This is a genomic window from Vibrio sp. 661, from assembly GCF_033339315.1.
GTDB lineage: Bacteria > Pseudomonadota > Gammaproteobacteria > Enterobacterales > Vibrionaceae > Vibrio > Vibrio alginolyticus.
The window spans coordinates 1-57,671 of sequence record NZ_JAWOUJ010000010.1 but is presented as its reverse complement, the minus strand read 5'-3'; the positions used below and the strand labels follow the sequence as shown (position 1 = coordinate 57,671).

Genomic DNA, 57,671 nt, shown 5'->3' with positions numbered 1-57,671 from the left:
ATTTACTAGGCATCTTCTCAAACTGAATCTCACCTATACCTCCCCTACCAAGGAAAATATTAAATATCGCATATTCCTTGCCATTTCTTTTAAGAGCAAATTTATATCCAGTTACAGGTTCGTCAGGGCATATTTTTATTTCTTTAAGCCATTTTTTTCTAACTGTATCCAGCCCATCAAATATCTGTAGCAACTTCCCACTCTTGGAACGCTCCATCATATCCAGACGTTTAAATTGCTGAATTAGTTTACCTTTATCCTCTTCCGTAATGTGTAGGTAGAAGGCAGTTAATGCCTCTACCTCATAACACCTCAACCACTCACAATCTGAGTAAACGGCTTTTTTTAACGACCTTATGACGTTTGATATTACTGACATCCACAACCTCTCCCTTATTGCCCACGCCACCAGCAGGCTTAACCCGCTGGCGGCGTGTTACAAGCATGAATGTTTGCTATGTGTCACCGTGAACACCGGGATGTCTAATGAATGCAATTAGCGACTGTACCGCTCCTACTGTCCCAGCAAACACCCCCATACCTAAAAATAACCAAAAAACCATCTCGTGCTGAATTTGTCTTTCAAATAAACCAAACCAATTTGTGATGTAATATCCTACTCCCCCAAATGCAGCACCAATAATGGCCCCACCAACTAAAAAGGGGAGAAATACTGTTATCATGAATGCACTAAATCCTTTCATCTTCATCTTCAATTCTCACTTATGGGATATTAGCAATGATGTTGCTTCCGATATTACCAGTGGTGACAAAAAATACCGTTAGCGTTGGAGGTGCATCTTAACGGTGAAACGCATTCGACGAACTCTTTAACCGTTTTTCTAATGACGCTTTATCCCACCATCGGTTAGCCTGCATCTTTGGAATTATTTTTCCTAGCCCAGCAAATGAGTTACCAACCCCTGCTCCTAATCCACCTAATATCATACTGCGCCCTGAGTTAAGCCAAATATCATCACAGCTGCCTGTAACTTTGTTCTTAGCAGCTGTCACACCACCTCCAATTACCCCACTACCCAATGAATTGGCAACGATATTTTTCCCCCAAGACAACCCCTTAGTTAAATTACCAAGACCACCTCCCGCAGCCCCTGTAACGACAGCAGCCCCAAAAGATGCAAAGTCAAACGTCTGTCCTGAATGGTATTGAGCAATCGCATTAAGCGAACCGCCAACGAAAGCCCCAAAAGCAACCCATCCAAACTCGCCTGTAGGATCAATAAACTTCAACGGATTTCCATGCACATACCCATAGGTATCCACTCCATCGAACAGGCCAAGGCGGTCTGATTGTAAGTAACGGCCAAGTGCTGGGTCATAGTAGCGATGCCAGTTGTAGTGAAGCCCAGTCTCTGCGTCAAAATACTGCCCAGGGAAACGTAAGTTGAACTTGATTTGTTCTGTCGTGACAGTCGCTTTGCCGAACGGAGAGTAACTGGCTTTCCATACCGTGGCTCCGGTCTCATCGGTCAATGCTTGCGGCGTACCTAAATGATCGTTATGGACGTGGTAAACGGTGCCATCCACCAGGTAACTATTTAACTTTGGAATTCGTGAAAGATTAGCTGAGACCATCACTTTTCTTGGCTATTTCCTTTCGTCTCTCTCATGTGTCGTTCAATTCCTTTTTTTTGCTTTAAGCAACGAATCGTGCTGCAAACTCCTAAAGCTAGGCATACCCCTCCCCAAACAGCAATCATCATAAAAAGAACAAATATTGATTCAGGATACCCGATCAATCTATACGCACCGTAGGATATGAGTCCCGTCATAACTCCCACTAAAGGGATCAGAATCAGATATATAGAAATCTCTGTTTTGTATGCCATATTTACTCTCCGTTACCTATTGGCATATTCACACCTCCAACCAAACCCCACGCAAACTCACCTGTAGGATCGATCCTTATTAGTGGATTTCCATGCACATACCCATAGGTATCCACTCCATCGAACAAGCCAAGGCGATCAGCCACAGCCAGCACCAGCGTAATCTGCCTTATGTTCCAGCGAAGAACCTCATCACTTCCGGAAGGTAATGTAAGAGGTGGCCACCTTTATCGAAGAACAGAAACCAAATAGAAGCTCCAATACAGAAAATACCTAAAAGAACTAGCTCTATAGATGTGTTTGCATACACTGACACATTGCTATCTTTTTTGAATTTCACAATCTTGTATTTAAATAGTGCAACAAGACCTACATAAAGGCATCTTATCCCTAATGGAATTGCTATAAGCAACCCACCTAAAGTCATGAATGTGTACAAAACAAAGTCAAGCCAATTATTGATTTCCAATTGTTGTTCCCCCAGCAGAACCTATAGCCGAACCATACGATTCGTAGTTAAAACTAACCCTTTTTTTCAAATCCACCCCGATTATGTCTCGTGGTCTCAAAATATTTTTGCCTAATATTCCCCCGCCAAAACCAACTGCTCCACCAAACGAGCCAAGAATTGCACTTCTTCCTACCTGATATAAATCAAGGCTCTTTTGATACCTTTGATCACAACCAGAAGACTTTTCAGTTAACTGAATATACATATTGCCAATAGCGCCTGATGATGCACCAAAAAATACAGCTCTCCTTAGAGTGCTTCCAAACCCTCCAAGTGCCCCCGTAGCACCAGCCACAAGAAGTCGCCCCGCATCAAACGAACCAGTTTGATATTGTCTGTATCCTTCAAAGCCTATGTTAACCATTGCCCCAATAATTTGCGGAACCCATAAACCAGTAGGATCGGTGTAAATAGCAGGATTATTCAATGCATAGGCATAGGTGTTAATCCCACCAGCCAGCCCTATTGGGTCACTGGTGATATATATCCCTGTATTCGGGTCATAGTTGCGATGCCAGTTATAGTGAAGCCCAGTCTCTGCATCAAAATACTGGCCGGGGAAACGCAAGTTGAACTTGATTTGTTCTGTCGTGACAGTCGCTTTGCCGAACGGAGAGTAACTGGCTTTCCATACCGTGGCCCCCGTTTCATCGGTCAATGCTTGCGGCGTACCCAAATGATCGTTATGGACGTGGTAAACGGTGCCATCAACCAGATAAGCCATCAGCTGGCCGTCAAGCCAGACATATTCTCGCTGGGTTTGCCCGGTTCCGGCATCCACCTCGGCCAGTAACTCGCCATCGAGGCCGTAAACATAAAGCACATCCACGCCACCAGCAGGCTTAACCCCGCTGGCGGAGTTGCTTAGACTAAGTAAATATCAGTTTTCAGGTCGAAAGATCCTGATTACTTCTTCAATGCCATTTGCAGCCGCAAGATCGTTCAACATTGCTTCACGCCCAACCCCTGATTCCCAACTTTCCTTTTGCTCATTGATCACTTTTGCTACTACGCTTTTAAACTCTTTCAGTTCCAACTGAGATACCAATGTTGTTTTCAGCTCAGCTTTCAATAGCCTAGAGTTAAACATTAACACCTCTAAAGGCCATCGCCATACAGCGTTTAAAGGCTTGACCCCAACTACCTCGTCTACTTTGTAATGCCTTCCGTTAGAGTCGTATATTTCCATTTGGTTAAAGTACCCACCTTTTAGAGCGGCATTAGTACATTTCCCCAAATGGCTTCCGGTTAGTTCTACGTGAACTGATTTTTTCTTTTTACTGACCAGTAGCACTGGATATGTAAGTTCCACAACCACCCCCTCTTACTGTCCACGCCACCAGCAGGCTTAACCCGCTGGCGGCTTTCTTTAGAAATTATCAAACTAACTTTTTAGAAAATTCATTATCATCCTCAAGCCTGAACACAGCGAATAAATCTTCCAGCGTCTTACATCCCATCACCGCTTTTTTCAACTCGGCTTTGCTGTCATAGAATTGACCCCACACAGAGTACGAACCGCTTTCAGTAGCCAGATTAGCGATCATCTCTACCCAGTCCACAAAATCATTTTCTACTAGGTGAAGAGAACATTTGATGTCTCTAGGCTTCCCCAATAACTGCAAACAAACTCGTTGTATAAAACGAGGGCTAACCTCTTGTACTGAGTCAATTCTCCAGACGCTACCATCTCCTTTGATAAGTAACGATCCAACATAGCGATTTCCTATCTTTTTAGCCGAGGCGGACGCCTTCTCTAGGGCTTCCTCATAGATAGGCAGCATAAAGTTTTCTTTTTTACTCAGTAATATACCTTTATTTTTCACTGCACCCACAACCATTCCCTCCTGCTGCTGTTAACCCTAAGCCTGCTACGGTTTCTCTTGCCCATATTGGAACACCATTAAACCAACCTTTAATTCCGTTATTGTGAATTTTTGTATTGTGATAGATGTTTGTGAATGGTTTTGGATTAAGGTTCCAAGGCTGATTAAATATACGCTCTAATTTTTGATTACCTTCAAAGTGTCTTCTTTCAACAAGCCAATGATGAATATGTTGTCGTGGCGGGATGTCCTTGTTTATGTTTTTCGCGTACCACCTTCTCGTTGCTCCCCATGAATGGGGGTTGCCTTTAGTAGTGACAGCACTTTTGAAGCGATGAACTTTTGCTACCTTCACGGCATTGAACATTCCACCCCCAAGAGCTGCCAATCCAACATCACCCCAGTTAACGCAATCAATTTTCCCACCGTTATCATAAAGCTGATATGCCAAATCTATCCCGGCGAACACCACTCCCCATGCGAACTCACCTGTAGGGTCTATGCTCGACAGCGGATTTCCACGCACATACCCATAGGTATCCATTCCATCGAACAAGCCAAGGCGGTCTGATTGCAGGTAACGCCCCAGAGACGGGTCATAGTACCGATGCCAGTTGTAGTGCAGCCCAGTCTCGGTATCAAAATACTGGCCGGGGAAGCGAAGATTAAAGGTGACTAGCTCTGTCGTGACACTGGCTCGGCCAAATGGCGTGTACTGCGCTTTCCATACTACTTCACCCAGTTCGTCTGTCAGGGCCTGCGGTGTGCCCAGGTGATCATTGTGAACGTGGTAAACGGTGCCATTCACCAGGTAAGCCATCAGCTGGCCGTCAAGCCAGACATATTCTCGCTGGGTTTGCCCGGTTCCGGCATCCACCTCGGCCAGTAACTCGCCATCGAGGCCGTAAACATAAAGCACATCTACGCCACCAGCTGACTTCCTCACTCGTTGATGAGCACTGTTATAGTGATAGATTGATGTTTCGCCATTGACCGTAGCCTCAGTCAATCTATTGAAAGCATCATAGACAAAGACATCCGTTCCTCGGCCAATCGTGTTTCCGTTTGCATCATAGCTGTAGGTGATCGAGCCAATACTTGTTTTGGTTAGACGATTGCTATTGAACACAATGCTGTACGAATCTTTCACGCCGTCGCGGTAGATAGCCGTCCGGTTGCCGTTGTAGTTGTAGGTGTACTCTCGGGTCCCGTAACCACCAGTAGCATCAATCAAGCGGCTCAGCTTGTCGTAATTGAAAGTTTGGCTATAGCCACTATCCATTAAGTCTGTAATTGAATCGACATTGCTATTGGCCGTATAGAGATAACTGCGGTGCATTGCACCAGCAACCTGTACAGACTCCAATTGATAGTTCATGTCGTACTGGCGCTCTTCCCAAAGCCCATTTCCATGAGTCAGATCAGTTACAGGCCCAAAAGGTTTCCGTACCAAGTCAGAGACTAATGTTCTGCTGTTAACACCATTATTCAATGTAATGCCAATGACCTCTCCAGCTACATTGCGCTGATAAACCGCTTTGCGGCCACTCGGGTACTCGATACTCGCCAACTGCCCTGCACCATCATAGGTGTAATTGGTTAACAAGGTGCGGCCATCCACAATTAGTTCTTGGCTGGCTATCTCACCACTGGCTGTGTAACTGTATTTTGATACGCCAGAAGCGTCTGTAATGGAAGTAAGCTGCCCTACCCCATACAGCGCTTCTGGCTCATCGTAGCGGAATGTCACACTAGCATTAGGTTGACCATCCACAGTGATTGAAGAAAGGCGATTAAGCGCGTCGTAGTGATAAGTGAAAACCTGACCGTTGGCATCTGTTTTACCGATCAGGTTTCCAGCCTTGTCATAAGTGTAATGAGCCGTGCCTGTGTCTGGGCTTTGTACTGAGAGAACATCGCCATATCCGTTGTATGAATAGTAAGTTCTCCGCCCTCTTGGATCAGTGACTCTCGTTACTAAGGCATTATCGTTATACTGCATTGCAGTGGCGCGGTTAACAGGGTCAATTGATTGGAGCAGGTTGCTAAAACCATCATAGCGGTAGGCATAAGCATTTCCAGAAGGGTCAACTTTGCCCGTTAGGTTGGCTGTCTTGTCATAGGAATAGGTATAAACATTTCCCGTTCCATTTGTTGTTGATGAAAGCCAACCATTCAAAGTGTAACTATGCAGTTGCTTCCAGTGAGCAATGCCACTGTTATCTTTCAGCTCAACTTGCTCAATATTTCCTAGTGAATCTCGATTGATACTTTGTCGATTTCCATTTGCATCAATCACGGCCATCAGCTGCTGAGCAGCATCGTACTCATAAGTGAAAGTGCTATTGGTTGGTAAGGTGATAGATACCAAGAGTCCTGATTCATCGTAAGAGTACAATGTAGTTCCATCTGGACCAGTAGAAGAAATCATTTGACCTAACGTGTTGTAGTTAAGCGAGTAGCTTACTCCATTGGCATCTGTGACGCTCTGAGCCCTTCCATGAGCATCGTAATTGTCAAATGACACTACGTGCCCAAGAGAGTTGATAACTCGGCTTAGGTTGGCTTGAGCGTCGTATTCAAAGCGCGTTACATCATCAACATCCACCCGTGGACCATCCACTGATTTCAGTTGTCCAGGAACACCAAGAGAGTCTGGATAATATTCAAATGCCCACTGCCTGACATCTGAGTTGGTTCGGTCAATCAATTTAAGCGTTAACAGCCGCTGGCGGTCGTCATAGGTAAATTCTTGGACCAAGTATGACGATGTAATTTTGGTTGGTTTTGGGAACTCTGAATGCCATTGTGTTGTGATCGTATCACCAGTCGAGCTTGTCCTCGAAATTTCAAGTCCTCTTTGGTCATATTGGTAAGAGAATGATTGGCCTTCTTCATTGATAATTGACTTCAACTCACCGTTGGTATCGTAGCCAAACGACTTCGTACCACCAGCAAAGCCAGTACATGCAGCACCCTGTATACTGTCAGGCTTTAGTTTTCCGTTATAACGACTAAACAGATAATGTTGTTCGTGACCTAGAGCATTCGTTACCGTAACTGAACCATCAGGGTTGTATGTAACACTTGTCCTATCAACACCACTGCTATGTTCGCTCAGAACAGCGCGACCCGAAGGATCATGAGACCACGTAGCAAATCTGCTTCCCTTTTCATCCGTAAGGCCAGTCAAAAGGCTTGGGTTTAAACTGTCTTCATAGTGGTAACGTCGCTGATTGGCATCCGGTTTATGCACTGCAACTAACAATTCATTCGAATAATCGTAAGAGAAGGTTTGTCCAGCAGGGTCGATCATCTTTATGATCTTCCCTTGATCGTAACTAAACCTTAAAGTCCGGCCAAAACTGTCAGAAACAGAGTCTAACTTACCGTTGGTATAATTCAGATCCAGCTCATTTCCCGATGGATGAACAATACGTATCAACTGACCATTACTATCATATAGTTCGACAACACCATCAGCCCTCTGATATCTCCAACCAGAATCTTTGTATAACCGATCATCACTTTTCCATGTTGGCATCCAAACCGCATTTGTCCGGTAGAATGCTAACTCTTTCCCATCTGGCCGATGCAAGACAACCATATTCTCTCCGTGACTTTCTTTGTCAAAAATCACTTTGTTTGAATAGTTGTGGCTCCATCCAATACCAACATCGCTTTGTTTACCACTCAAAGCTAACTGGCTGTTGTAATGTCGTGTGAATACAAGAGGCTCCATACCAGCGCTTACATAATCGGTTTCTTGCTGATATTTATTACCAGTAGCTAGGTTGATAGGGTTTCCAACGCACAGTTCTGTCTCTGGTTTACCAAGATCTCTATTGAGAAGTGGAGAATCAGTCATCTCCCCAGGAATTATGAATTTTGTCAGTGTAGTTCCAGAGAGAGCTCCAAAGTAACAAGTGTCAGGGTCATAACTACCTGGAGCATCACTACGATGCATACATAGCCATGAGATTAGTCTTCCATCACTATACGTTTCACTCGGGTATAGCTTTTCACTCACATAGCTGTGTGTGCTTGCGAGCTCGTTAATTCTATAGTCCCTTAAAAATTCATGCGCTTGCTCTGGGAGATCAAATCTCATTGCATCAATTTCTGAACTACCACTGGCATTGATACGCCACTGAGCAGAAACAGCACTAGGAACTATAAGTGCTAACAAACAAGCTCTTGCGATTAAGTTAGTATGAAAATGATCCACTGGTTTCTAAAGTCCATTAATTACTTTCTACACGGACTCTATTATCAACTTAATCAAAGAGATTAACTTCATGCTTAACTGCCCTATACGGGCGCATACAGACATGAAACAATGGCTAATATGGAAGCGGGTTTTAATTGAATCGCTCGACTTTGTTTTACTGCTCATAGCAGTGAAACGAAGTTGAGTGATCAGCGAAGCCGCATCAGCGGTGAACGCTACTGATCATATATAGATCCATAGGATCATAAGATCATGCAGCGTGTTAGGTAGCTTAATATCAGGAAATTTCCTAACTTTAAGCTTTGTTTCTGTAAGCTAAAGCTTAATATTAGGAAATTGAAGCTTAATATTAGGAAGTTCATCTCTATCACATAGCTTAATATTAGGAAACACACCTATATCTAAGCTTAAAATGAGGAAACGCCTTAATCCGTATATATAGCTTAATTTTAGGAAAAAGGCGTTAAGCAATAGCTTAATTTAAGGAATTGGATTACTTGGAGGACTTACCAGTACGAAGTTCGGAGAGCTCTGATGCCATGCCACCACCAAATGGGCCATGACTGGTTTGTTGGGCCAAGCGCTTCGATTCCTCAGATAGAAGGGAGTCATCTCTGTGTATCAATCCTGGCTCTTCTGAAAGACGCGATAACCGTCTTTTAACTGGTTTATCTGCTCCTGGCTTTTTCTCATTATCACTATCACCGTCTAATTGATCATTTCTAAGTTGGATAACGACTTCTTGATCAACGTGCAATAGTGAATTGTTACTCCAGTGCAGCCTTATCGGTTTTCTCCACTGCTGGTCAAAAGGCACATAGTTAGCTTTGATATGACGCAAACGAGTCTCTTGTACCGTTCCATCTTTCTTGTCTATCAACTGATCTAAATACAGATGAAGTTTTGACTTTGAGAGAGTGGAAGATAAACCAGAGCCAGAGACGCTGTTGATTATCTCCTTTCCTCTGCTCACATCTTTTGTCGGATGGTGAACAACAAGAACCGCGACATTCGCTTCATTGGCAAGCCTCTCCAAAGCAATTCTGATGTAATAGTCATCATCTACTACGTCAGCTGAGCCAATTGCATCACGCAATGTATCTATAACTACCAAGTCGTACCCTTTGGCCGTGGCAATAAGTTTTTCCAGTGCACTGGATGCTTCTTCCCACTCTTTAGTATGTTTAGATGAGCCTGAACTACAAATTGGATCAGAATGCTTGTATATCCCAATGCTCGATTTTAATCGGTCTTTGATGCTGGTGGAGAACTCAGTCAAATGTGCTTTGATACGCGGAAGTGTTCCGGGCAAGGAATCTTCGATCGGCCATATCAAAGTTCTAAGCACTTTGTTTTCCTCATCCCGTACACCAATTAATGGGTACTCTGGCAAAGCCATCTCATAAGCTATTGATAAAGACAAATAGCTCTTACCAGAATCAGGTGGAGCGATCAGAAATCCGACACTGCCTCGAAACAAACCTTTCAAAATCTGTTCTTTGTTGGAATTGGCTAAACTTTCATTAATGTCTTCTTCGCTTAGAGCGATAACATCCTCATTGTGGAGTGTTGTTGTCATGTCGTTACCTCTTCTTTCTCTTCATCGCCCAGGTACAACAGCATAATATCTTGCTTACCATCGTCACGTACTTTCTCTTGGAGTAGCAATCGGAAATCTCGCAATAACACATCCTTTTTCAAAATGACTTCGGCCATAGTGTTATTGATATGGCGACTCAGATGCTGTTTAGACACTCTAACCTTGTTGGCATAGTAATCTTTAATAAGGTGACTCAGATACTTACCATGTACATATTCACGCTTATGAGCATCAATATATTTACAGAAGTCAGTAACAGCATGTTTGCCCGTTAGCTGCGGGTAGACTTTTAAAAAACGTTTCCGGCTAATAGCTCCCTCTTGTCGCAAAGACGCAGTGAAAGTCTTATGCACTCCAACTATGAAGTGAGTGATCGTATCTGCCCTGATAGATCCTTTATTTTTAATCCCATCCAGAACCAGCAATGGAATGTAGTTGCTGTCCACCAGCTTCATTCGCGTGTGGTAGTGAGGTAGCGTTTCACCATCCTTCTCGTAATCCAAGACCAGTAACATTTGTGATAGCCTTTGAAGTCTTGTCATTACTGTGTTCTTGTTGGCCTTTTGATTTTTCAGGTTCAAGAACTCAAACAGTGTTGTGAAGTCACAAAGGAAGTAGTCGTATACCCCACTAAACATTTTTGTATCGAGAAGGTTGTGGTATTGGTGTGACAACTTATCCAGTTCGACATTAATCTGCGCGAGCTCAATAGCCTGGCGAAGCGTTAAGCCAGATAGGTCTACGTACATCCCCCCTACACTAACGATCCCTTCCAGTAGATGTCTGTCATCGGCCAAGCAGACAGCACTGTATACGTCGATTCTAACGGCATCGAATTCACGTTTATTAGTCCCCTTCTTCCAGTATGGCTTTGACAAGCTGGTGGATAGAAGAGGCTTTTGTGCCAGTAGCTGTTGCTCAAGTTCAGCCTTGTTACCACTGATCCTTGTAATTAAGTCTCGCGGAATTCTACCTGGCAAAAAGATGCAATCCATTAACGTAGTAGTCGATGGCCTGCTGCCAAATGCCTCGTTGACTATCTCAGCAGGGAAATACCCTTCTAAATTGTCTGTGTTACTACTCATTTTTTAATACCGTAATGTTTTTTTGAAGCATACCACATACCTTAAAAAGAGGAAAACAAGCCAAATAGATGTGATTTATACCTTAAAAAAGGACAATAGAACGCTTTACATTTCACGTTATAGCTTAATTTTAGGAAATGTTCGACCATACCTTAATTTTAGGAAAAGCCAGATCACGCTCTTAGGCATTGCTACATAAGACTTTCACATGTGAAAGTGGGCTAAGCGTGTTTCTGGGTCACGGTTGCATTTTTTAATTCCATGATATTATGGAAGTGTAAGTTGAATTGAATGAGGGCTTGACGGTGATGCCGAGATAGCTTTCCAGAGTCAATTAAGGAGACGAAAAATGAGACACATACTTAACCTAGTTGCTTTAGCAGTGATTCTTCTTGGCGTTGCTATGATTGAAACTAACGATAATCAATGGGGTTTGGCTGTAATCAGCGTAGCGGTTGTTTTCTGGTTGATGCCTCTGCTTAGGCTTGTTCATAAAAATGCAGTAGTAATGGTCGTCTTTTGGTCTGGCGTAGCTTACTTTTCATGGCAGGTTGCCGTAGTTGCTCTTTTGGCGTTTGTTGTTTTTTCGGCCACAGCTTCAATCAAGCGCGTTCCAAATACTCCTGCTATTAAAAAGCAACGGTTTATAGTTAATCCTTCTTCTGGTCTGGTGATGAAGAACAAACACTTTGATATCGCTGGCAATGGATTTGCCATTCTCTAGGAGCCATCCTTGCCTCCTAGAGCCCTTAGCAATCTACTTCCACTGAGCCGAGATTGGCAATCTCAATTCTCGTATGACTTTTCCCGTTTGCACTAACAGCTGATATGAGTATATGAGCTGACAATTCAGCTGACTCGTCCATAGTTAAGCCTTGCTCAATACAACTCTGAATGAACATTTCCGCAAGCTCTTTCTTTTTAGGGTCCATTCTATTTGTTCTCCGTGATAGTAATTGCCATAGTTAGATGCTGATTTTCGCTCTCTGGCGCACCTTTTTTAAAAGGAATGATATAGCCGGATTCTGGAAAACCTTCGGCTACCGTGTAAACAGTATCGCTCCCCTCTTCTGTTGGCTTTTGGGCAAATAAAGCTAAAGCTTGCCCTTGATGCTCTTCGTTTAGTAGCCAGAAGGATTGGTTTTCATGTGTGTGTAGCTCTCCATTTGGATGACGCACAAGATATTGTTCAGAGCCATATGCGTCACGCTTCTCTCGTACTTGAACGATATAACCAACAGCATGGTCGAAATCATACTCACTACACATATGTACGACAGGCCCTTTGCTGAACCTGTCGAACATCCTGGTTATTGCACCAACGGCTTAGTCCTGCTTTATCACATTGCTCTGGCATTCTTGCTATCCCAGATTTTTTTGATGTTGCAGAGTATTGAAACGCAACTTGCTTTTAACCAAGCAAAATGTGGCACCTAAGATGGTGCTTGCGGCTAAATAAGCAACGGAGATAAGCGTGATGCGATCCCAATCTAAAGGTGAAGTAGAACCAGTAAAATGGGTTACAGCAGCAAACTCCAGAGCCAGGACTAAAATACAAAGCATGGATACAACCAGTGTGCTTGGTGTGTTTGAAGGTTTGTTCATAATGTACTCTCCAGTAATCACGAGTTTATTTAACACTTCGACCGACACAGGCCAAAGCAGGATTCATCCAAAAGCCAGCAAACGAGCTAAACAACTCAGCTTGTGTTCGCACGTACTCTAAAATTAAGTCACATGCAACCCAACGTCGCCCCGCTCTCTCCGCTGCCAGTCCGGTTTTATTGCTACCAGAAAAGAGATCAACCACCAGCTCATCTTCATTGGTTAGGAACTCAATAGCGAATGATGGAATGTCTGTAGGAAACATTGCAGGGTGTGGTGGTAAACCCAATTCCTTGGCTATCTTCCTTACTGCTGATGTATCAGCACAACGATGACCTCGTTGGATTATGTTTTTAGGGATCTTGCCTTGCGTTTTATTGGAAAAGGCATTCCCTCTTAATCGGTAAGCACCATCACCGTAAGTAGCGATACGACTATCGCCCCCTTGTTCGAGTAATTTCTTATGTTGCTCAGTGTGCTCTACCAAAACTCTTCGGTTATCAGAGCGAACTCGGTCTGGATCGTTCGTAAACCAGTAAACAGGTTCCCACGCGGAACAAAGCTGCATACGGTTAACGCAAGCCCATTGGGTTGGAGCTGGTGGCTTGGATGTGTTTATCCAGGGCCAACGGTCCATTAATGAAAGCCCTAATCGATCATTTAGAGCTAAGACCATACGTTCAAGGTAAGTTGAACGCGAAGGGCGTTTACTTTCAAAAATGTCGTTACTCACGTTGAGTACCACAGAACCCCCTGGCACCAAGTTTTCTACAATTGGTTCCAAAGACTCGGTGATAAAGTCCACCCATGCCTGTTCACTAACATTCCCATACCCGCGCTCGATTTTTAAAGGATACGGAGGGGATGTCACACAAAGGTGGATCGGTTCTCCAAGCTCTGTGAATACCTTTTTGCTATTTCCCCAAATAGCGATGCCTAGATTTGTTGAATATGCGACAAGCTTTACTTCGCCCATTGCTTCATGAAGCCCTTTTTTATTTTTGTTTGCCAGCTTCTATACGCCACGCTCACCGTCCACTTTTTGGATGATATTCATGGACTTTAATGTTTGCTGAAACCAACGAATTTTTCTTTTGATAGGGCTGTGTTGTGCCTTGGCTTTGCCGATTTCGGCTTTAGTATTGATTTCAGCCTCTGATAGCCCGGCTATACTTGCTACCTTCGCATATAGCTCGGCATTGGTCATTGGACCATCAGCTTGTGCATAAGCTTCTTCCACATGGAAAAGCTCCAGCTGCCCCTGCATGTTTGGTTTCATTTATGCTCCAGACCAATATTAATAATTCATAGAATCATTTTATAGTTCTTTAAATGAAATGGCAATATCTAAATCCTGTAGAGATGTCGGTATATCTCTTCGATGGAATTGAACTAATTGGATAATGGGAGCTCTTTAAAGTGATTCATTGTTGAGTTTATGGCGACTTAGCTAGGGTAACGTTTTGTAAAATATGAGATTCCTGCCAACTTATGCCACAGACTTTCACATGTGAAAGTGCGAGTTGGATCTTCTTTATCTATAATGAGATCCTTGCGATGTTCTGACAGAACATTTTATGTTCATTGATAAGATCTACTATATTAACTATTACTTATCGTGAACCTTTGAAAGCAACTTATTTATTGGGTAAATATTAGTGTTTAAATTAAATACACTGCACGAAGCTGTGCCTGGCGTGGATCTAGATAGCCTGCCAGACATTAAAGCAGTAATAGGCCAAGCAGAACCGCTTGAAGCAAGTATGATGACGGTAATTGCATATCGTGAAATGCATAACGCCAACATTTTGAACCTTAGTGAGCGAGAGCGATTTTTTTTGAGTATGTCTTTGATGAAATGCTTTGTGGAGAAAGGGCTTCTATCGTCAGGTGATATGATGAAGTACCGACTTTCACATGTGAAAGTCGGCTGAGGATTTAGTGGATTTGTGTCGGTTGCTGGCACATTGGACAAACGTTACCGCGATAGTTAGGCAATACCAAAACTCTACTTGCCACGTTAACTAAGATTTTGTAGAGCAACATTCTCGCCGTTACCAAACCAACTGCAAAACACCCACCGTAACCAACAACTCTATTTTGAGCAGCTTTTAAGTACTCTTGCCCTATGAGTTCTTCTGCGTTCTCGTAGTTTGTAAGTTCGGTCATAGTTGTTAGATAGACACCTCTAATCTCTTGGGCAAGGAATGCCGCAACACAAAAGATAATGATGGTACACAGTATTCTTACATGGGTTAAGCGGGATATCCCCGCTTTAAACTCATAGTAGATATTGAATACAAGGGAGAACATAAGAGCAAAAAGTAGTGGCTCTGGAAGCGTCAGCTGGTGGAGGTATATCCGGATCAGGCTGATATAGACAAAAATACCAAATACATTCAAAGCCAATGTGCTTACATCCCTACCCAGTTGGTTGTTAATGGATAGTTTCACTTTTTACGTCTCCATTCCCAAGGTGGCATTCTTTCTGCCTCCGGCAATGCCCATAAGCCTACACCATTCTGTTTTGCCTCTTGCTCGTAAGAAAACAGTTCAGTGCTTTTTGCATACCGCCTGTATACCCATGCGTTACCCGTTTTTACCAGTTGTCCGTTTACCCACAAATCATCGACGTAGATATGACCAACAATGCGGCCATAACGATCAACGTCGGTTTGTTCTACACGAACGACTTTCCCACCCACTATAGAAAGAAGGGCTTGTTTTGCTTTCTTTCCCCAGGGTTGTTTCGACTCGGGTGTGTCGATTTCTGCAAGTCTAATACGGTGTTCTTTTTTACCATCGGTACACTGATAGGTGCCAGTGCATGAGGCATCTGTGAGGACTTTTATAGTGTCACCATCGCTGACTCGTACCACCTTCCCATAAAAGGTTTCAGCCATAATTGGTGCATTAAAAACGAAGTAGAGAAGGGTGGTAGTTAGAATTTTTTTAAGCATGATTAATTCCTTACTGTTGTCCTGATAGAGCATTCCACATTTGTTTGTGTAATGCCGAAATAGCGGTATAGGCCCCTTTCATTTCTGGTCGCTCCAGTTCCTTCAAGAACCAAAGAGACCCTAAGAGAATCGCTAAACATCCACCAGCCAGCATTAGATCATTGAACGTCATGAATAGGCTGTACCCAGACAAGCAGACATTGCACAGCATCCAAATTTTAGTGAAGAGCAATCCAGTTGAGTGATAGGTTACAAGCAAGTACGAAATGAAAGATGCGCATACTAGAACTAAAATTGGACCTCCCAACCACGTCGTCCATGTTTGAGTACCAAGAGGCGAGGGTAGTTCTAGTAACCATACTCCAGCACTCCAAATTACAGCTGATGCCATCATGTAGGCTGCTGCCATTTTTATCATCATTTGTGGTTTCATAACACTCCTTACCTATTCCACTTTCACATGTGAAAGTTGTTTTTAGGTTGTTTTTTCATTTAATTCCGATCCATAGCTGTGACGGATACTGTCATCGTTGAACCAGAAGCCCTTTTTGGATGGGGACTTAGTAGTCTCCAATCAAAAAGGCCCCAATTACTGGGGCCGCTTTCACATGTGAAAGTCAATTTGTGCTGATAGAGATAAATACTGACTTTGTGCCATTTACATCTTTCAGCCATGACATTGCACCATAATCTCCATCGACCATCGCGCTGTACCGTTCCCGCACACCTAGACCACACAAGAGGTCATCAATCGCTGTTGTTGGGTCACAGGATGGACGATATGTTTCTTGCCAATGGATATCTCCAGATTCGATGTATGCCTCTTTGATATGGAAGTACTCGCCATTCCAAGTTGTATATAACTTGTCGTCATTTCCAGAAAACAAACGTGGATATATAGCACCGTTTGAATTGAGCTCTGTGACGTTACTTGCTATGGATTGTTCTAATGTGGCAAACATTAGCTTCTCTGTTCTGATGGTATTGCCAACAACATTGTCGCGTTGACGCCACACAGCATGAACATCTCCATTGGTACTGGTTAAGCTAGCTTGCCCTGCATCGGCACTTATATTGGGAATGCCTGAGATAGGAGAGTAACCATTGTTGTCATTACGCCATGTTACGCCGATTAGGTCAGAAGAACCCGACCCTCGGCTTTCAGACCATAGCGCATAGCTAGTAAGGTTAGTGTTGATAGATGCTAAACCACTCTTGACTCCATCATCATCAATAACGCTGCGTTCCACTACAGGCGTATTGAATGGACCAAGTTTGACGGTATGTTTGGCTAGGACATCATTTTCATCATCAGCGCCCTTTTCGATACTTAGGATTTCAAGTACGCCAGGAGAAGTTTCTACTGAATGTATCGAGATAGCACTTTTAACTTCACCGTCACTGTTTGTTTTTATATTTCTCGAAAGTTCTGTCGTTGCAATGATATTGGCTTTTGTGCCGTCGTTGCTTAACCAGGCTATTGCCAATGCATTTGTATCGGAGCCAAAAATCGGAGTTTGCCAGATAACGATGCTTTGTCCTGACGGGTCAGTGAAGAGAGTGTTGTCGGTGATTTTTACTCGACTTTCCTCATTCGTAGCTGCCGCGTCAGTCATAAGTACATGATCAACTTCTAATGGTGGGGACCATTCTTGTGTTGTTGCGTCGTAATAGGAAACGTTCAGTTTCTGGTTGTTACTATTGTCTCTCTGTACCCATGTAATATAGGCATTACCATGATTTGAAAGGCTCATTTGAACAGAGCTCTTGTAGTGGTTTTCATCGACAATGAATGGTTGCCAGTCTGATCTTAGTATTTCACCAATATCGGCACTTATCTTGACTTTGTTAGGTACATTGCCATTCGCATAGTCTTCGATAGGGGCTACAGAAGCATATAGCTCATCCGGTTTGTCATTGTTGGCTTCTTCGACCCAGGCACTGTATAGAACAGCCGAACCATTTTCGTTTTGTAGCTGGATGACAGGAAGTGTTGCATCTCTTGTTGGAGAGCTCAGTAACACTTCTTTTTGCCATTCTCGCTTAGCGACCGTTGTTGTTTCTGTTGAGTTGTCTTGGTTATTGCTTTCACTACCATTGCCATTGGAAGTAGTTCCAGTGCCTCCACTGGAACCACCACATCCTGCCAACACTGATAGTAGAGCAGCTGCTAAAGCTGTTCTTCTTAACATCAATTACATCCTCTGTTGTTAGTTGTTTTCGGATTCAATCATCATTTTTCGAATGATGGCCGCGATAGCTTGTGATGGCTGTGCCCCACGAATAAGCTGAGTTTTCCCAGTTTGGTTATCTACGATGAAAGTCGCTGGTGTACCTGAAATGCCATTTTCAGTAGCTTGCTTCACATCTGCTGCTATTTTCAGGTCGTAACGGCCAGAAGCTAAACACTCTCGAACTAGGGAAGCATCGGCACCAACACTCTCAATAACTTCTGCCAAATTAGGCACTCCACCACCATTGCCTTGTGATTTGGCAAATACTTCGTCTAAGAACACCCAGAATCCACGGTTGCCTTTTTGTTCAGCAACACATTCCGCTGCTAACGCTTCTTTTTCTGCCGCTGGGTTATGAAAACTCAATGGCAGATGTTTCCATTGCCAGTTGATATTCCCGTTACTTGCATCCACCACTTCTTTTGGTGTGTCGTGGAATTTTTTGCAGAACGGACACTCCAGGTCAGAAAATTCCACCAGCGTGAATCGAGCGTTCAGGTTTCCATATATGCGTTTATCGTCAGGCACTTGTTCGGGAGCTGATTCGTATTTTGCGTATTTAGCCTGAATATCCTGTTCGCGTTTCTGTTGAACGAAATGTTCCAGTGCTTTTTGAACTGCATTGTTAAAGCGCTCTTCTGATTTAAAGCGATAGTCACTTTCTAGTTGAGTAATCTTCGACTGGAGAGAATCGCGCTCTTGAATGAGCAACTCTTTGGTCTGGTAAATTTGATATCCCACTGTAGCGACAGACGCTCCCAAAATTAGGGTCATAGCAGCACCAACGGCCAGTAGCTTTTTCTGCATTGGACTGAATGATTTTTGTTGTTGTGGTGTGGTTTGTTCTGACATTACATTTTGTCCTTAGTAAACTTTTACAGTTGCCAATTCATGAATCAGGGTTGAAGCTTCCATTTTTGCGCGTTGTGTTAAGCGCTTAACGATGTCTTCACTTGGTGAGTAATCAACGAGGTTTGTTTCTTCTATAACATTGCGAGAAATAGAGTGTAGGCTTCCTAAACCATCAATTAACCCAATCTCAAGTGCTTGCTCTCCATTCCAGATCAATCCAGAGAACACTTTTGGATCGGCTTTGAGTCGTTCACCACGGCTCTCTTTTACTCGCTCGATGAACTGCTGGTGGGTTTTCGATAGCACTTCCTTCCAGAAGCTAGTTATCTCTTCTGAAAGAGGGGAGAATGGGTCTAACAAAGCTTTGTTTTCACCAGATGTTATAGCTCGTCTTTCAATACCCAATTTTTCCATGAGCCCGGTAAATCCGAAGCCAGAACTGATGACACCAATAGAGCCAACCATACTTGCTTTGTCCGCATAAATTTTGTCTGCGGCCACGGCGATGTAATAGCCACCAGATGCACCGATATCATCAATTACAGCGATAACTTGTTTTTCTGGGTATTCTGCTTTTTGAGCTTGAATCTCTTCGTATATTCGACCTGCTTGCACAGGGCTTCCACCAGGACTGTTTATTCGTAGAACGACAGCTTTTGCATGGGGATTTTTGAAAGCAGCCTGAATGGAAGGTATTAGATGATCTTCATCTGCAAGTGAACCCGCAGCGATTTCTCCTTTGATATTAATGAATGCAACATGTGGAGTGTCAGCTTTGGATGTCTGCCAAGGTAGTCCTCCTGGATTTGAAGCTACGGTTAGAAATGCAACTATCATAAGGACAAAGCCAAGGGAGCGAATCAACTGAATCCCTCTTCGCCATCTTCTGTCTTTTACCTGTTCCTTATGGAGGGTAAAGACCAGATCTTTAATCATGTCTTTTTCCCATGCTTCTGGTTTATTGTTTTCACTCATGTTTATTCCTTAGTTGTGGTTTGTTTTCGACCTGGGTGAGGTGGAACCAGAAACAGCTCCCATTCTTCCTCGGTTAATTTGTTCTCTTTCGCTAATTCAAGTTTGTCGGCTTGTTTTAACCTCTCTGATAACGTGGATTCCGCTAACCCGAAATTAGTAGCGACTGCCGCAACGGAAGGGTATCCCTTGCCATTTATCACAATTTCAACATCGGCTTTTCGATTAGGGGGAATAGCGTTGAGTACCTTTTCCCAGTCCATATCTGAAAGCTCGTTACATCGTGCCTTTTCCAATAATTCTCGATGTCGAAGTCTCTGGTAGAGAGCCGAGTACGTTAAGTTAGCGGCTTCGGCTAGATGGTTTAACGTGGGGTAGGAATCACCTTTATAGGTGATAGGTTTGTTGGCCGCCTTTGGGCCCTTGTTTGGAGCTGGTGGTTCAGATAAGACTGAGTTCCAGTTCTCATCTGTCATAGTGTTGGTTTGGTAGGCTTTTAATAGCCCTTTATCCCTAATCCTTGAATAGAGAGTCCTTTCTGCTTTACCAGTTTGTTGGGCCAGTTCGGTTAAACTAGCGTAGGGTTTTCCTTTGACGTAAATAGGTGAACTCTTTCTTCGCCTTGCTTTACGTTTTTTAGTCTTTTTTTCTGGGCAAAATGTGCCAGCTTCTCTTTGTTCTATGAAGACAGAGCTAGTTTCTGCGTTGAAGAACTCATCCGCTATTCTATTTTTAAGCTCCGTTGCCCTGGCTATGACGACATCAAGCATTCGATCAACAGCCACAGCATTTGCTGCACTATACGGAACCAGCTTTCCTTCGCGGTTGCGTTTAAGGCTAAGTGCTTCTGCTTCTCGGCAAAGCTCTGTACATTGAATAGCGAAATGTCCGGTATCTTTCATTAGGTATGATGAAATGATGCCGCTCATTTTCCTCGTGAATCTTGAAGTCATATATTGAACATGCCCATCCATCAACTCCTGGCTTTCTATACCAAGCTTTCTGGACAGCTCTTCAATATCTTTTTGTTTATAACGGAAAGCCGAGTGTTTTAAGCTTTGTGCATTACGAATAAGCTCTTGACTCGCGCCATGTCTCTCCAAGTCGGATATTAGGAATGGGGCCAATAGATCCATGCGCACTACACTCCAACTCCAATGACCTTCAAGACAAATAGGCATAGCATTGAATAGAAGGGGGTTAGCAGTAGAGATGCCATGACCATACCGAATACTCGTGCTGGCATTTTTTTAGCGTACATAACCATCCAAGGCATCATTGCACATAAGGCAGCGATCATTGCTCCACCAGCGCCAAGCTCAGGGAAAAGCACTGATTGGATAAGGATAAACAGGCATTGAGCATAGCCAGCTTGATTCAATGGCTTGTTACTAAGGTTTTCTTCACTTTTTTCTGGTGTTTGAGTTCTTTCCACATTTCGCTCCTTACGCCAACTCTGGTTCACCGAAGTATTGACGGTATAAGTCGTGATCATTCGCTAACAGACGCTTGACTGTGCTTTCATCAATCTCATTAATTGCCATGATTAGGATTTGGTCTTTCCCAATCACACTCATATCTACAGTGAACCAAGTGCCTCTGACCGATTTAGCAAGAATTTGTAGGTTCCAAGGCACTTTTATCTCGTTGGCCGCAGTGATGTTTGAAACCTTAACAACCGTTGCATCCTTCCCGAGCCAGCGTTTGTTATCAATGACAAGATCCATATTGTCGAACGCTGATTTGGCTGCTTTTTTGCGGATTTCTATGATGGAGTTTGAGCCTCCATTCTTGGCCGCAAGCCAAAGAACTACCCCTAATGCTGTACAGGCGACGATAGGTTTACCTGCAAGACCAGCAATTACTCCGCCGATAGATATCAGCAACATCATTGCTTTATTGATTCTTGTTAATGGCATAAGCCCTCCTTTGCCATGAGAGTAACGGATAAACAGCAAAAGCTTCTCACGGCAACATGCCCAATAAGGGCAACTGAGAACTCAATGAAACAATCCCTCACACGAACAGGACGTCTTTATTAGTCCTTGCCTAATAGCCTGATATTTGTAGTAGAGAGAGACGACTTTTTTTTCATTCAGTAACTTTGTTCTGATGTAACGAACCTTGTTCTTTCCGTCGGGCTGTGGGACAACCGTTCTAACGTACCCGTAATCGGATACCTCTAAGTTGTATTGATTTTTAAGAATCACTCGGTATACAGATAGCTGGATTACATCCGATTCAAAGATCCTGTTATCTTTCCTTAACTTGGTATCCAGAGGGATAAGGACTTTCTTTTTTGATAAAAAAACCTGATCAACTCTTCCATGCAGAGGTACAGGTAGTGTTGTTGCCACATCTTCTTCACAAAGAAACAGAGTTGCGTTTCTCAACTCTTTTGGCATGTTTTCTTCACTCCACCAGCTGAGCACCTCATGCAAATGCTTTTTCCGCCATAGGTCTACTTTGGCAATTAGAAATGGAGCGACAATCAGTGAAACTAACAACAAGACTATATTCATAAGATACTCTCGATTACTTTATAGTATCATTATATAGCCCCTTAAATATTTGTCACGTAGCCACTTAGGAAGTACTAAGCATTTAGGTTCGGTATGAGGGAAGGGGTAGCGTGAAAGACTTTTAGGGCAGGGAAGAGCCCCGTGTAGAAGGGGCTATTGCAGCTGGTGGAGCACTAGTGAAGCAAAGAGGGGACTTTCACATGTGAAAGTCTACCGTCAGACATCATATCTAAGGTGTCTACATCTAAATTTGAGTCTCTTAGCCCTTTTCCTTCGTAGACGATATCTGGTGTGCAGCTTGATTTAAATACGCCGTGGGGAATATGATCGAAATCCCCAAGCCACATTCTAAGTCTGAGATCAACGATGTAGTCTCCTGGCAATGTAATCCAGCAATGAGGGGTTACTACGTCTCCTGACGACTTTTCTGTTACATAGCCGAACATGCAACAGTGTTCAACGTTGGCTTGTTTCAGAAGATGGCTTACTAGATAAGTCATTCCATCACAGTCAACCTGACAGTCCTCCAACACAAACAGAACTGTTTCTAATTCAGAAAACCATTCCTCATTGATCATTTGAAAGTTCCTTTTTATTTATCTCATTCTCAAAAGGGTACGGCTTTCTTCTTTCCGCCAATTCAATGTCTGCTCCGCACTGTTTACATAACCCCTGTTCCTTTGCACAGCTGTCGCAGACTGCATCAGTAGCAGTTGAGCCGAACTGCATTGTTTCTTCGCAAACACCACAAGGTTTTGATGTTATCGCAGCTCCTCCTATTCGTTGAGAACGAGCGTAATAGCAACATAAACACAAATGCATGGACTCTCGTTTTTCCTTTTCGACGTCAGAGGTAATCCTTTCGGCAAGTTGGAGTATGTGCTGGATTTGTTCTTTAGCTCTTTTGTTTCTATATGAAATTGTTGAGCGTGTAATTTGTTCTTTCTGCTGCTGCATGTCTACCTCCTGAAAAAGGCAATCTCCCTAAGCAAAATGCTTGGGGAGAGCTAATTAGTTCTCTGGGTGTATGAACAATAGAGGTTCGCCATTGTCGAGTAGATAAGGCGTTTTAAATTTAGATTCACCTACCTGTATGTTCCCAGATGCTACGTAAACATAAGCCCAAGAGGGAAGTTTTCCGCTTACAAGTGAATATATTTTGTCGCTTGGGACATGGCTACCTTTGCCGGGAGTAACTCGGAATCGGTTGTAGTAAACACTGTGGTTTGATTCAAAAGCATACGAATCAATTTCATCGACTCCGACAAAGCTAGGGGCCTTTGCTTCGCGGGGCTCAAAGACTTCGGTTGCTATGTAGCAGAGATCCACATTTGTCATGCCTGGTTTGTATATGGGGCAACCGTACTCTTCACTGTGAAAGTAGAACTCTACTTTGCGTTCGGAATTGCCATTTGTTGCTTCATACTCTAATCCCATTTCTTCTAGCGTTGATTCAATGGCCGTTTTCATTTCAGACAAAAGTTTTTCTTGAGCATTTTTGGTGGATGACGCTTCGGACTTTGGCATCCATGCAATTACGCTGTTTCTGGATGCTGTGTCGGGCTGCTCTAAAAGAGAGGTGACAAGCCCCAATCCTAACCCTGATGTTAAATCTAGGTTCGCACCGAAGGAGGAGGTAAACAAAAGAGAGTTTGTCGCAGCGCTGCCTGCAAATTGCAAAGACTCGTAATTCTCTCTTGGGACGTATTTGTCACTTACATCGTACAATCCACCAGCCTGCGCGATGTTATATGCACGACTGTGTGATTCATCGTATGACACTGGTTGGGAAGTTGACGCACAACCAGTCATTATTACCGACATTATTGACACGCCTAAACCTATTAGTTTTCCATTTATCATTACCTAACTCCTAAGTTGTTTTTAGGTTGCTTTTGTGTTCCTTTAGTGAACAATGCAACTTTACCTTATCTATCAAAACACTACCTTAAAGGCACTTTGCTTTTCTTGACGGCATTCAATCTATTTTTATGCATACCCAGCATTCAATCTAAATGTCGTCTTTGGGTTGCTTTTCGATATTTCACATTGAAAAGCCAAGTCCGTTTTCGGTTTGCCTTTTAAGCTCATTATATGACCTTATAAAGATGATGCAATACACTAATTCACGGCTGGTTAAAGTAAATGTCAGTACGGTCGATTAAAGAAAATCAGTGTCCTATGCTTTTTATTGGACGCTCAGAATTGGCTTGGAGAGCCTTGTATGGAATTTGTCGTTATTACTTTCTTTGGATTAGCTATATCCACGCTGGTGGTGCAATACACTTCTCGGCGTACTAACGGAACAACGCTAAGTTATTCCCAGTCTTTTAAGGTCGTCTTAATTCGCAGTGGAGTGGCTGTGGGGGCTGGGTTTTTGATTGGTAGATTGTTCTCAGTAGCGATTTCAAAAGGCTTTCTGAATAAGGATGTTTTGATAGAACAACCTCTGGTTGTTGCAGGTATAGTTGCGTTTTGCGGCCTAGCTTCGTTCCTGGCATTTCAGTGGGGTTACTCAAAGATTTCCGGCAAACAGGTCTCTCTGTTGTCAGCTCTCAAGTTCGCAGTCAAAGAGATAGGGTACTTTATGTTACTGCTTGCTGGAGTGTTTGTTCTTTCGTTAGCTCTGTTTGGTATTGTGGAGGTTATGGCGAGTAATGGTTCTGAGTTGTCTATCCGGTCTTGATTCGATGTGTGATGTTATTTCGGTGCTCGGAAACATCACCAAACCGGGTTCTAATTCATTGATTAGCCTCTAGTGCTATTTATCTTCTTTGCTTTCACCAAAGCAGTTCCTATGGACCGAAGGAAACACAACTAGGTAGTACCAAGCATTACATAAATCCTTCGGTATCTTCAAGACATTCATATCTGCATCATTTTTTATGACGTTCATCGTATGGCGATAGTGAGCTGGATACCGCGTTTGCAAAGGTAATAAAGCTCGCAATACTTGAGAATAGAACTTCTGAGCTGGCCGCAAGGCAAGTATACACATTGATTTTCTGGATTAACGTAAGACCAGCAAGTGGTTTCGTTAACTCTAGGACCTGCACTGTTGGAGTCTTTTAGGTTGCTAATTGGTAGAGCTCCCTAATTTGGTTTTGGGGTAGGTTTGATATTGATTCATAGACATAAGGCGCGATCGGTTAACTGATCGGGTCTGTATGTTAATTGGCTTGGTGTGTTCTGGTGCGTCATTTGTGTTTTGTCACGCTATGTTCTGCTGTGACATTGTTAGAGCTCTCGTCTCGTTCGAATTTTACCTGGCAATCATGTTTAGTATCCGATTGGTGATTTGTAGAGGGCAGCGTTGTGTTTGGGGGTAATCACCTAATGGAAGTAAGCCGAGAGGATGTAAGCCATTATTTCGACTCTGACATTAAAACCTTTGCTGTGTCTCAATGCTGCTCTTAACAACGTGCAAATTCTGTGTATCAGTAAGGTTTGTTGTGAGGTGACAAATGATGTTTTTATCCACAGAAAAAGTGGATAAGTTTTGTACTAACACCAATTCCTCTGTGTCTTGTGAGTGCAAATTACCCTTGCTTAACTTGCGTATAAAGCTACTAGTGATAGCAATCCCATAGCGAACGCACCGCTTAAACATAGTTGCAGCACACGACGGCATTTAACTTGTTTGTCTGTCATAAAGCGCTGTGTGGCACTCTCATAGGAGAAGTGAGCAAATTCACCTCGCAATGTATCACTGGTTCCGTTAAAAGCGTTAGAGAGCTTTCTAGGCGCTCTCTCGTTGATCCTTTTACTCACTCGTGATCGTTTGATCATTTTTTCACATTTGCCTAATTTTGCCATTTCAGTGGCTGATACAGAATTCATGTTGGTCTCCTTGGTTCATTGTTCTTATAGTTCAACCTTTCGCTTATCAATAAGTTTTTCGTAGTCATTCAGAAGCCTACGGATCTTCATTAGTACATTTGAGCGTTGTCTTAGCACTGCGTAGTATTCTTCGGTCATTTTTATGGACTTGAACTCATCGTCAGTGGCTTTTTTGAATGCTGACAAGTCGTATTGATTGCCTGTCCCTTTCTTGAGGTATGTTGAATACACTTGGGATTTACCCCCCTTTGGATCTGGCTTGAAACGGTTTAAAAACCATTCGGCAGATAGGCTTCTTCCATTCATTCTTGCCCTAGTTCCGAATCGCCATTGATTATTTTCGTCCTCTTCTTCTCTGGCTATTCTGTTTGATGCCCAATGTACGTCTGCTCTTTTCTTTGCTTCAACGATAAGAACTTTCATCTCTTGCTCTAGTGCGGTTTGTATCTCTAGAACAAAGTCTCTTGATATTGCTTCAATGTCATCAAGGTACAGTTCAGATCTTTCATCCTCATTTTTGGGATCTAACAAAAGATCCCAGTCTATATTTGCCTTCTTACTGGTTTTATCCGTACTCATTTCTTAGGCTCCTGAGCTGGCTTTAGCGTGGCTAATAGCAAAATTCCTAACCAATTCCTATCCAAATACCTATCTATCTGGAGGATTTAACTCTTTTATCCAGATAGATAGGTACTCTCTTACGATAGCTCGTGAATTATTTTTGTCAACGCTCTATCTATCTGGATAATTTGTTACCAATATCCTAGATATTGCAATCTTTATGATTATGTATCGGTTTTATCCAGATAGATATAGGATTTCTACTCATAAATATTTCACTATACACCAGCGAGGTTATTAAAGAGTCTTGAGCAAATGCTTCGATTGTTGCTTTTTTTTGGTTTTTTTAATCGAAAAGCAATCTAAACGCCCCTTTTGGGCAATTGTGGAGGCGGTCTTGGTAAATGTCGTGATGTAAATTGTCTCTCATCGGCTGAATTGCATCTAAAAGCCATCTTGTGATTACTTTTTGATTTAATAGGAGTGGGGCATGTTTGTTCTTGGTCTAGATATTGGATACTCAAACTTAAAACTTGCATACGGAGAGAAGGGGGAAGAGCCTAAGGTTGAAGTTCTGCCTGTAGGCGCTGGGCCAGCAGAGCTTATGCCTCAGCAGTTAATGGGAGGCGCGTCTAATTGTATCCTGGTGGACATAGACGGAGAAAAATGGGTCGCTGGGGTAGAGCCAGATCGATTGCAGGGTTGGGAAAGAGAGTTACATGGTGATTATCCCTCAACCAAATCGTATAAGGCTTTATTTTTAGCTGGCTTACTTTTGAGCGGACGTTCAGAGATTGATGTTCTTGTAACTGGTCTTCCTGTTGATCAGTTTATGGATAAGTCTAAGAGAGATGCACTTGTTGAACGTCTTACTGGTGAGCATCAAATTTCACCTAAAAGAAAGGTGCTGGTGAAATCAGTTGTAGTCGTGCCTCAGCCTGCCGGAGCGTATATGGATGTGGTTAGTTCTTGCGATGATGAGGAACTGTTAGAAATCATAAATGAAGGTCGAACAGTTGTTATTGACCCTGGGTTTTTTAGTGTTGATTGGGTCGCTCTCGAAGAGGGGGAGGTACGTTATCAATCTTCTGGTACGTCTCTGAAAGCAATGTCTATTCTTCTACAGGAACTAAATAGACTAATACAAGAGGACTATGGTACGGGACCTGGATTAGAAAAAATCGAAAAAGCTATCCGCTCGAATAAGAAAGAATTGCTTCTACACGGTTCGAAAGTTCCTCTTAGTGAGTACTTCGATAAGGCTGCGTCTAAGGTTGCTCCAAATGCATTAACGCCTATGAAGAAGTCTATGCGTGAAGAAGGTATGGCTGCTGATGCTGTGTTGCTTGCTGGTGGAGGAGCTTCGGCTTACAAAGAAGCTGCAAAAGAACTGTTCCCTCATTCAAAGGTTGTGGTTCCTTCCAACGCAGTGGCATCGAATGCTCGTGGTTTTTGGTTCTGCGGCTAGTTAAGGGGGACATATGGCTAGTAGTGATTGGGATGGGAAAATTAGTAATTTCAAAGTCTCAGAGCAGGCATTTCCCGAGCTTTATCAAGAGCTATCTCAAATGCATCATAAGGAACGTTGTGACCGTCTTAGATGTTTAGCTATGTTAGGTATGTATGCTCTTAGAGGTGGGGCAATGACTACAGTCCAACACTTTAGCCCTCCACTTGAAGAGCAGGTTGAAGAGAAAAATAATAAGTTAGACAAAGCTAGGAATGGGTTGAAAGGTAAATTGCTGCAAAGTGTATGACGCAGATTGTAAATAGAGCGTTGTTCCAATAGAAAAGGGGTGAGAAATCTCACCCCTTTTTTAATCAATGAGCAAATCAAGCATAAGAATAGTTGCTTTCATGGGTGAGCGATTCTTCTTCATTTTTTCCGCTACATGCTTGGTTTTTACAGAAAGGGCAATCCACACTTGTTCTTTGATTAACTGATGTGAAGTAGTTGCACTTGCAGCTATGACAAGTTTCTATCATAGCTTCACCAGAACGCAGCTCTTGGGCTAAACACCACGCATCGGTGATGTCGAGCATCTGCCAACGAGTTCCTTTCATTCCAGGCGTCTCATTTCTAATAGCGCAATACATTTGGTAAGCCACATGGAGTGCATCAATGTTTATTGAACGAAGGGCCGCTTCGCCAGCTATATTGTAATAAAGCTGCATCAATAGAGACGCTTCAATCTTTGATGTATGGCTATGAATCAAAGTTGCACCTCCACGCGCAGTTCTACTCTTCCTGCAAATTTCAAGACCTTCATCTTCTAGCTCTTTGTACATTCTACGTACTTGCTTGTAGGTAAGTCCTGTTTCTACCATGATGATCTTGGTAATGTATCCAGCCAAAGCCATGTTCCTAGCCGATATCCATCGGGCCAAAGAGTTTGAATTACAACTCATTGCCGCCTCCCGTTGTAGTTATAGATTGTTGATGCTTCTTTAAAATGAGGTGTGTAACCCTTTGTTCGTCACTGTCCAGAATTTCTCTCACCAGCTCAGGTGAAAACCTGATCGAAAATGGCATGTCCTGGCTACATGCTAAGTTTCTTAGTTGATTATCAGAGGCTTGAGATACGATTTTTGTAAGGTTGACTGAGACCCCGAAAGTTTGCGCTGCAATATTAATGTCTTGCTGTGACACTTTTCCCATAAGCAGCCAATATGCAGCCCCAAATCCAGAGTCAGAAGAAGGCGTCAAACAAATTTGATCGAAGGATTGCTCCAAGTGTGAGATATAGATTTTTTCTGGCGAGGAAAGCTTAAAAGAAAGGATTACACCTGATGATAAGAGCTCTAATTGATGCTTTGTAGCATCCGCAAGTGCTTCCACTGTTTCCAGTGGAAGAGAAAATTGCTCCGAGACTTCTCGTGGGTGGATTTCTGCTAGGTGCTTCAACAATGTCCATAAAGACAGATCAAATTCGTAAACATTTCTATCAGCCTGGGATTCACTAAGAGAGGCAATATTCATATTGTAAGAACATGAGTAGTCCATCCTAAATGCCCTCAGTATCCAAGTTTCTATAAATGGCAAGGATTCGACTGCCGTAATTTCTTGCTCTAGCTTCATCAGACCAGGTGTAATAACGACCGATGCCTAGCTCCAAATCTCCAGGAGCGGACGAAATGCACTGGGCTAAGTAACCAGCTCCGACGTCAACGTTTTTAGCAGGGTCCAAGAGCTCATCTGGAGAACTTACTTTATCTCCATGCCAACGCAGATTGATTTGCATCATACCTACGTCAACATTTCTTCCGTGCTGAGCGAGAAGTGCATCGAGTTTTAACTTGGCTGATTCGAGAGAGGTCTCGTAATGAGGACCACCTTTGAGTGTCCTTAATGCCCAAGGCCAAGGGCTAATGTTTCCATCACCTCGACCTGTAGCTGACTCAGCCAACGCAACAGAGTACAAAAGCTTCGCTTCTACACCGTGTTTTATTGCTGCCTTTTCGAATACTGTACCAGTTAAGTCAATCGCGTTTGCTACGCTAGACATCCCGAGCAACGTAATTGCTATAAACTTCTTGACCCTTGCCATATATGAAAACCCTTATTTTCCTAGCCAGTCCTTCGGGGTGATCCCTTAAACTTTCAATTTTTCTTTTGGTAATCCGTCTTCGTATCTTTCCGGCCATATCTCAGTAGGCTTTTTGTTTAACGCTTGTGCGATAACGTACTCCCAGCGCGGGGACGGTTCGTACAAAGTGTTAGAAAGTACTTGTCGAGATGTTTTGTGCTCCCTTGCCAGGGATGCCAGGGATTTCCCTTGTATCTTTAATTGATACTTTATCCAACTGCGTTTCTGTTCTTCGTTTTGGGGAATTTCGCTATTCAAATACATCCTTTGTCTCTCTATTACCAAACTCTTTTTAAAGTTGCTTTCTTGTCGTTTGTTGACATTTCTTGACGTATTATGACCTTATTTATAGGATCATAAAGTGAGCCTATCAACAGAAAAAAACTTTAAAAATAGTTTTATCTTGCGTGGTAACGTTTTTTGCAGTAAGCGAATTGAAATTTGAAGTTTAATTTTTATGCAGGTGCTTTTGACCTGCTAGAATTTTATGCCCAGTTGGGTTGGAGTCATGGGCTATAGGCGTACCATTCGGGGGAGTGGTACGAAGAGGCAGAGTACCAAAAAGGAATGTACTCTACGTGTGTGTAGTAAGCTAAATAAGGTTTAGGAACCGAGCGGGCGCTGGTTCCTAATAAATTCACAACTAACCCTAAGGGTGATTCTTATTAATACTCTGACTTGCAGATGGGATCAGATGCAATTGCAACCATTACATTTGACCGAATAGGGTGCATTTTAACCACTAATAAAATTATAATCAACTGATTTCACAAATGGTTCTTTATTATATTTAGCGTATTCATCACATTTTTGCTGAGTGAAAGTCACATTTTTCATATTTTTCTATATGAAGATGGCGTTATAGGCACTTTCACATGTGAAAGTGAGTAGTAGAAGACGGATTCATGGTTGCATTATTTGATTCTGTGTTATATTGGTATTATGAAATTCGTTGAGGGTAAGAGCATGAAGCATGTCATTAATATTATCGGTTTGTTTCTGTTGCTGCTGGGGTTTGTTATGGCAGCGGATACTGCTTGGGGATGGGCTTTGATGTCTGTTCCTGTAATGTACTGGACGTTGGGGTTTGTGTTATTGGTTCATAAAAGTCCATTTGCAGCGATTGTTTTCTGGTCTGCTGTCGCATACATACAGTGGCAAGTAGCATTGGTAGCAATGATGGCTTTTATTCTTTTCGTTGGGATGCGCGCTGTTTATTCTGGTGGTGTTAATAAAATAGGAACTGGGAGATGCGCAAAGAAAAAACGACACAATCCCGCTACAGGTTTGCCAATGATGGGCCACAAAGGTATGGATGTAGATTCAAATGGTAATCCTTTTAATACCTTCTAAATAAAAAGGAGCACTTGGTGCTCCTTTTGGATTCGGGTGAAAGGGAAGAATTAATCGAATTGCTGATTTGCAATGTTGTAGCCACGAACGGCAGTAAGATAACTTCCTGATCTATCTCCAGCGTCACCTGCATTTTGTAAAACATTCACAAGTTGGTCTGTAAACTCTTGGTTTTGTTGAGATAAAACAGGGCTGCCATCTTCATTCATCATTACTGAACCATTAGCATCAGTTTCAGCATACTGCATTTTTAAGTTGTTAACAGCTTGACTCATTCTATCTTGGTTAGTATCAAAAGATTCAGCATAAACAGCCGCTTGTTCGTTTGTTAAACCGTATCTCGATGTCCCGAGCTCAGCCATAGTTTGCTTGAATTCATCTCCATATTGTTCCATGAAATTAGCTGCTGCACTACCGCCAGCTTCCGCTGCCGACGCTGCCGCTGCTGCGTAGAATGCCCCTCGTTGTTCTAAGCTCATTCCTTTAGCTGCTTCTGAGAGATCCGACTCTCCCGTTAACCACTCTTTGGCTGCGTTGTAACCGCTAGCTGCTGCGCCAATAACATTACGACCTAATTTTGCCGCTGCAACTGCCATTTCTCCGCCAAAGCCGTACTCTTCGGATATATAGTCGTCACCACGTTGAGTCGCTTCGATAAACTGGTCCCTTTGTTCTGGTGTCATGGTTCGCAACTGATCCATTGCATTTGAAAAATCGCTCGCTGTCGCCTGTCCACCAGCTACTGCTGCACCACCAACTTGCTCAGCTCTTCGAGCCAACCAGTCTCCAGTATTGTCTACTGCCCCCCAAGTGGAAGCGCTCCATGACATATCCGGCAAAGCATTGAGCATATTATTTCTTGCTTTTTGCTCTTCTGGGCTAGAAACAGCTCGGTTAGTCTGATTTGCAAGATTGCCTAATTGTTGGAGGTTTGCATCATGTTCGCCAGTTACCGGAGTAACAGGAGGTGTTGGTGGCGTTTCTGTTACCGGAGCTGTGCCAGACGTACTGATTGTGTTCTCCCTAAAATTGGAAGGTAAAACAGGACCGCTTCCAACGTTGCTGCCAACTGTCTGCCCTAAATTCTCTGGCACAGTCGGAGGAGTGAGGCCGCTGTACTGTAGAGGGTCGCTTTCAAATCCGCTATTTCTCCCGGTAGCTAAGTTGATTGCACTAACAGCAGCTTGGAAGCCTCCAACTTGTTGCCCTGGCTGATAGTTGTTGGTATTTGTCATAGCTGTCAGTCTAGCTGCCGCTTTAGCTACACCTGGGTCCATGCCATAACCACGATATCTTTGTTCGAGATTTGCCGCTTCTTTTCGAACTGAGTCCGGTGCATTTTGATAATGTTGGTTGAGGTAATCCATTGCTTCTGGCGAGCGAGCGACTTCGCCACCCAATGTTTTAAAGTCGCTATTTGTCATCGAGCCCATAGAGTTTTGCAATTGATCCATTGTTGTATATGCATTAGTGGCAGAAACAAGCTCTTGTGCAGACTTAGATAGATTTTGAGATAAATTATCACCCCATGACTGTTTAAAGGATTCGCCACCTTGTCTATTAATGCCATGAGCTAATTGATTGGTAAGTGCCTGAGAATCAGTCTTCCCCCATGAAACATTTTTCATGAATTGCGATACATCACTGGCAGACCATGTTGACGTATCTGTTGCAGACGATTCCGTTTTTCCCTGGGCTTGAGCAGTTAGACCTACAATATCACCACCACCGCCTTTGGCTCCATCCTCTTGAGAAGGTATAGTTGCCAAACCAGTTCCTTTGGAGGGACCTTTAACTGCATTTTTTACTGCTGCACGAGCGGTGCCCATCAGTGGCATTACCATTGCCGCAGCTTCTTTTACATCTAAAGAGCCTGTAGCCTGCATTGCGAACGCGCCTTTTACAGCATCGGCATGTTGATCATCAACTTGAAACTTATCCATGAAGCTTTTAGCTTGTTGATTAACCAACTGGCTTTGTTGAGTGTTTTGTGAACCGATTGTTCGGCCAATGCTAGAAAGACGGGAGTATGCTTGGTCTTGTGATACGCCATGAGAAAAACCTCGGCCAAGGGTGTCTGAGAATGCTTCTGACTTCTGGCTTTGTACTGCCCTTGCTGAGCTAACCCCGCTTCCAATAGATGAGCCAAGAGAAAATGAACTGATCATGCTTTCCGCTCCTGTTGCCATCGTCCCACTAAATTGGTTGTGGTTATATGCAGGTTGACTGTTCATTACTGGGCCTTGATTCAAAGCGTCAGGCGACTGAATTTTCTCATTGACATGATCAGAACCGTTAACCCTGTTAGCTAGACTGGTAAATGCGTATGTTGATCCTGTCACTATGAATAGTGAAATAATAGGAGTGGCTGCTGCTAACATTCCCCCCGTAGCGATCCAGTTCTGTAGAATGTCTCCTGTTGAGGATAATGCATACATTGAGTTTAAGCCTGGTGTAGACAGGCTTGCCATTTCATTAGTCGCTGCTGTATGAATGAATAGGTTTGTTATAGATAGAACTGGCATCCATAGCTGTATCCAGAGAACCGTTTGGAAGTATTTTCCTGCCAACGTCATTCCCATTGAACCCATAACGATGATAAAGCCCATTATAGGAGTTATCGCGTAAACAAAACCTTCAAAGAACGTTAACATCGGTCTGACGACTGACATGAACATAGATTGCTCTGCTGCCCATTGAGTGTTTCGCTGTTGAATCGCTTGGTTAATCATCAATGCAGAACCATAGTCTTGAAGGTCCTGGTATCGTCCGGCAGCTGCTTCATAATACAAAGGCTCTAGTAGAGCGACTTTTGTATATTCTACTGCTGAGGTGGAAATTGCTCCTACTGCTTGTAATGAGTCAGCTATCTTTGTTAGAGCATTTACACCTGTATAGGTAGGATCTACACCAAGTAGATTGTTTAAAGCGTTATTTACATTGGACCCACTTAGGTTATTTAATGCCCCAACAATGCCAACCCCCTCAGCTGTAGACCATGCCTCACTACAAGTAAAATCACCACCATCGGGATTCGACGCGTTTAGATATACACGCGTTCCGTATAGTGAAGAATTGAATTGTAAGGCTTGATCTAAAGGGAGTGTTAGAAGCTCATCTAAGCTCATCAGGTTGAGATCTACTTTTGTTAGCGTACATTCTCTAATGTAATTAGAAACTGAGCGACGAACATCAACATAGCCACCACCTTGCTCTTGGTTTAGGGCTGTAAAAATAGCGCTATCGTACACACCGCGTCTTACATCATTCAGTAGCTTGAGTGTTTCAGAAAAGTGAGTTTCAGTAACATTGGGTACGATAATGCCGTAACCAGTCTCAAATAATTTTGTTAGGGTGTAGCCAACATTCGATATAACACCTCCGGCAAAGCCTATACCAATCGGCACGTTTGCCACAGGACGAACTTGCCCGGTGTAAGCATCTTCAATCTTGACTAATGAAGTCGGTACGAAGAAGCAGGCGTATAGTAGCCACCCCATAAAAATTTGCTGAATATTGATCTGTTTTGCCCCTTGGAAAACAGATTGAACGGTTATCATCACTACACCAATAAGCAACCCAACACTGACCATCTTGGTGAAGTCATTGGTCCCCGTGATCATGGCTACAGCAATTAATATCTGCTCAAGAAATGCTGAGTCGCCAATGGAGTAAATAGTAAATTCAGGCATGAAGTTTTACTCCTTTGTTCTTGGTGCTTTAGTTAGCGTCGATAACATATATTTTTGCTTTCGAACGTTATTTAGGAGGTTGTTGTACTTTTCGATTTGAGAAGAGAGATCTCCATATTGAGCTGTAAGAATTGAGTATTCGGCTCTCATGTTGGCTTGAGATTCACGTAATACTTCCAACGCTTGCTGTTTATAAGGACTATCACTGTTTGATATAGCAATAAATGCAGCTCTGAAAAGCTCATTAGTAAATGAATACATCATTGCTAGAGAAATCGCTCCAGACGACTCTGAGGCAAATAACATTGCAGAGTCTTTAGATAGAACAGAAAGATTTCGGATGATTGCACCTATACCAACAGGTAAGCTAGCTAAAAAGTTTTGCTCGCTAGTTGATAGTGTTCCAGCATTACTAGCAAACTTGAAAATAATACCTGTAGATGTACTTGAACCAATAAGCATATCTTCAATTTGGCTCTTTATGCCTGTGATGTTGACGGTTTTAACACCGCCACCAGTTGCCCCAGCGCTTAGGCAATTTTCAGTATCTGAACCACATGAGTATATTTCAACGTTACTACCAGTGATTAGATCTGAAATTTGGATTTTATTGCCAGGTAAAGTGGTGATTGGTGTCGTTTTTTCCGTAATACTTGCGTGTGAATCATTAACAATATCACCGATTATTACTGTTCCCGTCACAGACATTATGGCTTCTAGTAATGTGTTGTCTCCGTATGTGAACCATGCGTTTGCATTATTTTTCTTCAATTGCTTCCAGATGATATTACCAATCATTTTCTTGTACTCATCTGGGTTGTTTGATTTCAATTGTTCGAGTGGTGTAGAACCGCCTTGCTCTTGCTTAGATGAGAATACATCGTCAAACAGACCCGTTGTGGTAGCTGTAATGGAAGCGTCAGTTTTGTGTTTAACATCGAATGAAGAGGTAGCGTCATTTACGATACCTTGTGCAAGTTGACAAGAATTACCCAAATATTGGTTTAATTGTTGTATTTTCTTTTGGAAGTTTTCTATCCATTTTGCACCATCAGGAAAGACGTTATCCAATGCTAATTGGAATGCGTATCCCTTTGCATTTGCAGCTACCGAACGCAGCAAAGTGACGATTTGTTCTGCGTTAACAAAGCTCAATGAGCCCCCAAATAGGTCAACACCACCACAACCAGCTTTCCATGATGGAGGTGTGAATGACACTAGGTTTTCATTAAATATGCGTGTTTTCGTGGTGTATCGACCACCAGCCAGAACCCCTCGACGCTGTGTTTCAAATACACCTGGTTGAGTGACATTGCTCATTTCATTGAAAAGGGCGTCCATTTCAGACTTTAAGCCGTTAGCTGTAGATATACTCGGTACTGTCCACAGAACGGATGCTACGCAAATAGCGAGAGCTTTCTTCCGCAGCTTGTTCTTTCTGAACATCTTATTTCTCCTTAATTTTTTCGCGGATGAAGTCCATCAATTGTTCCGGCGGGATATAGTTCCCTTTATCATCCGTCATGATTTCTTCTAAGGAAGCCTCACCTGTTTTATCGGTAAGAATTTCCGCAATGTTGTTGTCGGTATTAACCAGTGCTCTTGTTTTGTTGAATTCGTCATCACTGATCCAACCTGCTCGGCGAGCAGTAACTAGAATTCGATTGGCTGTATCTGGAAGTGACATTACCCCTTGCCCAACAGGAGCAAAACTCCCATCTGGTGAAGCTAAGAATAAAGCTGGGTAGGTGACGACACCTAGCTGTTCGGCATGGCCGTTATCTACTTTGAACTCGGGGAAAATGTTTCCTGGGAAAGGGGTGCCGTCAGAAGATACTGCCACGACAGTAAATCCATATCCTTGCTCAAGCATTTTGACTATTGGAGCCTGTATTTCGCACATTTCGCAGTTTGGCTGGTAGAAGAAAAATAGACCCACACGACTTGCTACAGTCCCAAGTAATGTCTGCCTTTCCTTCCCAGCCTTACTATCTACTTGCTGAGATGCGAACGTGGCATAAGGTCTTCTGGACACTTCATCAAGATAAGGATCACCTAAAATAGCCAGTTCATATGCATCTTGCGCTTGTTCTGAACGATCCATTGCGAATCGCTGCATGTAAGCAAAAGCTTTAGCGTTCTCAATGGTTGGGTTATCCCACCAAGCATCTTTGTATTTAGGTAAGTTCTCTCTAAACCACGCAGCAGAAAAATATTCAGGTCCTTCACTCTGGGCCATCTGTTCTTGCTCAGGAGGTGGTGGGGGAGGTTGCACTGCTACTGGCTTAGGTTTAGGTACTTCTTTTTCTTCTGGCTCGACTTCATAGAAAAACCATCCTTCCGCCTTTCTATCGTAAAAGCCGGGCCTACTGTCTTCTGCTACGGAGATATTTGGCATTGAGGCTATCAATGCCAGCGCTAAAGTAGCTTTCTTTAAAGTCTTGTTGTTCATGTCACCACACATATTTTCCCATTCAGGCATATGGTAACGGGGGGGAGGATTAAGGAATGCATCTGAAACCTCCCATTTAGGGCAATTAGGGGAGGTTTTATTGTTGTATTTTTGGTCGATTAGGCTGTTTTTATGTGTTCTGACTGATTGTTAGTTGCTTCTTCCTGCTGAATCTTTTCAAGTTGACGCTTATGGGTGATGTACCTGATCACCATTTCCACTGAAGCGTTAAGCGCAAGTGCTCGCATGGCTCTCGTGCTTGCAACGTAAAGTAGATTGATCTCATCATCCCGTGCCTCAGGTTCTAGCTCGGGGTCCAAAACGTCAGGGAAGTCATCAAATAGTTGGACATAATCCCACTCCAGTCCCTTTGCTCTATGACTGGTAGACACAGTGACATTTGCAACCAATTCGTCTTTTACGGTGTTAAGGCGTAATATCGCAAGATGTTCAGGAAGATCTTCGTAGGCTTCGATAATTGCCATCGCTCTAAACATCTCGTTGTCTTGAGTCGCACGAGCTATCTCGGTGAACTCTTGATAGTCCTCATAATCATTAAGTATCTGCTTGTTTCTGACACGTTCTCTTTCTTCACGTGAGAACCAAAAGATATCTTCCAGATAGTCGATTTGGTAAGACTCTATACCACCAGCCCAGAAAACTTTATGTCCCGCACCTGTGTAGCCCAAAGCAGTTTGAATAACTCCCATTACCGTGCGGTGTAACACAGCATGATGCCCGATATTTTGAGGTAGCATCATAAGAACCTGATCTTTAGCTCCGCGCCCAATTACCGGCTTGGTCTCTCCTTTTAGTTCGAGAAGGGCATTAGCAACCATCGCTACATTAGGCCCAAATCGGAAACTATGTGTGAGGTAGAGTTGATCTGCGTTCGAGAAGCGGGGGTTATTCATCGCATCATTTGCACCTCTGAAACGATAGATTTGCTGGTGGACGTCTCCAACAAGAATAGTCCTTGAGCGCTGCCTAATTACAATGTCACTAGTTACTGGGTTAGCGTCCTGTGCTTCATCAAAGAGGATTACCTGGTATCTCAATGATAAATTGGGGTGAGATAATTGGTACAGCTTTAAGTATCCATCATGAACCATAGGGAAAGGATCTTGAGGTTCACACATCCTCTTCCAAATATCTTCTGCACTTTGAACGACTTCTATTACGTATCTCTCTTGCTTTGTTGTTAGTAGTAATCCAGTATCTGCTCTTTCGAAATGGTCATACAGAATTTGGTCATCTGCGCTGCACATAAATGCATTTAGCGTATCCAGGCAGTCTCTTGCAAGAGTCCAGTTTTTTGTGTTTAACGCTTGTGCTATATCGGTCAGGCGAATGTTTCCCACTAATTTGTGCGCAAACATACGTCCAACAGATGCGAATGCTAGTTGATGAGAGGTTTTGCACGTAACATTTCGGGGAAACTTTTCCGCAGCTTCATCTCTTATCGCTCGGTTGTACGCGATATACAGCATTCTTAGGCGAGGATTAGCAAGAGCATATTTGATGAGGGTTGTTGTCTTTCCCGTGCCAGCATAGGCCCTAACTATCAGTTGGTTTCCTTGATAGTTGGTGATTCGGGCTTGCTCTGGGGTATCAGGTGGTAATGTTTTGTTCATCGCGTGTACTTCACTATGGGAACGCCCCAGAATAAAATCCGGGGCTTACGATGGAATTAGTTGGACGTTTCTTTAAGGTCACGAACTAGCCGCAGATATATATTAGATTGTGCTAACGATGCGAACTCAGTTCCTTCATTGAAATCAATAACTCGCGCTTTCAACTGAGGGTTAACCTTGCTGTCAGGAGTGTTTGACCAATAAAGTACTTTTGGGGTGCTTTTGAATACCTCCAATCTGATCGCAGGAGCTGAGCATGACCTTTCGACAATGGAACCAAGCTCTTTAATGTTGGGTAGTCTCCAGTCAGAGTACCCTAGTAAATTGCTGCTGTTAGCGTCGTCCACAGCTAGTAACGCATCAGACCAAGTAGGAAATGATTTTAGAGTTCCAATGCAGTTATCGGCACTATATCTTTGTCCCATAGTGCAAGTGGTCCACATCAAGCCTGTTGCGGCGTCAGTAACTGTGCCGTCTTTATGTACTGTAAATTGCTCTATATTGGTGGTGGGAGCGATAATATCTGACTTACAAGTCTGTGCGTAAGTTTGAGTTGATATCCCTACAAGACAAAGAATGCTTGCCGCAACGGTTAGTTTGGACTTCATCACTGTTTCCCTCCTCTTGCTAAACGAATGCTCGCCGAGTTGCTTTGTTTATGACACAACTTAGCTTGTCCATTGCTTGAGTCCATGCACCATGCTGTACCTTCACCATTTGAACTCGGGGTTCCAGACCAAATCGGTGCGCCACCTTCGTAGTTATAGAAATAGTCGGTATCGAGCAGTGTTTGACTGTTTTCATAATTGGCAATAGAACGTAGCTCTTCAATGGAAGGTAATCGCCAATCTTTATAGCCACAAACGGCTAGCTCGTTGGCCGCACGAATGTAGTCATCGGTACTACATGATGTGACTTTTACATAGCCAGCGTTATCTGTCGTAGGGAACGCGCATTGTGCCTTATCGTGAACAGGAGCATTACGGTTTTGGAATTCTAGTGAAGCGCCACCAGCACTGCCACCGTCATTAGTTCTATCTTTGCTGTACCAGGTGTATAGGTAGTTTTTAGCTTGCCAGTTTTGATGCCAGTGATAATAAGGGTAAGGAACATAATCCTTTGAGCTTGGGTTTCTGCTGGCACGCCAAGCATCATTTACTAGGGCTTTGAATTCTGCTTCCGAAAGTGAAGATGGAATATCAGTAATTGCATCACCTTTGTTTTCCCAGACGATCCCTGTTCGGTTATCCAAGACACATGACCATGCCGTCGCTGTATGAGGAAGGTGGTTTCCGGAAACGTCTAATTTTGTAAAAGAGAAACCTGCATAACCATCTAAGTAGTTTGGTGAGTCAGTATCAGCGCCAAATTCAGCATCTTGCCCAGGAAGATCATTAGGTGCGCCTTGGGCATCGAAGTCATTCCCATTTACATATCTGGTGACGCCAGTATCGTTTAACACTAAGTCTCCAAGGATAATAACTGTCGGAGGACATTAAAGTTTGAAACTTTTCTATTTCCGAAGTGCGTTACTATCGTGGCTAAAAGAACCCAATACTGACAATAAAGATCGACACTTAGACTCAATCAATGTGGCTATCCAACGAAAGTGTGACAACAAAGTTTGAAACTCGCTTTTGGACAATTTCGTTTCAGTGACTTTACTAAATTAGTAGAGTATGGATAACTTCAAGTATAGAAAATTCGAAAAACTCAGCCGCTATAATTGGTGGTGCGGTTTAGCATGGCCCCTTTATGATGGACAGTGCTTTAAACGAGGATGGAGATTAAATCGTTATGTTGGTCACTAAAGTAATTAGGCTGTTTGATCGAGTTCAATTCCCACTTCACCATGCTTGGTTGAAGCTTTTATCTGAAGCTATAGATGGCAGCGTGCTCGATAAACCATTACTCGATGAAGCCAACTGTATAACAAGTGCAATGGGTTTAGAGTATGTAGCGATCTTGAATTCATTGCTTGAAGATCACCCTGATGTGTTTAGTGAGTTCTTGAGCCTGAAGGTTTGTGTGAAAAAACGTAAGTCAGTTGAAGGTGCTGAGTTTTCAACGAATATAGAGTTTATCGAGTCAAAACTCGCTAAATATAACACGACAAAAACTCCTCAAGAGCAAAGAATCGAGCAACAAAAAGCACAGGAACAAAAGCTAAAACAGCGGCAAATAGCGTCTGACAAGATGTTTGCAGATCTTAGAGCTAAGTATGATAAGCAATTCATCGACTTCCCCTCACTCAATATTAGTTCGATTCGTAGGCACTCTAAAGCAGCTTATATTCTCACGACTCTCAACAAAGGTATGATCACTGATGCCGACTACTTGTGGCTTAAGCAGAAGGGCTTTGAGAATGATCAGGTGAATAGCATGTATTACCTTCGTCGCGCAGAGAACTCCAAGCGAATATGGAATACGACCAATAAGCCGTGGAACTTGGTTAATGCTCTTGCTGATTATCGTAAAGCAGATAAGGCAAAAACAGCCCTAACCTTGGTGAATAAGCACTTTCCATTCAAATTTGCGAATGGAAATAAGAAGTTAAAATCTGCTTTGCTTACTACGGCTGGCGGTGTTAAACGTGATTTAAATATGCTAGAACAAGCTATCGAATTTGGCATACAGGCTCATGAATTGACTCTACAGGACTACCGCCCATGCACTTTGATTGGTGCGTGCAAAATGTTGAGTGGAGATATCTCCCAAGGTCATGAGTGGTATCAAAAAGCGATTAACCGTGGTTTTGAATCTGATTCTTATGAGCAAGAAATACGCTCTATATATATGCGAGCTAAAGCTAATGACAGAGCAAAAATCAGGAAATTGCTCATGAGTGATGGATGGTGCTACAAGTGGCTCAAATAGTAATTATGACATTTCAAGTTAGATATACTAATAAGACATGCAATAGCATCTAGCTAGCTTTGGGGCAAAATCGTCTCAGAGAAGAAGGCAAACTACGACAAATGGCACCGAAAAGTTTCGTACTTTATTGTCATAGTTCTAATCTTTATTGTTCGAGTTTCAAACTTTGTTGTCCACCGACAGTCACACGACGATTCGGAAAATATTGTACGCTAAGAACGTAACTTTATATTTATAAAGGAATAATCGCTGTAAGAGGGTTAATACTAAAAGGCAGCAAGGTATTCCTCGCTACCTTTGTTATTTAATTCTAGGAGAAGAACGTTAGCTAATCTCAGGTTTGTTATTGTGTGGCCCAAGAAATCGGTCACCATTGAAGTGAATCATATGATCTGGATTATCAGCAATCCAAACCTCCGTCTCCCAAGCAATGTCTGCTGCATTTTTTCTAAACTCAACCCTATGGGGAAATGCGGTGACATAAACACGCCCCACAGAACAACCGTTCAAAGCTTTTTCAAGCTCTAGCCATCGTTTAGGGCTGACTGGTCCATGGCTCGTTACAGCTTCAATTAAAAACAACCATTGGCGTTTTTCATCATATACAACAACGTCAGGCAACTTGTCGTGAGACATAGGAGGGACGTTCAATGATTCAAGATATTCAGTTTCAAGAACCATATGTTTACCACCTTCATCACGGCTACTCGCTGTATCGCCGATATAGAGGACTTTACCACCTTCCCCCACAAATCTAGGACAAAATTCGTGAACAATATCAGCATGAAGTTGGTTATGAGCACCTGGGGACAGCTTGATTTCATTACCGTCAGGTAAGAGCACAGGAATCTTCTCTTTATTAAGAGTGCGTTCATACATCTCTTGCAGCGTTGGAACATCAGAAAGGAACTTCTTCACAAGCTCTTTCCAATTACCGTTAGGATAAGTATGTAGAATCTCGATGACAGGTTGATTCAATGAGTAGTTATTGTCTTTGCTATTTGTAGCTCTAGCAGGATTATCACGGTTTCTATCAACGATTTGAGCTTGGTCGAACTGGTGGAGTGTTTGTCTTCTAATCGTTTCACGAGAGTTCGGTTGGTAATCTTTTCCATACTCTGAGCGTATAAAACTCATAATATCAACAGTCGGTAAAAGTGGCGCTGTCGCTACACTCCAATCGTCAGTTGGTTTTACATTAGCAAGAGCAAGAAAGACCCAAGCGGATCTGTCGTTGTATTGCTGTTTTGGCAAGCCTAAAGCTTTGAGAATTTCTTTAGCTTGTTCTAGTTTTTTGTCTCTCATTTTCTTTATTTATCAGCCAGTAAACTAACAGATCCCACAATGTAACCTATGTGCAGGTTTTTTTCTTCCTTTTGTGCAGGTTTTTTGCGATACTGCCCGTCCAACACACAACTGTATAAAAAAACATATATGACTGAATTGGCTCAAAATTTACCCCTTAACTTAAATGATATTGCGGATGTTAACCGAGTTGCGGCAAATGGAAAACTCGATGAAAAGCTTAGAGGGAAATTAGGTCAGTTTATGTCATCTTCTGCTGTATCTAAGCTTCTTGCTGATATGTTTGAAAATGTAGATGGTGAACACCGTCTACTTGATGCAGGAGCAGGAGTAGGATCGTTAACGGCTGCGTTTGTTGAGCGAGTTAAGAACGATGCAACAAGCATTGATTCAACTTGCTTCGAACTATCAAGCGTAATGAATCATTACCTGTCTGATACATTAAAGCATTGTTCAAATACGTGTGAATCATATGGTGTCCAGTGGGATCAAACCGTAGTTGAAGATGATTTTATTCAACACTCAGTTGAACAGCTCTTAAACGACAATTTCAAACCTAAATATAACAAAGTCATTCTTAACCCACCTTACTTAAAAATTTCTTCAAAAGGCACTGAGCGAGCAGCACTAAGAAAGGTTAGTTTTGAAACTGGAAATCTATACTCAGCGTTTGTAGGGTTAGCGATAAAATTATTAGAAGAAGGCGGTGAACTTGTCGCAATCACTCCCCGTTCATTCTGTAACGGTCCATACTTCAACGATTTCCGTAGATTGTTATTAGACTCTTGCTCAATCAACAAAATTCATGTTTTTAATAGCCGTAAATCAGCATTCAAGGCTGATAAAGTGCTGCAGGAAAACGTTATTTATCACTTAACAAAAGGTGAACCACAAAGAGACACGGTTATTGTCACTTCTAGCTCTTGTGCAGAAGATCCAAGCCCGTATGTTTATGAAGTGCCTTTTGACAGAGTAGTAAGTGAAAACAATCCAGAGCGTTTTATTCATATCATCACTGATGAAGAAGAACAGAGCGTAGCAACTAGAGCAGGTGGTTTACCGTGTTCACTTGAAGATCTTGGTATTCAGGCAAGCACAGGTAAAGTTGTAGATTTTCGCACTAGAGAAAATTTAAGCACCGACTTTGTTGATGGTTCAGTGCCTTTAATCTTTCCACAACATTTACAAAAATGTGCGATTGAATGGCCAGTAGAAAATGCCAAAAAGCCGAACGCACTTTTAAACAACGAAAGCACAGCTAACCTGATGGTTAAAAACGGAACTTATGTTCTAACTCGCAGACTGACCGCTAAAGAAGAGAAACGTAGAATCGTTGCGTCAATCTACACAGCTGATATTGCTGATGTTGAAGTAGTGGGTTTTGAAAATAAAACAAATTACTTTCATGCATTGGGTGAGCCGTTAGATGATGGTCTTGCAAAAGGTCTATGGGTATTCCTTAACAGCACGTTAGTAGATAAGTATTTCCGTCAGATGAACGGTCATACTCAAGTAAATGCTACAGACCTAAGAACATTACGTTACCCAACCAGAGAACAGCTTATTTCTATGGGTGAAGCAATTGATTTTGCAGAGTTTAATCAAGCATGTGTAGACCGGATTATTGAGAGTTTCATTTGATCTGTGTTAGCAGCTATAGGAAAGTATGATGATTTTATATGGGTAAGAAGCTTAGCGTACGTTTTCGTTCCATTGGGCTTCAGACTTAAAAAAGAGCCGATTTTTGTCGGCTCTTTTCATTTCAGCTTACTCTTGTGAGTAGTTTTTGGGTTTACCCATCGAAAACTGGTTATCTTGGCTAAGATAATCATTGCGTTAGGCTCTTAACGTACAATGTTTTCCGAATCGTCGTGTGACCCCTATACTCGATGAAAATTACGCCAGGAAGGAAATCCAATAGCTTTATTCCTTTTAGCTGCTAGAAAACAGCCTAACCTAGCCAATTTGGGTTGGTTAAATTGGGCTGGTCAAATAGCCTTGCTGTTCACTTATATTGTCCTATCAACATTCACTAGGTAAATAGAGCATACCTAAAATGAACACCTCTTAAAAAGACACATGATTGTTTTTACGCCAAGAGTAAATGCTATCAATTTTTGAGTGGAGCGTTAGCCCTAAAGTCTTATTGCACATTGGAAATAATGAAGAAATAAATTAAAAAAAGTAGACACCGCCACAGCGGGGCGGTATAATTGTTTACGAAAGGTCGGGAATGTTCCATGACCTATAAATGGAGAAACGCAATGTTTACACCAGAAGAACAAAGCATCATTGACCAAGCAGCCGCTATTTTTGCAAAAAAAATCAAAACTTGTGATGCCTTTACCAGTCCTGATCTAGTTAAAGGCTTTTGCCAGGCTCGACTTGCTACATCTGAGCGTGAAATTTTCATGCTGCTAATACTCGATAATCAGCACCGACTAATTGAAGCCGTAGAGCTTTTTCAGGGAACGATTGATAGTGCCTCTGTATATCCGCGTGAGGTTGTAAAATCCGTTCTCAAACACAATGGCGCAGCTGTGATCCTGGCTCACAATCATCCGTCAGGTGTTGCAACCCCATCTAGTTCTGATCGTCGTATTACACGAAGAATAAAAGACGCTTTGGAGTTGGTTGATGTTCGTACTTTGGATCACATCGTGGTCAGTGTTGAAGAAACTTATGCGTTCTCTGAGCATGGGATAATTTAGTTATGACTGCGCGGCACACTGTGTCGCGCTCTAAGGGTTTGTTAATATGAGTGAAGATAAAACACTATACAGCGGCTTTGAACCGCAAATGACGCTAGATGATCTAATGAACTCTCAATGCACTTTGCCTTTGAGTGATCCTGATTATCTTTCACCGACACCAGAGCAAATAAAATGGCTGCGAGTTTATCTTGGTTTGTCTCAAGCAAAACTTGGCTATTTTCTTGGTAAGACGGTAAGTCCCAAAGGTTGTTCTATTGTTCGTAAATGGGAAACTGCAAGCGATAAAAAAGAACACCGAGAAATTGATGCGAACGCATGGCGCAGAATGCTATATGCTGCGAATTTAGCAAGTCCCGAAGATGATATTAAGCAAGTTCGATAGTGGACAGTACAAGTAGGTATAATCACAGTTTTTGAGACTTTCAATAAGAATAAATCAGAGAGGAAAAGTAATGTCTGATATGGAATTTACTAAATACTGGACTTCTGAGCGTGCTCGAAAAAAGCAAACGGCACTGACAAAACTTTCTAACGGCTTGCTTAAAGAAGTTATCGAGAACCCATTAGCAACAGAACTGTTTGAGCCAGAAGAAATCGAAGCTATGAAAGTTGCGGCACAAGCTTTGAGTCAAGCCAAGCATAAATTTGCACATATCAAAGAGAAGAAAGCTCGCATTGAAAAGCGCAAGGCTCAAGAACTGGCGCACATGAAATCCCAATGCAGTAAATACGCTACTCAGGTCTTGGAATCTCTGAACTCAGACAGTGATATTTTCACCAAAGAGCAGTTTTGTCTATGGGTGACTGCGGCGCACTTTACACGTATGCGTAACATTCCCGAATCTTGGGAGTTAAACATTAACGATAATATCGAGAATCACTACCTGGACAGTGATCATACGCTTAGGCAGCGTCATATTTGGACTATGCGCGAAAAGGCTCAAAGGTCTTTTGAGGAATACCTCAATCAAGCGTGGGAGTTTTCGTTTGAGAAAGATTCTTGGGTAGCCAAAGTGCCAATTAAAGACGCAGTAGCAAACCTTCTCGAACTAACTAAAAGTAGTGAGTATTCAAATGTAGAAACACGATACGCGCACCTAATAGAAACATTGGAAACCTTTAATAGAGAGGTTGAAGCGCGTAAACGTCGAAAAAACATTAAATCGGTATTTTGAATATATGATGACAATTAACAAAGTAGCCAGGGTCTATTTGCGAGTTAGTACCGAATCACAAGATTTAGAACGCCAAGAACAAATCATCGAGGGCGCTAAATCGGCTGGTTACTATGTCGCTGGGGTTTATCGAGAAAAAGCGTCAGGAGCGCGTTCAGACCGCCCTGAATTACTTCGTATGATTGACGACTTGCAACCTGGTGAAGTGGTCATAGCTGAAAAAATAGATCGCATTAGTCGCCTGCCTTTACCGGAAGCTGAAAAGCTGATTGATTCAATTCGTGTCAAAGGCGCAATGCTTTCTGTCCCTGGCGTTGTAGACCTCACAGAATTAGTTTCTGGCGCCAGTGGTGTTACCAAAGTTGTATTGGAGTCAGTCCAGGAACTATTACTAAAATTGGCTTTGCAAATGGCTAGGGATGATTACGAGGACCGACGAGAGAAGCAAAAGCAAGGTATTGAGCTTGCAAAGAAAAAAGGTAAGTACCAGGGAAGAAAGGCTAATCACAAACAACATGAACTTATCCTTTCTTTACGTCCAAATCACACTATTGAGGAAACTGCTCGGCTTGCTGGGTGTAGTACAAGCCAGGTTAAGCGTATATGGGCTGAGTACAAAAAAAAACTTGAAAAAAGGGCCACTATCTAGCGGCCTTTTTCTTTTGCTGCAACCAACTCTTTAATGTCGGAGGACATTAAAGTTTGAAACTTTTCTATTTCCGAAGTGCGTTACTATCGTGGCTAAAAGAACCCAATACTGACAATAAAGATCGACACTTAGATTCAATCAATGTGGCTATCCAACGAAAGTGTGACAACAAAGTTTGAAACTCGCTTTTGGACAGAAATGAGTTAGAGCCGACCAACGGCTCTGTGCCATTTGCGGACGTTGTTAACGCCTAGGTCACATGCTGCGCAAACTAAGGCACGAAGAGTTTGCTAAACTGCCGAAGGCAGAGCAAACCGAGTGACGTGTTAGCAGTCATGTGCACCGACTTGTTAGATTTCATTTAAAGAGTTAATGCCCTGTTCATGTAGTTTATTTAAACCATCTTTCATTGCTTTAACTTGCTCTATTGAATGACCCTGCCAGCTTGATACTTCACCTACAACTTTAAATGAATGGATTGAACGATATGACATAGTTGGATTCCCTGGGAACTTTCTATCCGTTAGGTCAGGATCATTTTCAATTGGACCTGTTGGCTCAACCAAATAAATTCTTTCGCGACCATTACCTAGGGCAAGCTCTGCTCCCCAAATGGCAGCATCTAGTGTAGCTGTCAAAAATATATACTTAGCCTTATTATTTTGTCCAAAATTTGAATTAAACCCTGTTTCTATAAGATCTCCCAATTTAAGATCTGCTTTGGTTCCATGAAAAAACGTTTGAGAAAAAGGTTTTGCATTTTTTTGGGCATTCTCAGTCATATCTTTTTTCCTAGTTATGGTTTTTATACTAAATATTGCGAAATTATAGCTAACATGAAATCTAACGTTTTAGTATTTATTTACACATGAGTGTAAATAAATCATTTGTTGAACGGACGGCGACTTGTGAATCACTGTATTGGAATCATTTATGCTAATGGAATTTGCTTTTTTAAGCCTGAGGATGATTGATGACGTTATCCGATTTATCTTCATCATTGCATTCCATTGTCACTGTCGTTCAGTCGATTAATGGTCTTAATTTACGTTACTTTTCTGGTTAATTGCAAGTGTATTTTTTACACACGCAAGCGCCAGTCTATCAGGCGGCATTCAGTCTAATATTTGCGTAAATGGTTTGACGTCATCATTGTTTAACTTGAATCCAATCCTCTTATCTGTTGCGTTAAGGGGAGCACGATAGCGACGAATATCAATTGCCCTTGATGGCAGTGCGAGCAAACCCAATGCAGTTTGGTTTCCACGTTATCCATGGCGATTTTATCGGTTAAATCACGGCACTGTGCTCGAATGAGGGGGATGCGCTTGTTACGACAAGCATTGGCTAAAAAGCCATAATGGCGAATACGCATAAAGCCTTTAGGCAGGACATGTTGTAAATAGCGCCGAATGAACTCATCCATACTTAAGGTCATGAATTTGGTTTTATTGTTGTCACGATAATCCTTGTAACGAAAGCGCACACGACTGGCGTTATAGTTCACTAATCGTGATTCAGATAAGGCACCTTTGCGGGTATAACGTGCAAGATAGTGCAAGAGTTGATGTGGGTAGACACAGGCTTTGCTGTACACGCACCAAGTGGCGGGTAATGACGGTAGCGCTATGGATTGTGCCTTGAGTGCCGCTATCATTTTACCTCGAAACACAGTGGATAAAGCCTTAACAGGATAGAGATAACCTTTAGTGATAGGTTGCCACTGCGATTGTCGATTGAGGCTACCTGCGGGGATTAAACAATGCACATGAATATGTTGGCTGAGGTTTTGCCCCCAAGTATGCAACACACAAGTCATGCCGAGTTGACCCTGATGACGATGGGCAGCGAATGTCATGAGTGTTTGCCAAAGGCTCTTAAATAAACAGTGATAAAGCACGTTAGGTGCATAGTGTGCGATTAGGTTAAGTTCATGCGGTAAGGTAAACACTAAGTGAAAGTAAGGGCAAGGTAGCAGTGACATCGCTTGTTTGGCAATCCAAGCTTGCGTGGCTTGTCCTTGGCAGCGAGGACAATGCCGGTCTCTGCAACTACAACTAAATTGCTCCTCATGACCACACTGGTCACAACGCCACTGTTGATAACCGAGTTGTCCTGTTCTACACGCCAAGATATGTGCACACACTTGATATTGTTGACGGGTTAATCGGTGCTGTTGTTGGTAATGCGGTAATCCTTGGCTGAGAATATCCGCCAGATGAAGCGGTGGCATGCGTTACTGCAAGTTGGCTAGTAAATCAACGCCCCCATGCCCAAGCTCTGGCAACCAATGCAGATAGCACTCGGTCGTTTTAATGCTGCGATGCCCAAGCTGGTGCTGTAATTGATGCAACGGCATCCCTGCCTCTAATTGATGCGTGGCATAGGCATGGCGTAACTGATGCGCGTTCACTTTATCCTTAAGCCCAAGCTGTGCGGCGATTTTTTTCAGTGCCTTCGTATAGGTGGAGCTACTGAGAGGTTGGGAGGCTAACCAGCGAGAATAGAACAGCCACTCTTTGGGGTGATAGGCTTGCCAGTACACGTGGAGTTGATGCAATACCGTCTCAGGAATCACCACATAACGAGACTGGTTGCCCTTGCCGTGTTCAATAAAGGCCGTTTTACGTTGCCCATCAATCTGTGCCACTTTGAGGTGGGTTAATTCATTTAAGCGTAATCCACAGCCATAACTGAGCATTATCATGGTTTTTAAACGTAAATCTTGGCAATGGTGAATCAGTAAGTGGATATCTTGTCGGCTTAAATATTGGGGTGGCTTATGCCGTTGCTTGGGTAAAGTGATGGCTAATTGCAACGGCCGGTGGAGTATGTGTTTGAATAAGAAGAGGACACTATTAATTTGCACCAATTGGCTCGCTCGGGTTAATCGGCGCACCTCAGGCTCATTAAAATAGTGATTCAATTCCGCATCCGTGACTTGCGCTAAGGATTTACTGAAATAGTTCTCAATGCGCTGTAAGCAACCACAGTAGGTCTCGCGAGTTCGTTGTGAATAGCCCATGAGTTCAATTTCAGTGGCGACTTGTTCAATGAGAGAGTTCATTGTTACCTCCAGATTAATGGGTTAAATCTCAAGGTAAGTGTGGTCGTTGATTGGGATGTTTGCGACTCCGCGCAGCGGCTTAGTTCAACAATTTAATAGTGTGCAAATCGCGCATATTTCTACCACGTAATAGCTCACTTTTCTGGTTCATACGTTTTTATCAAATTAGCTAACCTTTTGCTAGCTATGAAAATATTTGAAAGTTAATGACGTGGTCTAAGGACAAAAATGCGCAAATTGCTCATTTACCTGAATATGGGGGAAGTTTGTTGATTTTGGATATAAAAACGGTATCAGCTGAACATTTTTCACCGTCCGCTGATCGCTCATTTGCGACGCTCGACTAGACTTGTTTTGGGGCATAAATGTGTTGACTCGTTTTTTTGTAAGAGCCTCTTGCAAAATTGGGCAGTGGGATTTGTCCAGCAGCCTGTTGGTCAATTGCGAAACAATTTGCTTCACAAATGAGCTGTCCTGAATTTAGTCAACAGCCTGTTGACCAAATTATTCTTATGAAGGTTTACTGCGTTCTAAACACGTTTAGGAGCAGAAATGAGCCGTTTAAGTAACCTCAAGCCAAAGCTTAATGTAATGAGAATAAGGAAAACGACTATGAACATAAATATTGGCTTGTAGAAATTAAACGGTTCTTCAGTACGGAAAAAGTACTGATAGATACTATCTCCAGCAGCAATGCCTAATGCGATATAGCACTTATCGGCAACTTCCTTTGTCATATATCCTCCTTCGCATATAACGCATTTTATACGGCTTTTCATAGTCCTATCATGCAGCCTTTTCAATCACAGTTCAATTAATAATCAATAGTTTAATGAGATGTTATCGGTATTAGATTGCAAAATGACGTATGATTTTTAAAAAGCTTACTTCGACACTTCCTCGAATAACTACAAGTAAGGCAAACGTACAATCACAAATTGTGAGTAGACTTTCGCGCAGAGAAGGAATGGGGCAAAATCGTCTCAGAGAAGAAGGCAAACTACGACAAATGGCACCGAAAAGTTTCGTACTTTATTGTCATAGTTCTAATCTTTATTGTTCGAGTTTCAAACTTTGTTGTCCACCGACAATAACACTGGTCTCAAACTGTTTGCTGAGTGTGGCATTGTTAGCCTCGGTAAGTTTAATTTTTATTGTTTCACCGCCTTCGGGAACGTCATCTTGAACAATATTTAACTCAAGAAACTGCTCAGTAGTTCCAGCCGGGAAAACAATAGTGCTGTCACTGATGACACTATAATCTTGGCCGTTAATAGCTAATCCACTGAGTTCGTAACTGACGCTTACATCTTTTCCTGATGAAGTGTTTAGTTGTAGCGGAATTTTAACGCGACCACTTCCTTCTGATGTGGTTCTGATTTCTGAGGTAAATGATATTTCTGGAGAGGAGTCATCATTGGTGATTGTTACGGTAGCAGTATCTCTCTCTATGCTGGAGGCACCAGAAACATCGAAAATTTGAACGGAGAATGTTTCATCATATTCATCCTTTACATCACCAATGATAGGGATGATCAAATCAACCCGAGTAACGCCATCTTGAAGCTCAAATTCTCCAACAGTTTCCAGGTAATCTTGATCTGATAATGCAGTTCCAGGGGTAGTTCGGTATTTACCTTTAATTACACCATCTTTACCACCGCTACGAGTAACACGCACTTTGGCATCACTGTTACCTGAATTTCCTTCTTTTATCGAGATGTTATCAATTTTAATAGAGCCAGATTTTGTTCCTGGGTTGGTGTTTGTATTGGAACTACTTCCTCCATCTTCTCCACCGGAACCACATCCGCTTAATGCTGCAATCAAAGCAATTGCCAATGCTGAACGTTTCATTAATGTATTGCCCTCTTTAATTAGACCTGTTTGAGGTTTCCAGTCTAATAGGGTAGGTGCATAGATTATGACTCTGTATCAGCCCATTTTGGGCAAATACGTCGCAAAGGTTAGAGACTTCGTGTAATGGTCCATTTTGGGCAGTTTGGGAGTGGAAAAATGGAGTAACGAAAAGGAAAATCTAATCGTCAATTTGGTTTCGCGCTGAAAGATGCTCAAATCTCTGACCAGTCCTTCGACTAGACCGCCCTGTGAAAAAGGTGTTTTTATCTAAACCAATATGTTTCGTGTAAACCGGAGCGATGTTAGGTAATCAGGGCATCCTATAAACTCGCTCTATTGGAGTTGACATGAAAAACCTATCTAATGACGTAACTTTTGCCTCTAAAGAGGCTGCAAATTCATTTGCTGATAACCTTTCCTCAGTTTTGAAACAAGACCATAGCATCTCGCTCAAACCAATAAAACTGCTTCACGCCACGGCTAAATGTCTCGGGTATAAAAACTGGAATCACTGGTGTGGCTCTGCATTTAGCTCCAAATCTGATCTCATGTATTTATCAGGTGATAATGGGGATGATGAATTCTTTGTTTCTCATGAGGAGCGCACTCCAATTCAGTTCTTAGATGCGTCTTGTATTGATGAAGTTAGAGCTAACGATAGCGAAATAGCTTATTTATGTGGTAGTAAGGTGCTGTCTACACTAGAAAAAGCTATCGAGCATATGAGGCCGGATGACGAGTACGACTTCCATATCGAAAACTATGGAGGTGTGATCCATTCATTTGTTGTTGCCAAGCGTTTTATGATGACTCACGAAGAGATCGCGGAGCGAGCAAAGTTATCCATTTTATCGCAATTAAAGCGTGAACCTGATTCTTATGAACTGAAAAAACAATCTCAGCTTGATTATTTTGGGGTCTATGATAACCCTCGTCTTAATACACTTTACTACCGTCTCGATAATGCCATTGGTGCTTTTTTTAATGAGGAACTGGAGCACAGCATTGGCTTTCACTATTTTTCTCCCGTGGAGCAATTCGCTTACTTTGATAGTGAAGGCAATCATAAGGTAATGGATCGAGATGAGCTTATGGAATTTTTAAGTTCTATTGAAGGAAACATCCCTGTATTGGCTGGTGTTTACAGACCTCTCTTTGGATAGGCTCCACTATCAAATTGCGTAATTACCAACCATCCGGAAATTCCGGATGGTTGGATTTTGAACAGATGGATTTTGGTTCCCTCATCTATGAGGGAACCAAATTTATGTGTGTGAATGTATCAGTTCTCTGCCTGATTGCCCTCAACGGGCAGTTCTACAGTGTGTCATTTGATATGTACTTGCTATCATTCTGGGGTCATTACGATTTCGCGCTGAAATATGCTCAAGTCCTTGACCAGTCTTTTGACTAGACCGCCCTGTGAAACAGGTGATTTTATCTTTGCAAATGTCTAACCGTGTTAATGCAGATTCATTTAACTGGGGGCTTGGCAGGTAATCAGGGCAACCTTTCATAGATACCCCGTTAATTTGGAGTTGCTTTAATATGAAAACTACCACGATATCGTTTGGCTCGAAATCAAACGCTGAATATCTCGCAAGAAAACTGTCATCAACATTGAAAGATGATTTTAATGTTTCGCTGAAACCAATCAAACTCCTTCATGCACTAGCTAAGGCTCAGGGTTATAAAAATTGGAACCACTGGGCTGGGGCTGGGCTTTCTGAAAATACAGATCAAGCTTTAACTGAGCGACCACCTATCGCTTATGACTTAGATCTTCCTGTGCCTTTTTTAAAACGAGCTCCGGTTGATGCGAATCCTGACGCGGCAACATCCTATATAGTTGAAATATTGGATATTAATCTTTTTGACTCAGTACGAGTTATGTCAAACGAATTATCCGCCGAGCTTTGTGAGAGGAGAAGAAAAGCATACTCGGAAAACCCCAGCATCACAGCAGGTTCAATGACTGTGTACACAGTGGTTATAACAGGCAAACGCTACACTAATGGACGCGGAGGTTATTGGTACTATGACCCTGAGGTTAAGTATTTTCACCTTCCAAAGGATTCTGATTCAGGTACTTTTGTCACTGAAAAATATTTGAATGAATTGAGGAGCGTTCAGTCCAATACAGTTGTCGAAATGATGCCGCCTGAATACGATGGTTTAGGTCATGCTGTTATTTGCGACAAGTGTGGTTTGAATTACGTGCCAAACTTGGCTGAGGATAGAGTTCTACATCATCAGTTCTGTACTCTATTGTCTTCTGCTAGTGAGTATTTCGGGAGACCTTTGTTTACTTATGAAATGTTTGAAAAGGCCAAATCCGTTCAATTGAACGATCCTAATCCAACTATCGCTGACCAAGCTGCTTTATATAAAAACAAATTGTGGGGATATTTTTCTCGCTCAGTGCAAGCCTGGATGAGGCAACGTGATTTTAAGGAACATCCTCCCTTTTTTGTTTACTCACAAGCAATGATAGCTTCGGACTTGGATGATGGTCACGTGTCTCATGATGTAGCTCAGTATGTTGCTAAAGATATGGGAATTGAGCATCTTGAACAATCTCCAGCAATGCCAAGCGGCTCATCGTATTGGGCTATTGACGACAACATCTAACAATCCTTAAAAGCATCAGTTGTTCGGTTTAACCGAACAACTGATATCAATTTCTTCTGTCTTCGTTTTACGTTGAATCTTCTTTATTTAACTTTTTGGGAGCTATCTGCTCTATTTGTCGGCCAGCGAACGTGCCAAGGATAGTTGAGCTTTGTTTGTCCGAGCGTTGCTTTCTCTCCACTGCGGCCACAAACGAAGCGATCTGTCCAGCCTTGAAGGGTTCATCTTGTACCACGATGATCGGCAACGGAGCAGTCATGGTTTTCTGCCCAGAGAGTTTTACCACATTGGCCGCTGGCTGTACTTTAACATCCCGACGAATTCTCAGTGTCATATCAGGGGCGCTGGCGACTTTCTTGATGAGCTGGGTCAGGGGCAACTCGTTCTCAGGGTTGGCTCGCTCCAGTTCTTTGATCATTTGGCTTATTAGTACTGCTTTGTCCGGTTGGTGCAAAGCATCTTTTCTCTGCCAACTGAACTTCACTGATTTGACGTCCGCATCGACTAGGCAGTGGATTTGTCTGTAGAGATGTTTTGTCATGACGCCGGGGCAGTTGTCATGGATTGCCTTGAACCGTGCTTGCCGGGTTTCGTTTTCAGTGATCACCAACTCCTCGATGTCGGCCTTGCTTTGGTTGATGCTATGTACCAACTGAACAATCTCAGCGCTGTTGGGATTAGAGGGCAGCAGGTGGATCACGCCAACATAACGTCTGGCAGATTTCTGTGAGTAGGGGTGTTTGATGTGCAGATCCACGTAGCCTTCACCCGCCAGCTTCATAGCGGCCATGCCGGAATGGTGCTCGGGCATGATGAGTTTTATTACCTCATGCTCATTGCCTTTATGTACTGGAGGTATCCGGCTCACTATCGCCATGCTTGGCATAGTGCTCGTTAGTAGTTTGTTCAGACGAGACAGATTAAATGTCACGTCGTCAAAGAGCGTTTTTATCTGGCTCATCATTTATTCCTTGCGTTGTTCTGACGGATCATTGATTACATTTTAGCCGTTTTTAGACCATCATGCAAAGTGGGGTATAAGCCTCGGTCGTCGCTAACGCTCCTCCTTCGGCTTTGTTGAGCCGGGGCTCGCCCCCGAATTTAGAAAGAGAGAGATAAATAGAGAAAAAGAGAGAAAAAAAGAGAGGTCTAGCAAGGTGGTTAGGGGGGGGGTGTACTTTCAGTTTTCTCGGTGGTGGAGGGGATTGGAGCTGTATCCGGTATTGCATGATGGTCTAAATTGCTATGTTTATGGGATTATATTATGATACTGTGAGTTGAGTTAAACAGAGGGGAGAATGAATGTCGCAAGTGCATAGCGAAATCCGCAAGGCAGTTCAGGTAATAGAGGCGGCTAGATATCGTATGGGTGTTGCCGAGTTTGTTTATACATTTATCGACCACTGGGCATATCAGCAGACCGGGCTGTACCCTCCATCATCAAAAATGCCAAAAGAACTGGAACCTACGGCTATCGAATTATCGCATATCTTGAGTGCGGCCATGAGAAACTATCCTGGTATTGACGTTCTCGGCATGTTTTTCTCCGAGTGTGGTTACTACAAACAAGGACAAAACTTCTTTCCTACTCCACCAGAGCTGGGGCGTTTACTCGCAGCACTCGTAGGATCGCCTAGTGACCATCACAATCAAGAACTTTCTTTCTATGAGCCATGCTCCGGCACTGGAGCGATTGCGATGAAGTGGATAATGGAGAAGATTCATAACAACGGTAAAGAAACGTTGGAGCAAAGCGTTTTAGTGCTTGAAGATGTTGATCGTACTATGTGTAAGGCAGCGTTGATTCAGATTATTAATCTTCTAAGTAACCTTGAGGTGAAGGTTAAAAGGTTGAGTATTAATGCTGTTGATGTACTCAGCCGTGCGCCCAAAGGCTTAGTGTATATCCTTGAGCCTCAACCTTTAACCTATCTAGATAAAGCAGGTTAAGCACTGATGAATCCCCTAATGATTTTTATCAAAATCATTAAGTTAAGGTAGATACACATCTTGTCATATGATCAAA

The 57,671-nt window shown here is 42.6% G+C and carries 61 protein-coding genes (1 of these 61 running past the window's edge); 15 read left to right on the top strand and 46 right to left on the bottom strand.

Features of this window, described 5'->3' with window-relative positions:
- From R7P69_RS16565 to R7P69_RS16515, 11 genes are all read right to left on the bottom strand, one after another.
- Window positions 1-379: the 5' portion of a hypothetical protein gene (locus R7P69_RS16565; RefSeq protein ID WP_101905910.1), read on the bottom strand. The gene continues 146 nt to the left of window position 1, outside the view; the window shows 379 of its 525 coding nt (coding positions 1-379); its start codon is at window positions 377-379; the stop codon falls past the left edge of the window.
- Window positions 380-455: 76 nt separating this feature from the next.
- Window positions 456-704, bottom strand: coding sequence for a hypothetical protein (locus R7P69_RS16560; RefSeq protein WP_014386650.1), 249 nt, complete (start codon window positions 702-704; stop codon window positions 456-458).
- Between the two features lie 97 nt (window positions 705-801).
- Window positions 802-1,596, bottom strand: coding sequence for an RHS repeat-associated core domain-containing protein (locus R7P69_RS16555; RefSeq protein ID WP_032073003.1), 795 nt, complete (start codon window positions 1,594-1,596; stop codon window positions 802-804).
- Complete coding sequence (locus tag R7P69_RS16550; RefSeq protein ID WP_101905909.1) at window positions 1,596-1,850, bottom strand: hypothetical protein; 255 nt, start codon at window positions 1,848-1,850, stop codon at window positions 1,596-1,598. Before R7P69_RS16550 ends, R7P69_RS16555 begins: the two co-directional genes overlap by 1 nt.
- Window positions 1,851-1,852: 2 nt before the next feature.
- A complete protein-coding gene (locus R7P69_RS16545) occupies window positions 1,853-1,996 on the bottom strand; it encodes a hypothetical protein (protein WP_206949614.1) in 144 nt (47 codons plus the stop codon).
- 309 nt (window positions 1,997-2,305) lie between these two features.
- Window positions 2,306-3,184 carry an RHS repeat-associated core domain-containing protein gene (locus tag R7P69_RS16540; protein WP_243641898.1) on the bottom strand — a complete coding sequence of 293 codons (879 nt, stop codon included), beginning with the start codon at window positions 3,182-3,184 and terminating at the stop codon, window positions 2,306-2,308.
- A gap of 57 nt (window positions 3,185-3,241) precedes the next feature.
- Entirely contained in the window at window positions 3,242-3,673 is a 432-nt protein-coding gene (locus tag R7P69_RS16535) for a hypothetical protein (protein WP_101905908.1), read from the bottom strand.
- Window positions 3,674-3,740: 67 nt separating this feature from the next.
- Complete coding sequence (locus R7P69_RS16530; protein ID WP_133305458.1) at window positions 3,741-4,196, bottom strand: hypothetical protein; 456 nt, start codon at window positions 4,194-4,196, stop codon at window positions 3,741-3,743.
- On the bottom strand, window positions 4,177-8,376 hold the full coding sequence (locus tag R7P69_RS16525; RefSeq protein ID WP_014386644.1) for an RHS repeat-associated core domain-containing protein: 4,200 nt from the start codon (window positions 8,374-8,376) through the stop codon (window positions 4,177-4,179). The genes R7P69_RS16530 and R7P69_RS16525 overlap by 20 nt, the downstream gene beginning before the upstream one ends.
- A 535-nt stretch (window positions 8,377-8,911) precedes the next feature.
- A complete protein-coding gene (locus R7P69_RS16520; protein WP_046224244.1) occupies window positions 8,912-9,997 on the bottom strand; it encodes an AAA family ATPase in 1,086 nt (361 codons plus the stop codon).
- A complete protein-coding gene (locus R7P69_RS16515; protein WP_046224245.1) occupies window positions 9,994-11,103 on the bottom strand; it encodes a hypothetical protein in 1,110 nt (369 codons plus the stop codon). Before R7P69_RS16515 ends, R7P69_RS16520 begins: the two co-directional genes overlap by 4 nt.
- 349 nt (window positions 11,104-11,452) lie before the next feature.
- Here R7P69_RS16515 and R7P69_RS16510 point away from each other — a divergent pair, with 349 nt between their 5' ends.
- Window positions 11,453-11,827: a hypothetical protein gene (locus R7P69_RS16510; protein ID WP_052715035.1), complete on the top strand. Its 375-nt coding sequence runs from the start codon at window positions 11,453-11,455 to the stop codon at window positions 11,825-11,827.
- Between the two features lie 209 nt (window positions 11,828-12,036).
- On the opposite strand, the gene R7P69_RS16505 is transcribed toward R7P69_RS16510, so the two are convergent.
- The 4 genes from R7P69_RS16505 to R7P69_RS16490 are packed head-to-tail and all read right to left on the bottom strand — an operon-like array spanning window position 12,037 to window position 13,987.
- On the bottom strand, window positions 12,037-12,408 hold the full coding sequence (locus R7P69_RS16505; RefSeq protein ID WP_180827199.1) for a hypothetical protein: 372 nt from the start codon (window positions 12,406-12,408) through the stop codon (window positions 12,037-12,039).
- A gap of 57 nt (window positions 12,409-12,465) precedes the next feature.
- On the bottom strand, window positions 12,466-12,708 hold the full coding sequence (locus tag R7P69_RS16500; RefSeq protein WP_014386860.1) for a hypothetical protein: 243 nt from the start codon (window positions 12,706-12,708) through the stop codon (window positions 12,466-12,468).
- 25 nt (window positions 12,709-12,733) lie between these two features.
- The gene (locus R7P69_RS16495) at window positions 12,734-13,684 is read right to left on the bottom strand and encodes a DNA-methyltransferase (RefSeq protein ID WP_046224247.1); all 951 of its coding nucleotides are present in this window, start codon (window positions 13,682-13,684) and stop codon (window positions 12,734-12,736) included.
- 39 nt (window positions 13,685-13,723) lie between these two features.
- On the bottom strand, window positions 13,724-13,987 hold the full coding sequence (locus R7P69_RS16490) for a hypothetical protein (RefSeq protein ID WP_226977602.1): 264 nt from the start codon (window positions 13,985-13,987) through the stop codon (window positions 13,724-13,726).
- Window positions 13,988-14,366: 379 nt separating this feature from the next.
- On the opposite strand from R7P69_RS16490, the gene R7P69_RS16485 reads away from it, so the two are divergent.
- Window positions 14,367-14,642: a hypothetical protein gene (locus R7P69_RS16485; protein WP_032073047.1), complete on the top strand. Its 276-nt coding sequence runs from the start codon at window positions 14,367-14,369 to the stop codon at window positions 14,640-14,642.
- Window positions 14,643-14,646: 4 nt separating this feature from the next.
- Here R7P69_RS16485 and R7P69_RS16480 read toward each other — a convergent pair whose 3' ends face one another.
- From R7P69_RS16480 to R7P69_RS16425, 12 genes are all read right to left on the bottom strand, one after another.
- Window positions 14,647-15,162, bottom strand: coding sequence for a hypothetical protein (locus tag R7P69_RS16480; RefSeq protein ID WP_032073046.1), 516 nt, complete (start codon window positions 15,160-15,162; stop codon window positions 14,647-14,649).
- Window positions 15,159-15,611: a thermonuclease family protein gene (locus tag R7P69_RS16475; protein WP_228209261.1), complete on the bottom strand. Its 453-nt coding sequence runs from the start codon at window positions 15,609-15,611 to the stop codon at window positions 15,159-15,161. The genes R7P69_RS16480 and R7P69_RS16475 overlap by 4 nt, the downstream gene beginning before the upstream one ends.
- A gap of 67 nt (window positions 15,612-15,678) precedes the next feature.
- Window positions 15,679-16,101, bottom strand: a complete 423-nt coding sequence (locus tag R7P69_RS16470) for a hypothetical protein (protein WP_017086025.1) — start codon at window positions 16,099-16,101, stop codon at window positions 15,679-15,681.
- Window positions 16,102-16,285: 184 nt separating this feature from the next.
- Window positions 16,286-17,860: a hypothetical protein gene (locus R7P69_RS16465; protein WP_032073045.1), complete on the bottom strand. Its 1,575-nt coding sequence runs from the start codon at window positions 17,858-17,860 to the stop codon at window positions 16,286-16,288.
- A gap of 18 nt (window positions 17,861-17,878) precedes the next feature.
- Window positions 17,879-18,754: a DsbA family protein gene (locus R7P69_RS16460; RefSeq protein ID WP_032073044.1), complete on the bottom strand. Its 876-nt coding sequence runs from the start codon at window positions 18,752-18,754 to the stop codon at window positions 17,879-17,881.
- Window positions 18,755-18,766: 12 nt separating this feature from the next.
- Window positions 18,767-19,729, bottom strand: a complete 963-nt coding sequence (gene sppA / locus R7P69_RS16455; protein ID WP_014386852.1) for a signal peptide peptidase SppA — start codon at window positions 19,727-19,729, stop codon at window positions 18,767-18,769.
- A gap of 2 nt (window positions 19,730-19,731) precedes the next feature.
- A complete protein-coding gene (locus R7P69_RS16450; RefSeq protein ID WP_014386851.1) occupies window positions 19,732-20,862 on the bottom strand; it encodes a hypothetical protein in 1,131 nt (376 codons plus the stop codon).
- Window positions 20,863-20,867: 5 nt separating this feature from the next.
- Window positions 20,868-21,161: a hypothetical protein gene (locus R7P69_RS16445; protein ID WP_014386850.1), complete on the bottom strand. Its 294-nt coding sequence runs from the start codon at window positions 21,159-21,161 to the stop codon at window positions 20,868-20,870.
- A gap of 10 nt (window positions 21,162-21,171) precedes the next feature.
- On the bottom strand, window positions 21,172-21,645 hold the full coding sequence (locus R7P69_RS16440) for a hypothetical protein (protein ID WP_014386849.1): 474 nt from the start codon (window positions 21,643-21,645) through the stop codon (window positions 21,172-21,174).
- 776 nt (window positions 21,646-22,421) lie between these two features.
- Window positions 22,422-22,748 (bottom strand): hypothetical protein, encoded by a 327-nt coding sequence (locus R7P69_RS16435; RefSeq protein WP_235618392.1) that lies wholly within the window; start codon window positions 22,746-22,748, stop codon window positions 22,422-22,424.
- A gap of 67 nt (window positions 22,749-22,815) precedes the next feature.
- On the bottom strand, window positions 22,816-23,205 hold the full coding sequence (locus R7P69_RS16430) for a hypothetical protein (RefSeq protein ID WP_014386846.1): 390 nt from the start codon (window positions 23,203-23,205) through the stop codon (window positions 22,816-22,818).
- A 54-nt stretch (window positions 23,206-23,259) separates the two neighbouring features.
- Entirely contained in the window at window positions 23,260-24,072 is an 813-nt protein-coding gene (locus R7P69_RS16425) for a hypothetical protein (protein WP_181726419.1), read from the bottom strand.
- 400 nt (window positions 24,073-24,472) lie between these two features.
- Here R7P69_RS16425 and R7P69_RS16420 point away from each other — a divergent pair, with 400 nt between their 5' ends.
- Window positions 24,473-24,934, top strand: a complete 462-nt coding sequence (locus tag R7P69_RS16420) for a hypothetical protein (RefSeq protein ID WP_014386844.1) — start codon at window positions 24,473-24,475, stop codon at window positions 24,932-24,934.
- An 863-nt stretch (window positions 24,935-25,797) separates the two neighbouring features.
- On the opposite strand, the gene R7P69_RS16415 is transcribed toward R7P69_RS16420, so the two are convergent.
- Together R7P69_RS16415 and mobI are read right to left on the bottom strand one after the other, a co-directional pair.
- A complete protein-coding gene (locus R7P69_RS16415) occupies window positions 25,798-26,088 on the bottom strand; it encodes a hypothetical protein (RefSeq protein ID WP_014386843.1) in 291 nt (96 codons plus the stop codon).
- A gap of 24 nt (window positions 26,089-26,112) precedes the next feature.
- Window positions 26,113-26,667 carry a conjugative transfer protein MobI(A/C) gene (mobI, locus tag R7P69_RS16410; RefSeq protein WP_014386842.1) on the bottom strand — a complete coding sequence of 185 codons (555 nt, stop codon included), beginning with the start codon at window positions 26,665-26,667 and terminating at the stop codon, window positions 26,113-26,115.
- Window positions 26,668-27,139: 472 nt separating this feature from the next.
- Between mobI and R7P69_RS16405 the strand changes: the two genes are divergently transcribed.
- Window positions 27,140-28,117 (top strand): ParM/StbA family protein, encoded by a 978-nt coding sequence (locus R7P69_RS16405; protein WP_014386841.1) that lies wholly within the window; start codon window positions 27,140-27,142, stop codon window positions 28,115-28,117.
- 13 nt (window positions 28,118-28,130) lie between these two features.
- Complete coding sequence (locus R7P69_RS16400) at window positions 28,131-28,406, top strand: hypothetical protein (protein ID WP_014386840.1); 276 nt, start codon at window positions 28,131-28,133, stop codon at window positions 28,404-28,406.
- 76 nt (window positions 28,407-28,482) lie between these two features.
- Here the strand turns inward: R7P69_RS16400 and R7P69_RS16395 are convergent, their stop codons facing one another.
- From R7P69_RS16395 to R7P69_RS16380, 4 genes are read right to left on the bottom strand one after another with little or no spacing between them, the layout of a single operon-like run.
- Entirely contained in the window at window positions 28,483-29,010 is a 528-nt protein-coding gene (locus R7P69_RS16395) for a FlhC family transcriptional regulator (protein ID WP_342749706.1), read from the bottom strand.
- A 37-nt stretch (window positions 29,011-29,047) separates the two neighbouring features.
- Complete coding sequence (locus tag R7P69_RS16390; protein ID WP_014386838.1) at window positions 29,048-29,653, bottom strand: hypothetical protein; 606 nt, start codon at window positions 29,651-29,653, stop codon at window positions 29,048-29,050.
- A gap of 1 nt (window position 29,654) precedes the next feature.
- Window positions 29,655-30,197 carry a transglycosylase SLT domain-containing protein gene (locus tag R7P69_RS16385; protein ID WP_014386837.1) on the bottom strand — a complete coding sequence of 181 codons (543 nt, stop codon included), beginning with the start codon at window positions 30,195-30,197 and terminating at the stop codon, window positions 29,655-29,657.
- Window positions 30,198-30,242: 45 nt separating this feature from the next.
- Window positions 30,243-30,500, bottom strand: a complete 258-nt coding sequence (locus tag R7P69_RS16380; protein ID WP_032073043.1) for a helix-turn-helix domain-containing protein — start codon at window positions 30,498-30,500, stop codon at window positions 30,243-30,245.
- Window positions 30,501-31,202: 702 nt separating this feature from the next.
- On the opposite strand from R7P69_RS16380, the gene R7P69_RS16375 reads away from it, so the two are divergent.
- Window positions 31,203-31,589 (top strand): hypothetical protein, encoded by a 387-nt coding sequence (locus tag R7P69_RS16375; RefSeq protein ID WP_109320325.1) that lies wholly within the window; start codon window positions 31,203-31,205, stop codon window positions 31,587-31,589.
- Between the two features lie 50 nt (window positions 31,590-31,639).
- On the opposite strand, the gene R7P69_RS16370 is transcribed toward R7P69_RS16375, so the two are convergent.
- From R7P69_RS16370 to R7P69_RS16345, 6 genes are all read right to left on the bottom strand, one after another.
- Window positions 31,640-35,281 carry a conjugal transfer protein TraG N-terminal domain-containing protein gene (locus R7P69_RS16370; protein WP_014386834.1) on the bottom strand — a complete coding sequence of 1,214 codons (3,642 nt, stop codon included), beginning with the start codon at window positions 35,279-35,281 and terminating at the stop codon, window positions 31,640-31,642.
- Window positions 35,282-35,287: 6 nt separating this feature from the next.
- Entirely contained in the window at window positions 35,288-36,727 is a 1,440-nt protein-coding gene (locus R7P69_RS16365; protein ID WP_014386833.1) for a conjugal transfer protein TraH, read from the bottom strand.
- A gap of 1 nt (window position 36,728) precedes the next feature.
- Window positions 36,729-37,733, bottom strand: a complete 1,005-nt coding sequence (traF, locus tag R7P69_RS16360; RefSeq protein ID WP_220769851.1) for a conjugal transfer protein TraF — start codon at window positions 37,731-37,733, stop codon at window positions 36,729-36,731.
- 119 nt (window positions 37,734-37,852) lie between these two features.
- Window positions 37,853-39,367: a UvrD-helicase domain-containing protein gene (locus tag R7P69_RS16355; protein WP_014386831.1), complete on the bottom strand. Its 1,515-nt coding sequence runs from the start codon at window positions 39,365-39,367 to the stop codon at window positions 37,853-37,855.
- Between the two features lie 56 nt (window positions 39,368-39,423).
- On the bottom strand, window positions 39,424-39,975 hold the full coding sequence (locus tag R7P69_RS16350; protein ID WP_014386830.1) for a DUF1566 domain-containing protein: 552 nt from the start codon (window positions 39,973-39,975) through the stop codon (window positions 39,424-39,426).
- Entirely contained in the window at window positions 39,975-40,829 is an 855-nt protein-coding gene (locus R7P69_RS16345; protein WP_180827200.1) for a DUF1566 domain-containing protein, read from the bottom strand. Before R7P69_RS16345 ends, R7P69_RS16350 begins: the two co-directional genes overlap by 1 nt.
- A gap of 335 nt (window positions 40,830-41,164) precedes the next feature.
- Between R7P69_RS16345 and R7P69_RS16340 the strand changes: the two genes are divergently transcribed.
- Window positions 41,165-42,244 carry a hypothetical protein gene (locus R7P69_RS16340; RefSeq protein ID WP_101905904.1) on the top strand — a complete coding sequence of 360 codons (1,080 nt, stop codon included), beginning with the start codon at window positions 41,165-41,167 and terminating at the stop codon, window positions 42,242-42,244.
- A 324-nt stretch (window positions 42,245-42,568) separates the two neighbouring features.
- Here the strand turns inward: R7P69_RS16340 and R7P69_RS16335 are convergent, their stop codons facing one another.
- On the bottom strand, window positions 42,569-43,549 hold the full coding sequence (locus R7P69_RS16335) for a BsuBI/PstI family type II restriction endonuclease (protein ID WP_101905903.1): 981 nt from the start codon (window positions 43,547-43,549) through the stop codon (window positions 42,569-42,571).
- A 129-nt stretch (window positions 43,550-43,678) separates the two neighbouring features.
- On the opposite strand from R7P69_RS16335, the gene R7P69_RS16330 reads away from it, so the two are divergent.
- From R7P69_RS16330 to R7P69_RS16310, 5 genes are all read left to right on the top strand, one after another.
- The gene (locus R7P69_RS16330) at window positions 43,679-45,190 is read left to right on the top strand and encodes an Eco57I restriction-modification methylase domain-containing protein (RefSeq protein ID WP_101905902.1); all 1,512 of its coding nucleotides are present in this window, start codon (window positions 43,679-43,681) and stop codon (window positions 45,188-45,190) included.
- Window positions 45,191-45,813: 623 nt separating this feature from the next.
- Window positions 45,814-46,260, top strand: coding sequence for a RadC family protein (gene radC / locus R7P69_RS16325; RefSeq protein WP_086959602.1), 447 nt, complete (start codon window positions 45,814-45,816; stop codon window positions 46,258-46,260).
- Window positions 46,261-46,306: 46 nt separating this feature from the next.
- A complete protein-coding gene (locus R7P69_RS16320) occupies window positions 46,307-46,645 on the top strand; it encodes a helix-turn-helix domain-containing protein (protein ID WP_012774864.1) in 339 nt (112 codons plus the stop codon).
- A gap of 70 nt (window positions 46,646-46,715) precedes the next feature.
- Window positions 46,716-47,438: a hypothetical protein gene (locus R7P69_RS16315; protein WP_101905901.1), complete on the top strand. Its 723-nt coding sequence runs from the start codon at window positions 46,716-46,718 to the stop codon at window positions 47,436-47,438.
- A 7-nt stretch (window positions 47,439-47,445) separates the two neighbouring features.
- Window positions 47,446-48,087: a recombinase family protein gene (locus R7P69_RS16310; protein WP_012774862.1), complete on the top strand. Its 642-nt coding sequence runs from the start codon at window positions 47,446-47,448 to the stop codon at window positions 48,085-48,087.
- 350 nt (window positions 48,088-48,437) lie between these two features.
- Here the strand turns inward: R7P69_RS16310 and arr are convergent, their stop codons facing one another.
- From arr to R7P69_RS16285, 5 genes are all read right to left on the bottom strand, one after another.
- Window positions 48,438-48,869 (bottom strand): NAD(+)--rifampin ADP-ribosyltransferase, encoded by a 432-nt coding sequence (arr, locus tag R7P69_RS16305; RefSeq protein WP_077202317.1) that lies wholly within the window; start codon window positions 48,867-48,869, stop codon window positions 48,438-48,440.
- 374 nt (window positions 48,870-49,243) lie between these two features.
- Window positions 49,244-50,320, bottom strand: a complete 1,077-nt coding sequence (locus R7P69_RS16300) for an IS91 family transposase (protein ID WP_077202318.1) — start codon at window positions 50,318-50,320, stop codon at window positions 49,244-49,246.
- Window positions 50,321-50,323: 3 nt separating this feature from the next.
- Window positions 50,324-51,154, bottom strand: a complete 831-nt coding sequence (locus R7P69_RS16295) for a tyrosine-type recombinase/integrase (RefSeq protein ID WP_077202319.1) — start codon at window positions 51,152-51,154, stop codon at window positions 50,324-50,326.
- 530 nt (window positions 51,155-51,684) lie between these two features.
- On the bottom strand, window positions 51,685-51,891 hold the full coding sequence (locus R7P69_RS16290) for a hypothetical protein (RefSeq protein ID WP_077202320.1): 207 nt from the start codon (window positions 51,889-51,891) through the stop codon (window positions 51,685-51,687).
- Between the two features lie 316 nt (window positions 51,892-52,207).
- Window positions 52,208-53,011 (bottom strand): Calx-beta domain-containing protein, encoded by an 804-nt coding sequence (locus tag R7P69_RS16285; RefSeq protein WP_101905900.1) that lies wholly within the window; start codon window positions 53,009-53,011, stop codon window positions 52,208-52,210.
- Between the two features lie 350 nt (window positions 53,012-53,361).
- On the opposite strand from R7P69_RS16285, the gene R7P69_RS16280 reads away from it, so the two are divergent.
- Both R7P69_RS16280 and R7P69_RS16275 read left to right on the top strand, forming a co-directional pair.
- Complete coding sequence (locus R7P69_RS16280; protein WP_032073040.1) at window positions 53,362-54,177, top strand: hypothetical protein; 816 nt, start codon at window positions 53,362-53,364, stop codon at window positions 54,175-54,177.
- 385 nt (window positions 54,178-54,562) lie between these two features.
- The gene (locus R7P69_RS16275; protein ID WP_032073039.1) at window positions 54,563-55,645 is read left to right on the top strand and encodes a hypothetical protein; all 1,083 of its coding nucleotides are present in this window, start codon (window positions 54,563-54,565) and stop codon (window positions 55,643-55,645) included.
- A gap of 67 nt (window positions 55,646-55,712) precedes the next feature.
- Here R7P69_RS16275 and R7P69_RS16270 read toward each other — a convergent pair whose 3' ends face one another.
- Complete coding sequence (locus tag R7P69_RS16270) at window positions 55,713-56,606, bottom strand: DNA replication terminus site-binding protein (RefSeq protein WP_046225205.1); 894 nt, start codon at window positions 56,604-56,606, stop codon at window positions 55,713-55,715.
- 341 nt (window positions 56,607-56,947) lie between these two features.
- Here R7P69_RS16270 and R7P69_RS16265 point away from each other — a divergent pair, with 341 nt between their 5' ends.
- A complete protein-coding gene (locus R7P69_RS16265) occupies window positions 56,948-57,595 on the top strand; it encodes a hypothetical protein (RefSeq protein ID WP_014386820.1) in 648 nt (215 codons plus the stop codon).
- The last annotated feature ends 76 nt before the right edge of the window (window positions 57,596-57,671 follow it).

Coding starts and splice junctions, on each gene's coding strand:
- R7P69_RS16560 (WP_014386650.1), bottom strand. CDS start 704: ATGAAAGGATTTAGTGCATTCATGATAACAGTATTTCTCCCCTTTTTA.
- R7P69_RS16555 (WP_032073003.1), bottom strand. CDS start 1,596: ATGGTCTCAGCTAATCTTTCACGAATTCCAAAGTTAAATAGTTACCTG.
- R7P69_RS16550 (WP_101905909.1), bottom strand. CDS start 1,850: ATGGCATACAAAACAGAGATTTCTATATATCTGATTCTGATCCCTTTA.
- R7P69_RS16520 (WP_046224244.1), bottom strand. CDS start 9,997: ATGACAACAACACTCCACAATGAGGATGTTATCGCTCTAAGCGAAGAA.
- R7P69_RS16515 (WP_046224245.1), bottom strand. CDS start 11,103: ATGAGTAGTAACACAGACAATTTAGAAGGGTATTTCCCTGCTGAGATA.
- R7P69_RS16510 (WP_052715035.1), top strand. CDS start 11,453: ATGAGACACATACTTAACCTAGTTGCTTTAGCAGTGATTCTTCTTGGC.
- R7P69_RS16505 (WP_180827199.1), bottom strand. CDS start 12,408: ATGTTCGACAGGTTCAGCAAAGGGCCTGTCGTACATATGTGTAGTGAG.
- R7P69_RS16500 (WP_014386860.1), bottom strand. CDS start 12,708: ATGAACAAACCTTCAAACACACCAAGCACACTGGTTGTATCCATGCTT.
- R7P69_RS16495 (WP_046224247.1), bottom strand. CDS start 13,684: ATGGGCGAAGTAAAGCTTGTCGCATATTCAACAAATCTAGGCATCGCT.
- R7P69_RS16490 (WP_226977602.1), bottom strand. CDS start 13,987: ATGAAACCAAACATGCAGGGGCAGCTGGAGCTTTTCCATGTGGAAGAA.
- R7P69_RS16475 (WP_228209261.1), bottom strand. CDS start 15,611: ATGGCTGAAACCTTTTATGGGAAGGTGGTACGAGTCAGCGATGGTGAC.
- R7P69_RS16470 (WP_017086025.1), bottom strand. CDS start 16,101: ATGAAACCACAAATGATGATAAAAATGGCAGCAGCCTACATGATGGCA.
- R7P69_RS16465 (WP_032073045.1), bottom strand. CDS start 17,860: ATGTTAAGAAGAACAGCTTTAGCAGCTGCTCTACTATCAGTGTTGGCA.
- R7P69_RS16460 (WP_032073044.1), bottom strand. CDS start 18,754: ATGTCAGAACAAACCACACCACAACAACAAAAATCATTCAGTCCAATG.
- sppA (WP_014386852.1), bottom strand. CDS start 19,729: ATGAGTGAAAACAATAAACCAGAAGCATGGGAAAAAGACATGATTAAA.
- R7P69_RS16450 (WP_014386851.1), bottom strand. CDS start 20,862: ATGGATCTATTGGCCCCATTCCTAATATCCGACTTGGAGAGACATGGC.
- R7P69_RS16440 (WP_014386849.1), bottom strand. CDS start 21,645: ATGCCATTAACAAGAATCAATAAAGCAATGATGTTGCTGATATCTATC.
- R7P69_RS16435 (WP_235618392.1), bottom strand. CDS start 22,748: ATGACTTATCTAGTAAGCCATCTTCTGAAACAAGCCAACGTTGAACAC.
- R7P69_RS16430 (WP_014386846.1), bottom strand. CDS start 23,205: ATGCAGCAGCAGAAAGAACAAATTACACGCTCAACAATTTCATATAGA.
- R7P69_RS16425 (WP_181726419.1), bottom strand. CDS start 24,072: ATGTCGGTAATAATGACTGGTTGTGCGTCAACTTCCCAACCAGTGTCA.
- R7P69_RS16420 (WP_014386844.1), top strand. CDS start 24,473: ATGGAATTTGTCGTTATTACTTTCTTTGGATTAGCTATATCCACGCTG.
- R7P69_RS16415 (WP_014386843.1), bottom strand. CDS start 26,088: ATGAATTCTGTATCAGCCACTGAAATGGCAAAATTAGGCAAATGTGAA.
- mobI (WP_014386842.1), bottom strand. CDS start 26,667: ATGAGTACGGATAAAACCAGTAAGAAGGCAAATATAGACTGGGATCTT.
- R7P69_RS16405 (WP_014386841.1), top strand. CDS start 27,140: ATGTTTGTTCTTGGTCTAGATATTGGATACTCAAACTTAAAACTTGCA.
- R7P69_RS16400 (WP_014386840.1), top strand. CDS start 28,131: ATGGCTAGTAGTGATTGGGATGGGAAAATTAGTAATTTCAAAGTCTCA.
- R7P69_RS16395 (WP_342749706.1), bottom strand. CDS start 29,010: ATGGCTTTGGCTGGATACATTACCAAGATCATCATGGTAGAAACAGGA.
- R7P69_RS16390 (WP_014386838.1), bottom strand. CDS start 29,653: ATGGACTACTCATGTTCTTACAATATGAATATTGCCTCTCTTAGTGAA.
- R7P69_RS16385 (WP_014386837.1), bottom strand. CDS start 30,197: ATGGCAAGGGTCAAGAAGTTTATAGCAATTACGTTGCTCGGGATGTCT.
- R7P69_RS16380 (WP_032073043.1), bottom strand. CDS start 30,500: ATGTATTTGAATAGCGAAATTCCCCAAAACGAAGAACAGAAACGCAGT.
- R7P69_RS16375 (WP_109320325.1), top strand. CDS start 31,203: ATGAAGCATGTCATTAATATTATCGGTTTGTTTCTGTTGCTGCTGGGG.
- R7P69_RS16370 (WP_014386834.1), bottom strand. CDS start 35,281: ATGCCTGAATTTACTATTTACTCCATTGGCGACTCAGCATTTCTTGAG.
- R7P69_RS16365 (WP_014386833.1), bottom strand. CDS start 36,727: ATGTTCAGAAAGAACAAGCTGCGGAAGAAAGCTCTCGCTATTTGCGTA.
- traF (WP_220769851.1), bottom strand. CDS start 37,733: ATGAACAACAAGACTTTAAAGAAAGCTACTTTAGCGCTGGCATTGATA.
- R7P69_RS16355 (WP_014386831.1), bottom strand. CDS start 39,367: ATGAACAAAACATTACCACCTGATACCCCAGAGCAAGCCCGAATCACC.
- R7P69_RS16350 (WP_014386830.1), bottom strand. CDS start 39,975: ATGAAGTCCAAACTAACCGTTGCGGCAAGCATTCTTTGTCTTGTAGGG.
- R7P69_RS16340 (WP_101905904.1), top strand. CDS start 41,165: ATGTTGGTCACTAAAGTAATTAGGCTGTTTGATCGAGTTCAATTCCCA.
- R7P69_RS16335 (WP_101905903.1), bottom strand. CDS start 43,549: ATGAGAGACAAAAAACTAGAACAAGCTAAAGAAATTCTCAAAGCTTTA.
- R7P69_RS16330 (WP_101905902.1), top strand. CDS start 43,679: ATGACTGAATTGGCTCAAAATTTACCCCTTAACTTAAATGATATTGCG.
- radC (WP_086959602.1), top strand. CDS start 45,814: ATGTTTACACCAGAAGAACAAAGCATCATTGACCAAGCAGCCGCTATT.
- R7P69_RS16320 (WP_012774864.1), top strand. CDS start 46,307: ATGAGTGAAGATAAAACACTATACAGCGGCTTTGAACCGCAAATGACG.
- R7P69_RS16315 (WP_101905901.1), top strand. CDS start 46,716: ATGTCTGATATGGAATTTACTAAATACTGGACTTCTGAGCGTGCTCGA.
- R7P69_RS16310 (WP_012774862.1), top strand. CDS start 47,446: ATGACAATTAACAAAGTAGCCAGGGTCTATTTGCGAGTTAGTACCGAA.
- arr (WP_077202317.1), bottom strand. CDS start 48,869: ATGACTGAGAATGCCCAAAAAAATGCAAAACCTTTTTCTCAAACGTTT.
- R7P69_RS16300 (WP_077202318.1), bottom strand. CDS start 50,320: ATGCCACCGCTTCATCTGGCGGATATTCTCAGCCAAGGATTACCGCAT.
- R7P69_RS16295 (WP_077202319.1), bottom strand. CDS start 51,154: ATGAACTCTCTCATTGAACAAGTCGCCACTGAAATTGAACTCATGGGC.
- R7P69_RS16290 (WP_077202320.1), bottom strand. CDS start 51,891: ATGACAAAGGAAGTTGCCGATAAGTGCTATATCGCATTAGGCATTGCT.
- R7P69_RS16285 (WP_101905900.1), bottom strand. CDS start 53,011: ATGAAACGTTCAGCATTGGCAATTGCTTTGATTGCAGCATTAAGCGGA.
- R7P69_RS16280 (WP_032073040.1), top strand. CDS start 53,362: ATGAAAAACCTATCTAATGACGTAACTTTTGCCTCTAAAGAGGCTGCA.
- R7P69_RS16275 (WP_032073039.1), top strand. CDS start 54,563: ATGAAAACTACCACGATATCGTTTGGCTCGAAATCAAACGCTGAATAT.
- R7P69_RS16270 (WP_046225205.1), bottom strand. CDS start 56,606: ATGAGCCAGATAAAAACGCTCTTTGACGACGTGACATTTAATCTGTCT.
- R7P69_RS16265 (WP_014386820.1), top strand. CDS start 56,948: ATGTCGCAAGTGCATAGCGAAATCCGCAAGGCAGTTCAGGTAATAGAG.